The 57,671-nt window shown below is 52.1% G+C and carries 48 protein-coding genes and 1 pseudogene (2 of these 49 only partly in view); 42 read left to right on the top strand and 7 right to left on the bottom strand.

The window, feature by feature from the left end:
* The 7 genes from NST44_RS01920 to NST44_RS01890 all read left to right on the top strand — a co-directional run.
* Positions 1–1,211: the 3' portion of an NPCBM/NEW2 domain-containing protein gene (locus NST44_RS01920; protein WP_007132517.1), read on the top strand. The gene continues 595 nt to the left of window position 1, outside the view; 1,211 of the gene's 1,806 nt are visible here — the last part of the coding sequence; its start codon lies off the left edge, out of view; it ends in the stop codon at positions 1,209–1,211.
* Positions 1,212–1,462: 251 nt separating this feature from the next.
* Positions 1,463–2,128, top strand: a complete 666-nt coding sequence (locus NST44_RS01915) for a TetR/AcrR family transcriptional regulator (protein WP_007132516.1) — start codon at positions 1,463–1,465, stop codon at positions 2,126–2,128.
* A 115-nt stretch (positions 2,129–2,243) separates the two neighbouring features.
* A complete protein-coding gene (locus NST44_RS01910) occupies positions 2,244–2,912 on the top strand; it encodes a pentapeptide repeat-containing protein (protein ID WP_084047061.1) in 669 nt (222 codons plus the stop codon).
* Between the two features lie 99 nt (positions 2,913–3,011).
* Positions 3,012–4,241: a serine hydrolase domain-containing protein gene (locus NST44_RS01905; RefSeq protein WP_340901407.1), complete on the top strand. Its 1,230-nt coding sequence runs from the start codon at positions 3,012–3,014 to the stop codon at positions 4,239–4,241.
* Between the two features lie 310 nt (positions 4,242–4,551).
* A complete protein-coding gene (locus NST44_RS01900) occupies positions 4,552–5,088 on the top strand; it encodes a sigma-70 family RNA polymerase sigma factor (RefSeq protein ID WP_223260682.1) in 537 nt (178 codons plus the stop codon).
* Positions 5,075–6,283 carry a DUF4179 domain-containing protein gene (locus tag NST44_RS01895; RefSeq protein WP_007132511.1) on the top strand — a complete coding sequence of 403 codons (1,209 nt, stop codon included), beginning with the start codon at positions 5,075–5,077 and terminating at the stop codon, positions 6,281–6,283. The genes NST44_RS01900 and NST44_RS01895 overlap by 14 nt, the downstream gene beginning before the upstream one ends.
* Positions 6,284–6,325: 42 nt before the next feature.
* On the top strand, positions 6,326–7,270 hold the full coding sequence (locus tag NST44_RS01890) for a DUF5643 domain-containing protein (RefSeq protein WP_340897553.1): 945 nt from the start codon (positions 6,326–6,328) through the stop codon (positions 7,268–7,270).
* 397 nt (positions 7,271–7,667) lie between these two features.
* Here NST44_RS01890 and NST44_RS01885 read toward each other — a convergent pair whose 3' ends face one another.
* From NST44_RS01885 to NST44_RS01865, 5 genes are all read right to left on the bottom strand, one after another.
* Positions 7,668–8,660 (bottom strand): hypothetical protein, encoded by a 993-nt coding sequence (locus NST44_RS01885; RefSeq protein ID WP_210094189.1) that lies wholly within the window; start codon positions 8,658–8,660, stop codon positions 7,668–7,670.
* A 29-nt stretch (positions 8,661–8,689) separates the two neighbouring features.
* Positions 8,690–9,796, bottom strand: coding sequence for a DUF4179 domain-containing protein (locus NST44_RS01880; protein WP_007132508.1), 1,107 nt, complete (start codon positions 9,794–9,796; stop codon positions 8,690–8,692).
* The gene (locus NST44_RS01875) at positions 9,786–10,364 is read right to left on the bottom strand and encodes a sigma-70 family RNA polymerase sigma factor (protein ID WP_007132507.1); all 579 of its coding nucleotides are present in this window, start codon (positions 10,362–10,364) and stop codon (positions 9,786–9,788) included. Before NST44_RS01875 ends, NST44_RS01880 begins: the two co-directional genes overlap by 11 nt.
* A 72-nt stretch (positions 10,365–10,436) precedes the next feature.
* The gene (locus NST44_RS01870; protein WP_007132506.1) at positions 10,437–11,684 is read right to left on the bottom strand and encodes an anti-sigma factor; all 1,248 of its coding nucleotides are present in this window, start codon (positions 11,682–11,684) and stop codon (positions 10,437–10,439) included.
* Positions 11,681–12,175: a sigma-70 family RNA polymerase sigma factor gene (locus tag NST44_RS01865; protein ID WP_340901406.1), complete on the bottom strand. Its 495-nt coding sequence runs from the start codon at positions 12,173–12,175 to the stop codon at positions 11,681–11,683. Before NST44_RS01865 ends, NST44_RS01870 begins: the two co-directional genes overlap by 4 nt.
* A gap of 468 nt (positions 12,176–12,643) precedes the next feature.
* On the opposite strand from NST44_RS01865, the gene NST44_RS01860 reads away from it, so the two are divergent.
* A complete protein-coding gene (locus NST44_RS01860) occupies positions 12,644–13,570 on the top strand; it encodes a serine/threonine protein kinase (protein ID WP_340897545.1) in 927 nt (308 codons plus the stop codon).
* Positions 13,571–13,603: 33 nt separating this feature from the next.
* On the opposite strand, the gene NST44_RS01855 is transcribed toward NST44_RS01860, so the two are convergent.
* Positions 13,604–14,845 carry a vWA domain-containing protein gene (locus NST44_RS01855; RefSeq protein WP_340897543.1) on the bottom strand — a complete coding sequence of 414 codons (1,242 nt, stop codon included), beginning with the start codon at positions 14,843–14,845 and terminating at the stop codon, positions 13,604–13,606.
* A 460-nt stretch (positions 14,846–15,305) separates the two neighbouring features.
* Here NST44_RS01855 and NST44_RS01850 point away from each other — a divergent pair, with 460 nt between their 5' ends.
* The 24 genes and pseudogenes from NST44_RS01850 (at position 15,306) to NST44_RS01735 (ending at position 41,037) form a co-directional block, all read left to right on the top strand.
* Entirely contained in the window at positions 15,306–17,474 is a 2,169-nt protein-coding gene (locus tag NST44_RS01850; RefSeq protein ID WP_340897542.1) for a transcriptional regulator, read from the top strand.
* A 194-nt stretch (positions 17,475–17,668) separates the two neighbouring features.
* On the top strand, positions 17,669–18,094 hold the full coding sequence (locus tag NST44_RS01845) for a membrane-associated protease 1 (RefSeq protein ID WP_340897540.1): 426 nt from the start codon (positions 17,669–17,671) through the stop codon (positions 18,092–18,094).
* A gap of 163 nt (positions 18,095–18,257) precedes the next feature.
* Positions 18,258–18,710: a J domain-containing protein gene (locus NST44_RS01840; protein WP_340897538.1), complete on the top strand. Its 453-nt coding sequence runs from the start codon at positions 18,258–18,260 to the stop codon at positions 18,708–18,710.
* Positions 18,711–18,744: 34 nt separating this feature from the next.
* Positions 18,745–19,338: an FHA domain-containing protein gene (locus tag NST44_RS01835; RefSeq protein ID WP_340897537.1), complete on the top strand. Its 594-nt coding sequence runs from the start codon at positions 18,745–18,747 to the stop codon at positions 19,336–19,338.
* 33 nt (positions 19,339–19,371) lie between these two features.
* Entirely contained in the window at positions 19,372–19,890 is a 519-nt protein-coding gene (locus NST44_RS01830) for an FHA domain-containing protein (RefSeq protein ID WP_340897535.1), read from the top strand.
* A 12-nt stretch (positions 19,891–19,902) separates the two neighbouring features.
* A complete protein-coding gene (locus tag NST44_RS01825; protein WP_340897533.1) occupies positions 19,903–20,742 on the top strand; it encodes a PP2C family protein-serine/threonine phosphatase in 840 nt (279 codons plus the stop codon).
* 53 nt (positions 20,743–20,795) lie between these two features.
* The gene (locus NST44_RS01820) at positions 20,796–22,568 is read left to right on the top strand and encodes a PP2C family protein-serine/threonine phosphatase (protein WP_340897531.1); all 1,773 of its coding nucleotides are present in this window, start codon (positions 20,796–20,798) and stop codon (positions 22,566–22,568) included.
* 5 nt (positions 22,569–22,573) lie between these two features.
* Positions 22,574–23,863 carry a normocyte-binding protein gene (locus NST44_RS01815; RefSeq protein WP_340901405.1) on the top strand — a complete coding sequence of 430 codons (1,290 nt, stop codon included), beginning with the start codon at positions 22,574–22,576 and terminating at the stop codon, positions 23,861–23,863.
* Positions 23,854–24,546 (top strand): iron-dependent peroxidase, encoded by a 693-nt coding sequence (locus NST44_RS01810; RefSeq protein WP_340897529.1) that lies wholly within the window; start codon positions 23,854–23,856, stop codon positions 24,544–24,546. Before NST44_RS01815 ends, NST44_RS01810 begins: the two co-directional genes overlap by 10 nt.
* Positions 24,547–24,571: 25 nt before the next feature.
* Positions 24,572–27,223 carry a molecular chaperone gene (locus tag NST44_RS01805; RefSeq protein WP_340897527.1) on the top strand — a complete coding sequence of 884 codons (2,652 nt, stop codon included), beginning with the start codon at positions 24,572–24,574 and terminating at the stop codon, positions 27,221–27,223.
* A gap of 29 nt (positions 27,224–27,252) precedes the next feature.
* Positions 27,253–28,032, top strand: coding sequence for a DNA and RNA helicase (locus NST44_RS01800; protein ID WP_340897525.1), 780 nt, complete (start codon positions 27,253–27,255; stop codon positions 28,030–28,032).
* Positions 28,033–28,085: 53 nt separating this feature from the next.
* Positions 28,086–28,805, top strand: coding sequence for a hypothetical protein (locus NST44_RS01795; protein ID WP_340897523.1), 720 nt, complete (start codon positions 28,086–28,088; stop codon positions 28,803–28,805).
* Complete coding sequence (locus NST44_RS01790; RefSeq protein WP_340897521.1) at positions 28,802–30,232, top strand: hypothetical protein; 1,431 nt, start codon at positions 28,802–28,804, stop codon at positions 30,230–30,232. Before NST44_RS01795 ends, NST44_RS01790 begins: the two co-directional genes overlap by 4 nt.
* Positions 30,233–30,395: 163 nt before the next feature.
* Positions 30,396–31,532, top strand: a complete 1,137-nt coding sequence (locus NST44_RS01785) for a pentapeptide repeat-containing protein (protein WP_340897519.1) — start codon at positions 30,396–30,398, stop codon at positions 31,530–31,532.
* 25 nt (positions 31,533–31,557) lie between these two features.
* Positions 31,558–32,079 carry an imm11 family protein gene (locus NST44_RS01780; RefSeq protein ID WP_340897518.1) on the top strand — a complete coding sequence of 174 codons (522 nt, stop codon included), beginning with the start codon at positions 31,558–31,560 and terminating at the stop codon, positions 32,077–32,079.
* Positions 32,080–32,098: 19 nt separating this feature from the next.
* Positions 32,099–32,572, top strand: a complete 474-nt coding sequence (locus NST44_RS01775; protein WP_340897516.1) for a DUF4280 domain-containing protein — start codon at positions 32,099–32,101, stop codon at positions 32,570–32,572.
* Between the two features lie 30 nt (positions 32,573–32,602).
* Positions 32,603–35,506, top strand: coding sequence for a contractile injection system protein, VgrG/Pvc8 family (locus NST44_RS01770; protein WP_340897515.1), 2,904 nt, complete (start codon positions 32,603–32,605; stop codon positions 35,504–35,506).
* Positions 35,507–35,523: 17 nt separating this feature from the next.
* Positions 35,524–36,495 carry a hypothetical protein gene (locus NST44_RS01765; protein ID WP_340897514.1) on the top strand — a complete coding sequence of 324 codons (972 nt, stop codon included), beginning with the start codon at positions 35,524–35,526 and terminating at the stop codon, positions 36,493–36,495.
* 16 nt (positions 36,496–36,511) lie between these two features.
* Entirely contained in the window at positions 36,512–36,967 is a 456-nt protein-coding gene (locus NST44_RS01760) for a DUF6630 family protein (protein ID WP_340897512.1), read from the top strand.
* A gap of 312 nt (positions 36,968–37,279) precedes the next feature.
* Positions 37,280–38,059, top strand: a complete 780-nt coding sequence (locus NST44_RS01755) for a hypothetical protein (protein WP_340897510.1) — start codon at positions 37,280–37,282, stop codon at positions 38,057–38,059.
* 15 nt (positions 38,060–38,074) lie between these two features.
* Positions 38,075–38,683, top strand: coding sequence for a pentapeptide repeat-containing protein (locus tag NST44_RS01750; protein WP_445670723.1), 609 nt, complete (start codon positions 38,075–38,077; stop codon positions 38,681–38,683).
* 534 nt (positions 38,684–39,217) lie between these two features.
* A pseudogene (locus NST44_RS01745) lies at positions 39,218–39,319 on the top strand (DNA/RNA non-specific endonuclease); the annotation flags it as partial.
* Positions 39,308–40,366: an HNH endonuclease domain-containing protein gene (locus NST44_RS01740; protein WP_340901402.1), complete on the top strand. Its 1,059-nt coding sequence runs from the start codon at positions 39,308–39,310 to the stop codon at positions 40,364–40,366. The pseudogene NST44_RS01745 and the gene NST44_RS01740, both read left to right, overlap by 12 nt.
* Positions 40,363–41,037, top strand: coding sequence for a hypothetical protein (locus NST44_RS01735; protein ID WP_340897509.1), 675 nt, complete (start codon positions 40,363–40,365; stop codon positions 41,035–41,037). Before NST44_RS01740 ends, NST44_RS01735 begins: the two co-directional genes overlap by 4 nt.
* A gap of 201 nt (positions 41,038–41,238) precedes the next feature.
* Here the strand turns inward: NST44_RS01735 and nfi are convergent, their stop codons facing one another.
* Positions 41,239–41,916: a deoxyribonuclease V gene (nfi, locus tag NST44_RS01730; RefSeq protein WP_340897507.1), complete on the bottom strand. Its 678-nt coding sequence runs from the start codon at positions 41,914–41,916 to the stop codon at positions 41,239–41,241.
* Positions 41,917–42,207: 291 nt separating this feature from the next.
* Between nfi and NST44_RS01725 the strand changes: the two genes are divergently transcribed.
* The 10 genes from NST44_RS01725 to NST44_RS01680 all read left to right on the top strand — a co-directional run.
* A complete protein-coding gene (locus tag NST44_RS01725; protein WP_340897505.1) occupies positions 42,208–42,771 on the top strand; it encodes an SMI1/KNR4 family protein in 564 nt (187 codons plus the stop codon).
* Between the two features lie 37 nt (positions 42,772–42,808).
* On the top strand, positions 42,809–43,783 hold the full coding sequence (locus NST44_RS01720) for a phosphotransferase enzyme family protein (protein WP_340897503.1): 975 nt from the start codon (positions 42,809–42,811) through the stop codon (positions 43,781–43,783).
* Between the two features lie 299 nt (positions 43,784–44,082).
* On the top strand, positions 44,083–44,406 hold the full coding sequence (locus NST44_RS01715) for an ATP-binding protein (RefSeq protein WP_340897501.1): 324 nt from the start codon (positions 44,083–44,085) through the stop codon (positions 44,404–44,406).
* A 240-nt stretch (positions 44,407–44,646) separates the two neighbouring features.
* Entirely contained in the window at positions 44,647–45,144 is a 498-nt protein-coding gene (locus NST44_RS01710; protein ID WP_007132491.1) for a pyridoxamine 5'-phosphate oxidase family protein, read from the top strand.
* A 162-nt stretch (positions 45,145–45,306) separates the two neighbouring features.
* Entirely contained in the window at positions 45,307–46,233 is a 927-nt protein-coding gene (locus tag NST44_RS01705; RefSeq protein WP_007132490.1) for a bifunctional helix-turn-helix transcriptional regulator/GNAT family N-acetyltransferase, read from the top strand.
* 87 nt (positions 46,234–46,320) lie between these two features.
* Positions 46,321–47,520 carry an acyl-CoA dehydrogenase family protein gene (locus NST44_RS01700; RefSeq protein WP_028407381.1) on the top strand — a complete coding sequence of 400 codons (1,200 nt, stop codon included), beginning with the start codon at positions 46,321–46,323 and terminating at the stop codon, positions 47,518–47,520.
* A 369-nt stretch (positions 47,521–47,889) separates the two neighbouring features.
* The gene (locus NST44_RS01695) at positions 47,890–48,558 is read left to right on the top strand and encodes a hypothetical protein (protein ID WP_028407382.1); all 669 of its coding nucleotides are present in this window, start codon (positions 47,890–47,892) and stop codon (positions 48,556–48,558) included.
* A 211-nt stretch (positions 48,559–48,769) separates the two neighbouring features.
* On the top strand, positions 48,770–49,552 hold the full coding sequence (locus tag NST44_RS01690) for a hypothetical protein (RefSeq protein WP_340897498.1): 783 nt from the start codon (positions 48,770–48,772) through the stop codon (positions 49,550–49,552).
* Positions 49,553–49,787: 235 nt separating this feature from the next.
* Positions 49,788–53,714 (top strand): polysaccharide lyase family 8 super-sandwich domain-containing protein, encoded by a 3,927-nt coding sequence (locus tag NST44_RS01685; protein ID WP_340897497.1) that lies wholly within the window; start codon positions 49,788–49,790, stop codon positions 53,712–53,714.
* Positions 53,715–53,746: 32 nt separating this feature from the next.
* On the top strand, positions 53,747–57,671 hold the 5' portion of the coding sequence (locus NST44_RS01680; RefSeq protein WP_340897496.1) for a polysaccharide lyase family 8 super-sandwich domain-containing protein. The gene runs 1,013 nt beyond the window's last position; the window shows 3,925 of its 4,938 coding nt (coding positions 1–3,925); the start codon lies at positions 53,747–53,749; the stop codon falls past the right edge of the window.

Below are 57,671 nucleotides of genomic sequence, written 5' to 3'. Positions count from 1 at the left end.
TTTCCTCCCGGATCGAGATGGAAAAAGCGAAGTATATCGAATTTCCGGTCACGTACAACAATCGGGAAGTAGTGCTCCTGCAAAATGATGCAGGCAAAATTACGTTCCTTGGCGAAGGGGTAAGACAGAACGAGCTTGTGCTGGTTTACAAATATGAAGGGGAAATCCGGCTTGCGTCCACGAAGGTTGCCCCGGAAATCCAGGCCGTATTCAGTGACGGCAGTTCGGTCGAGCTGGACGAGGATGACACCACGTTCCGCCATTTTCCGGACCACACCATTGCATACCAGCCGGTGTCGGATGATCCGGCCCACACGCTCGTCCGGCTCGACTATCGATTCGGTATGAACGAAGACGAAACGTACAAAAAAGCCGAAATCGGACCTGCAGGCGAGACGGCAACGCTCAAGGAGGTCGCGGCGTTGCCGGACACGGAGCTCCAGCCTTCCTTGAGCGCCGTGAACGGCAAGATGACGGTCGAGATCAGCAAGATCGCCATCCAGGAACGTACGGTAACCGTCGAAGGCAAGCTGACGTCGGGCGCAGATGTCAGTCTTGAAACCCCTGCGTCGCTCTACGTGCCGTCCCATGAACTTTTCGACTCTAATTGGATGAACGAGGAACTGTTCGCCGGGGTGGGTAAAGAGTTTGCCGTACAGTTCGATTTACGTCACAGAATTCCAGCTGAAGCCAAGTACCTGAAATTTTACATTGCGGGAGTTCAAGTAAACATCGACCTCGCGACCGGGAAGGAATATGCTCCGTTGGGCCAAGAACTATTAACGCAGCAGATCATCGTTCCCGGCGAAGAAACGGACGTCACCGAAGGCTTCGATGAATGGAACGATACGTTTCTGGAAGACGGGAGCGGCAATCTGTTCGCCGACGGAATCGCCTTTATCCAGAAATATCATTGGACCGAGTCACCCTCCTTTTCAGTCGGCTTGAACCAGCAATATAAGCGATTGACCGCGAAAGCCGCAGTCGACAAGCTGACCGCCGGAGGCGAGTACGGAAGCAGCAAGGTCAAGGTCATGGGCGACGGAAAAGTGTTGAAAATACTGTCGTTCAGTTCGGCAAAGTCCGCTCCGCTGGACCTTGATGTGAATGTGAGCGGCGTCCGCACGCTGGAGTTTATCATCGCTCCTACTCCCGGCAAATATGGCGAGACCCAGCGAATTATTATCGGCGACGGCGTTCTTACGCCGTAAAGCATTGAACCGGCCTGCTGCAGGCCGGTTTTCAATCCTTTTTGCGGGTCCCCACGACCCCCTACTGAAGACGGCGGATAATCAAATATTGATTTCAGGAAGGTTGACTAATGGTGCAGCAGCCGGCGAAAGTTGTTCATGATACATAACGACAAAGAATTTTATAAAAATAACGAATTAGAGGTTGACACCAAAAGATTCATCGGATATATTCAATACATACCAACCGAATGTATGAAAGGTGAAAACGAATGGCAAGAAATAAATATCCGGAAGAAACCATCAATCAAATCCTAACCGTGGCTCTTAACCTGTTCATGCAAAAGGGATACGAGCAGACCTCCATTCAGGATATTATCAACGAGCTGGGCGGACTGACAAAAGGAGCAATTTATCATCACTTCAAGTCGAAGGAAGAGATCTGGCAGGCCGTCATCGATCATGCGTTCAAAGGCGTTGACGAGATGCTGTCCGGCATCCGGGATGATAAAGGGCTGAACGGACTGGAGAAGCTCCGCAAGATTTCTCAAGCCTCTCTCGACAATGCTGCCAGCAACGAACTGGCATCGGTGGGGCCGAACCTCTTGCGTAATCCGAAGCTGCTGGCGGCCCAGATCGAGAACATCCTCGAAAAAGCCGTACCCGTCTATATCCAGCCCATTATCGAACAGGGAATGCGGGACGGCTCGATCCGAACCGACTATCCAAGGGAGCTTAGCGAAGTCCTGGTGATTCTCACCAATATTTGGCTAAACCCGGAGGTCATTGAGGCTTCCCCCGAGATGATGCTGCATAAGGTAAGATTTTTCGATGAAATATTGAAAGGCCTGGGGCTTGATCTGTTCGATGAGCAAATGTATCAACGATACGAGGAATTGTTTCGAGTGTCAGCGAGAGAAGTCAGCAAAGAAAACTAAACTGCCGAGAGGCAGCTTATTTTTAAGCCTATACATACCATCGGTTGGTATGAATAGGTGACCTGGCTCAAAAGTGATCATTAGAAAACTAATTATAAGGGAGATGTGAATATTTATGAATCAAACCAAAACCTCTAACTCGCAGGATCGGCAAGTAGTGACAAGCTTTAACGCAAGCAATCTGGCGAAAAGCGACTTTGCAGGCGTTACGGCCCACAATGGACAGTTTAAAAGCAGCTCGCTCTCGGGTTCCGACTTTTCGGGCGCTGATTTGACCGGCAGTTCGTTTAAGAGCAGCGACGTACACGGTGCCCATTTTGACGGCACGAATCTGACGGACTGCAACCTGTCTACCCTTGACCTGGCCAATGCAAGCTTCAATAAAACGGTCCTTGTGCGCACCGACTTCAGTAAGTCGAGGTTGGCCGGAGCAACATTCCTGGATGCCAAGCTGACCGACGTCAATCTGACGATGACCGATCTTAGAAACACCGTCTTTGAAAATTGTATGTTCGACGGGGCAGACTTCACAAATAGCGATCTGACAGGGCTGGTGCTTGACGGCCAAACCTTCATCGGCGTCAGGTTTGACAAGGCGGGGTTGAACGGCGTTTCGTTCAAGGGGGCGGTAATCAAGAATTCGTCTTTCCAAGGATCTTCGTTGTCCAAGAAGTATTACCGTGCCATCAAAACCATCTGCTTTGACGGCGCAACGATGGATAAGCTGACCTATGCGGCGCTTAAAGGCTTGGAGGCTAATCTGTCCAAGGTTACGGTTGTTTAAGACAAATGGAAAACGCCAAGCCGGGCGAAAGTGTAGTTTAAAAACAATGGGATTTACAAAAAAAATTTAAGTGAGGGATATCAAATGAATAAGATTGCAATGGGACATAGCAACAAAGGATTTACCGACAAAGGGCTGCGCAGAATGCGCGACGTGCTGGCAAGTCATGTGGATTCCGGGAAGATACCAGGGCTCGTCGCCCTCGTCAGCCGAAACGGGGAGACGCACGTCGAAGCGATCGGCACGATGCGCCATGACGGCGGCGCGCCGATGCGCCGGGACACGATCTTCCGGATGGCGTCCACTTCCAAGATGATCGGAGCCGCGGCGGTGATGGTCCTGCTCGACGAGTGCAAGCTGCATCTGGATGACCCGGTAGATAAGTGGCTGCCCGAGCTCGCCAACCGGCAGGTGCTGAAGCGACCTGACGGCCCGCTGGACGAAACCGTGCCGGCACGGCGACCGATCACCGTGCGGGATCTGTTGACCTCTACGTTCGGACTCGGAGTGGATATGACGTTAATGGGCTCCCCGATCCAAAACGCGATCTTCGAGAATGGATTATTTGACACGCCAGGGCAGGAGATGCCGGAGCCGGATGAGTGGATGCGCCGCCTGGGTACGCTCCCGCTATGCTACCAGCCCGGAGAACGGTGGCAGTACCACATGAGCAACGAAGTGCTCGGCGTACTCGTTGCGAGGGTTACCGGTCAGACATTCGAGACGTTCCTGCGCGAACGCATCTTTGATCCGCTGGGGATGAAGGATACCGGCTTCTACGTGCCCGAAGGCAAAATTGACCGGCTGCCTCCGGCCTACGTTCCCGATCCGCAGACCGGCGAGTTCATCGTATGGGATGAGGCGTGCGGCGGACGCTACAGTAAGCCGCCAGCGTTCCAAGCAGGCGGCGGCGGACTGCTCTCCACCGTCGACGACTATGACGCATTTTTACGAATGCTGCTGAACCAAGGGATGCACGGGAACGAACGGATCCTGTCCCGGCCCGCTGTCGAGCTGATGACCACGAACCGACTCACGCCCGAGCAGCAAGCATTCCGGGACGACTTGGCCAAAAACAACGTCCACCTGTCGCATGGCCAAGGGCAGCACGGCGGCTGGGGCTTCGGAATGGCGGTGCGCACCTACCGCGGCGACTATGCGTCCATCGGTCAGTTCGGCTGGGACGGCGGAAGCGGCACCTCGGCGTACGCGGACCCGGCCAAACAGCTGACCGGAATCCTGCTCACCCAGGTCGGGATGTCCACCCCGGATTCGGCGCATCTTATCCACGACTTCTGGACCATGGTATATCAGGCAATCGAAGACTGATATCGAGCCCGCGGGCTGGTCAGTCCGCCGATAACTCACGACACCAACCAATAACGGCTTTTGGAGAAAGTACTTCTCTAAACCTTGATCATCTTTACGAATGAATTCATATGTTTAGGACATTTTTGATAGCTGGTATGTTAAAATTGAAGCAGCAGAATATGGTTGGATCGCAAGAAGATCGCCCTCCCTGATCTTAGAGTCAGGAGCCTGGCGATCTTTTTTTGCTCGAAATATAACCTTTCGCAAGACAAGCCCATCTAATCTTATAGAGGGCCCTCAAAAGGAGATGAATAAAATCGTGCAGAACATGGAATCGGAGGTCAAGCGGGCACAGCGGGGAGATCGGGAAGCGTTTATTCGACTCTTCCGCCAGCTGGAACCCGAGCTGTACTGCTTGGCAAAGACCATTGTAAGACGCGATGAAGATTGTGCGGACGTCTTTCAGGAAACGACCCTGAAGGCATATAAAGCTTTGTCGACATTGCAGCAGCCGAAGTATTTTAAAACCTGGGTGATCCGGATTTTGATCAATGAGTGCAACCAGCTGCTTCGCAGCCGGGAACGAACGGTTGCCATGGCCGAGGTTCCGGAAACGGCCAGCTCCGCGGATTATTACGGGGACAGCCACAAGCTGGACCTTCGTGAAGCCGTCGATCACCTGGATGAATCATTGCGAATCGTCATTCATTTGTTTTATTTTCAGGATTTACCCATTAAGCAGATCTCAAGCATACTGGAAATTTCGGAGGGGGCTGTCCGGGCACGCCTGCACCGGGCGCGCGGGATTCTAGCGGAACGGGTAAAGCAATCACGGGAAGGGAGGCTGGCGTATGAAGCCTTTTGACTTAGACCAGGAACTCCGGAAGACAGGAAAAGAAAAGCTGGCGGCCGGGGTGCCGGATATGATTCGGCAGCGTCAGGATGAAGTTTATGCATCGCTGGCCGACCTGCCGATGCAGACCAGAACCGGCCGGAAGCAGCGCTCGGGCAGGGCCCGTACCTTCGCCATTGGCGCAGCGGCCGCAGCCTTTATCGGGGTGATGAGCAGCGCTTATGTATCGCCGATTATGGCGGAATCGCTCAAAAAGGTCCCGCTGATCGGGAGCATCTTTCAGATGGTTAACGACCTGGGGCTGCAGACGGCGGAAGAACGCGGGCTGGTTACTCCGCTGAGCGTCAGCGCCGAGCAGGAAGGCATAACGCTCAGCATACCGGAGGTCGTCTATGACGGAACCCGTCTGTCCATGGCCGTTAAACGGGAGGGTGAAGGCTTGGAGGGCGGTATCCTGGAGCATACGGCCATTCAGGAAGGCAATACGTCGAAAGATATCTATCCGAGAGGCGCGATTACCCGGATCGAAATGCAAATCGACGGCACCTCGATTGATGACTATGACCTTGGAGCAAGACCAGGGCTATCGGGCAAGCCGACTTCGGACCCGAACGGCGCATTATTTGAATTGCTGAACATGTCCTTGGACGAGAACGGGATCCGTATGCCTGATGAGTTTCAATTGACGGTGAACATCACGCTGGAAGGGATTGCGAAGCCGTTCGTGATGGAAATTCCTGTCCGCAAAAGCACGGATCAGATCATCCTGCCTCTCAAAGAAACCAGGGAGTGGAACGGCATTCAATTAACGCTCGAGCAGCTTAAATTCACGCCGATCACGACCGGCATTCTGATGAACATTGAGCAGACGAATCCGGACAAAGCGCTCAGCGATGAGACCCTGCTATTCGAGGTGTGGGATGAGAAGGGCAGAGTTCTGGAAACGGTGGGCGGATTGGGGATATATTCGGAGGACAACCACCGGCAAGAACGGGAGGAGCTGCTGTTTGACCGCTTTGCAGAGGCTCCCCGAACGATCACGCTCAAAGTGTTTAAGCCCGAGCTCGCGGATCCTTCCCAAAAGAGCGGATCATTTAAGACCGACGAAAATGGGGACTTATTAAAGACGTACTTGGACGAGCTTGAGATCACGATTCCGGTCGATCAGGCCGGCTTGAAGCAGCTGTATGATGATCGTCAGCAATAAAGATGATACGGACGATAACAAACTTAATCAGGAGGAATCAATATGAAAAAGGCATATAAAGTGATGAGCTCCGTGGCTTTGGCCGGCATGATTATAAGCGGTGCTGCATGGGGGACGGCGCAGGCAGCCACTCAGCCTTCCGCGAAAGCACAGTCTGCGGTATCCCAGCGTGTAACCCAAGAGGGGGTAACCTTGAGCGTTGCCAAAGCGCTGTATGACGGAAACCATGTCCGTATTGAGCTTAAGCGCAGCGGGAAAGGATCTGATGGGAAGCTTGTCGGAGGGAAAATTGACGAGAAGACAGGCGACTACTTGCTTGGCAAGGGATCGATCAGCAATATCAAGATGGCCATCAACGGCAAATCGATTAACGAGTATGGCGGCGGCGATCACGCGAAAAGACCAACCCTCGTATGGGGACCAAAAGGAAATGATACGGCCGTCATCTACTTGACGGATGCCTCCCAGCTCGGAGGCAATCTCGAAGCATTCCCGGATAAGTTCCAGCTTACCGCCGAGGTTGATCTGGAAGGCTACAAAAAGCCGTTTAAGCTGAAGATTCCTGTCCAAAAAACAGCCGAGAAGCCGGTTGTTGTCAAGCCTAATGTAACCAAAACATCAGGCAACGTAACCATCAAGCTGAACAAGGCAACACTCACATCGACTTCGTCCAGGCTGCAATTGATCATGGAGGGGTACAAGCAGCATCCGGAAGCAAATCAGGACATACTCTTTGATTTTGTGGACGATCAAGGCCGTATCATCGAACGTATCTCCGGATCCGGCACAGACGAAAACAATGCGAAAGGGGATATGTACTACGATTTCGTGTTAGAAGCTGTCGGAAAATCTGCCAAGTCCATGACGGTGAAGCCGTTCAAACCGGTAGTGATAGATGACGGCTCCGGTCGATTCAAGCTAGATGGAAACGGCGAGATTGTCAAACAATATATCAAAGAGCTCGAAATGGCCGTTTCCGTAAAGTAGCAAACGCCTTGCAGGATCGCCGGGGACAGACCCGTTTATGAGAAAAAGCTTAAAACCTTACAAGCACATGTACAAACAGCCAGTCGCCGAATATCCGGCGACTGGCTGTTTCGTTTCGTTAATCGTCTTCAACTATAATAAAATGAAGCGTCGGGTGCGCGTTGGATCAAGTCACTTCCGAAGGTGGCCACAGAAAAATTTAAACAACCTTGATACGGTGGAACTCCGTACCAAGGTTGCTTAAAGCCTATCCGTTTTAATGCTGTCTACTTGATGGGGGGAAGATCAGCGTACCGACACCCATTTTTTCAACGCTTTAATTGATCTCCCACTGGGCTCAATTCCTCGATGATCAGGGCATACTTTATGGAGAGAGCCGTCTTAGAAGGAGCAGCGGTTACTTTAACTTGAGAGCATAGATTTGCCCTTTCGAATTATACACGCCTTCTACGCTTTGTTTATTTTTCATAGTAAAATGGACGGTTCCTGGAAGATCTTTATCCTTGGCAGCTTTGTACCCGGTCAAATCCAGATTCATGCTGCTCTGGGCAAGTGGAATGGCAGCCTGCAAGAGCTTGTCCTCGCTCATATTCATTAGATTCTTATACCCTTTGGTATATTCGGCTGCGGAATCCTGAAGGCTGGATACTTCAAACATCGTAACTCCCCGCGACGCTTCGTCAATGCTTATAAAGATCGGCATTTTTGCGGAAGTTCCTTGGAATGTCAGCTCGAAATGAGATTTGCCCTTTTCGGTAACATAGGACGCCTTCGTCAGTTTGCCGAGGCTCAGGCCCTGGAATCCTTTGGTAACCTCGCTCGCTGCATCCTGTATGTCCTGAGATACCGACTCAACTGGTATGGTGGACATCACCCGCTTAACTTTGCCGTCAAGAAGTGTAATGTAATGATTATCTACGTGTGTAAACACTTCAACCTTGCCTGAATCGGCTTGCTTGCCGGAATAGCTGACCGTAAGCGTGGCTGATTCGGGCAGCGACTCCACATCCAGATCCTTGAGCACCGATTGGATAGTCTCTTTGCTGGAGCTTTGCAGATCCGCCCATTTTTGTTCAAGTTGGATGGAGTCTATTTTATTATTGGTAATGTTGACGTAACTGTAATGGGCTCCCTTAATCGTAAGCGTCCAGCCGGTATCATTTCCTGTTTTCCAACTTTCCACTTTGCTGAAAGAATAGCTTTTACCGGTTGCATCTTTCAGCTTTTTCTGTGCCTCGGATATTAATTTGGGATCGATTTTTTTGAGGGAAGAAGCCGCGGCAGCAGAAGTATTGGCTTTGGCTGCGGCATGCGTAGTCAACAGCGGTGCGGAAGTCATTAAAAGGCCTGCAGCCGTCAGGATCGTCATTGCTTTTATCGATTTTTTCATGTATGTTTCCTCCAGTGATTCGAAAATTTTTAGTCATTTCCCTCGATCGGTACAGTCAATTCCAGATCCTTGATGTATTCTTTCTCCCAAGCGTCAGGGGAGTCTCCATACACATAACGGAACGGCTTAATCGTGAATGACTGATGATCGGAAGGAAGGGGCTCGTACAGCATGTCCAAGCGACGGTAACCTTGTTTCATATCGTTAGCGTAGAGGTCAATGATTTTTATTTCTGTGCCGTCTTGACCTACGACTTCAAAGTAAATGGTCCGTTCATCCGAAGAAGTCTCTTTTAATACCAGCTCCATGCGAGTGGAGACTGGGGAGCGCTCCATTTCTTCCAGCCTCCAGCTAACTTGCCTTGATGATTTCTCCGCTTCCGGATATAGGATATGATTATCTGTATTTTTGCGCATCGGAATTTGCAGGATAAACGGCTCCGGGATCATCTCGAGCCTAACCTCAAGCGTCAAATTAAACGTTTCCGGCAGCACAGGCCTGCGGGCAGCTTGGTCCGAAGACGCTCCGGTAATCGTGACAATGGCGGATTCCGCATCGTTGCCGGGGCCGATATCCCAAGTAATGCTTTCTTCTGTTCCATTGATGAAGGCCCTCATCACTTGAAAGGAACCCTTGCTTTTTAGTGATGAAGCTTCGGATTGGCCGCGAGCGAAAGGATCAAACAGGGAGGCGGGATGTCCTGCCTCATCCAGTTGAAGCGCTATAGCTCCGCGCATGCCGTCGAACATAGCCTGTGATGCCGTCAAAGTGTAGCCCTCGTGTGTGTCATAGTAATCCGTTTCCGTGGCCAACCCTTTCTGCTCAGCTGCCTTTAATCCTAAGTCGCCTGCTAGCTTAAACACATTATGCATCATTGGAATGCGGCTTAGGGTTTCGGCCATCACGGGGGAAATGAAGGCAGAGGACACGATGACAACGACAATGAAAACAGCTGCCGTTCCGATCACAAAGGCATTACGAATGATGCTGCGACTACGTGATTTTCGGGTTAACCGATCTCTGTCGGAAATGCGTTCCTCCGTCGATTGTAATATGCTGTCATATAGATCCTGCGGGATATTCAGATGATCAGCCGCCTGATGCATGTGATCCTTCAACCGTTCTTCAATGGACAAAGCAATCACCTCCCTTTTCTAAATCCAGCTCTACAGAATGTTTGCGAAGCTCTTTCAAGGCTTGATGGTGCCTCGATTTCACGGTCCCGATCGGGACCGCGAGCAGCTCGGAAATCTCGGTTAGGCTGTATTCATGATAGTACCGGAGAACAACGACAATTCGAAGCTTGTAGGATAAATGATTTAGAAGCTCGAGCAATTCTCGGCTTGTCTCGTTCCATACAATGACCCGGTCCGTCCGTGGGTGCTCGGGCTGGATTTCAAGCATTTTTTGGCGCTCGAACAGGCGGAATTTACGCCATTTTCGGCGCCTCCAGTCCTGAACCTGCCGGATCGCGATTCCGTGCAGCCAATTCCGAAAGGGACGATTGGGGTCATAGTTGGGTAGCGAGAGCCACAGCTTAAAATAAATTTCATTCATGATATCCTCTATATCCTGCCGGCCGGATACAAGAAGAGCCACCGTTCGGTACACATTATCGACGGTTCGATCATAAACATACCGGAATGCTTCCTTGTCCCCCTCCTTTAGTCGCTGCAGCCACGGTGTTAAGTCTGAACCTTGCAAGCTTGCTCCTCCTTTAATGTGACCTCACCTATATATTCGCTCCGAGTCGCCAAGAGGTTCGGTGAAAAATAATTACTCGTTCCAATTCCACAGCCGTACTTCCCCGACACGCAGGTCATGCACCCAGGAAACCTCGCGCAGCGTCAGCAGCTCCTTGACGGGACCGGTAATGACGGCACCATAGAGATGAACGCCATTCTCCTCTACGTAAGCCAATGAAGCGTCGACGTCAATGAACGGAGCTACCCGCTCGCTAATGAGTTTATACTCCTGCATAAGCCGCAGTGATTTGATGAAGTGAGCATTCCGCAGCTTCCCGTCCCCGTAGGTGTCCAATGACGGATAATGTCCGCCGCTGGACACGATTTTGCCGAACCAGCCGCGCTTTTCTTCCTTATAGGAGGTGATCGTCAAATCGTCATGATGCCAGACGGGATAGGATGGAAAGCCGACAGGGTCGGTGATTACGCCATCATGATTGCCGAACCGGTCCTCCGGTCCGGTATCCACGGCAAACCAGACGGGCTCCATGTTCCGTTTCTCGAATTGCTTCAGCAGCTCATCCGTAGTGAAGAAACGGTTAAACGATACATAGGCTTCGGCCACGGTGCCTTCGGGAAGCTTCTCGAGCCGGGACCAGTCACCGCTTTTTGCGGAAGAGGCGCTTGCTGTCTGTTTGTTTGACTGTTCCCTGGGATCTTCATTTGGATTCGCGGAAGAAGTCTCTGGAGTAGGGTCCGGCCGATAGAATATCTGCGATTGACGCGAGCTGCCATTCTTCCAATCCGCATTGACGGAAGGCAGCCCAAACAGGAAGTTGACGGTGTACTCACCGACAGTCACTCGTTCGCTTCCTACTTGCTTTTCCATATCTCCGTATATCTCTTGCATGAAATAGGTTTTGCCCTGACTGTTCAGTGAAACGTTAATGTTAGGCATGGTGATCGAGATGGCCGAAGCAATGGCATCCCGATATTTATCGTTTCGGCTCGGATCGCCGACACCGTAGAACAGCGCGGTACCGATCGAGCTAAGAAAGGTAATCACCAGGAATGCGGTTATCACTGTCAACGTATTTGAGATTCGGGCTTTCCATTTGGCCCTGCGAACAATGCGTTTTTCCTTCTTGGGTGAGAGGTCGTTCTGAACATCGGCCGGGCGCTTAGATCCAGCATTGTCCGGTTCGTTATCCATCCATTCGTTTAAATAAGCCTGATATTCCTCCAGCTTCTCCATTTCCCGTTCGATTTCGTTTTTCTCCTCGTCCGTCAGCTTGCCGTCCGCATAATCTCTCAATCGCTGCTTGAAATCTTCGCTCATAACCTTCCGTCCTTTCGTTTCATTTCCCGCAGCCGCTGCCTGGCTCGAAATAAGGTGATTTTGATATGGGATAACGTGATGCCCATAATATCCGCAGCTTCCTGGTAGGTGAATTGGTGAAAATCCACCAGGAGCACCGCCTGCCGCTGCTTCTCCGGAATATCGGCCAACATTCGTCCAATTTCTCTTTGGACTTCTTGCTGGAGCAGGGTGATCTCCGGCGTATCCCGGTCGACCATCCGAGCGAAAAAGGCGGCATCCTTGACGATGCTGCGGCTTGCCTTGCGCTGATAATCCACATAAGCGTTATGGGCAACGCGAAATAGCCATGGCTTGATTCGTTCATTCTTCCAATCCTCAAGGTACAGGTACGCCCGGTAAAAGGTTTCCTGTACCAGGTCTTCTGCCGTATGGTGATCATAAGAGAGGGAGTACAAGTAACGGTAAACGTCTTTGACGTAATATTGATAAATCGATTCCAGACTGTTCAGGTTCCTGCCCTCCTCTCTATGTAATTCACGTATAAGCGGAGCATAAAGTTACAGTTTTTCGCCGCAAAAAAATGAAACAGGGCTTTGTTGCACATTCGAAAAGCTAACTATACCTGAAGAGCCGGTCTTTGAATTGCCCCTTAACCGCAGCTGCCCGTAAACCCGCTTAAGCAAATGCAAAAATAAAAGCCCGCCGGGAGCGGGCTTTTATTAGACATGCGGTGCAGGGATTGCAGAGGTAGAGCAGGAAGTCAAAGACGCCATGAATCACTATCTGCTCTTATTGATATATTCGGTAATCAATTTGTAACCATTATATACCAACCCCGCAATATCGCAATTGAAAAACCGAATAGCAGTATGCGCATCATTTAATGGAATTCATTTGGCCGATTGCAAGGGTTTCGTGTCATCCATCTCGAATATGAAATTCTAAATAGAACTAGAGCAAAAGAGGCGGAGGAAGGCATGAAACCGGAAAAGGACGGGCCATATTTGCAGCGTAATACCGTATTGCACGGCAAATATCTTGTGAAAAGAATCATCGCCCAAAGCGAGCTGTCACTTGTCTATCTTGGGCGTAATCCTGAAGGCGGGCTTGCCGTGATTAAGGAGTTTTATCCGAAGGCGTTGTCGCTGCGTGATCTTGACGGCAAGCAGGTGCTGTGCAGAATGCGCCCCAACCGGACGAAATTCGACAAATTGAAGGACGCTTTTGTCCGGGAAGCGGAAACGCTGCGGCGGCTTCGGCATCCCGGTATCGTTCGGCATGAGTGTCACTTCAGCGAGAATGGAACGGTATATCTCGTGATGGAGTATCTGCGGGGGAGAACGCTTGAGAAATTGCTGCAGGAGGGGAAGCTGTCTGCGGAAGCGCTGCTGAACAGAATTTTGCCGTTACTCGTCGCGGCTGTTCAGTATATCCATGGCGAAGGCTGCATTCACCTGGACATCAAGCCGGCCAATGTGGTGGTGCTGAGCAGCGGAGAGATCCGTTTAATTGATTTCGGCTCTGCGCGATGGGGCGGCGAGGATGGGGACCGGAGCATCATGACATCTACCTTCTATTCGCCGCTAGAATTGTATTCGGAGTCATCCCGGAAGGGGCCGCATAGCGATGTCTACAGCCTATGTGCGACGATGTATACGGCTCTATCCGGTCAGCCGCCTTCCGATATCGGCGAACGCCTTATTGAAGATCGGCTGATTCCGATCCGTAAGCTGGTTCCGAAGCTGAGCCCGTTCCTGTCCCGCGTCATAATGTCAGGGCTGTCGATTCGTGAGCGCAGACCGTCGCTATCGCTGCTGAAGGCAGCCCTTTTAGTCGAGCGTTATCGCTGGAATCGCATGAACAGCCGCTCAGCCGTTCCCTATGAAGAATCGTACCGTAAATAGTGCATGGGAAATACAGCAAGCAAGCCGGCCAATTTAGGCCGGCTTGCTTGCTGTATCTTCAGGGATACTCAGAGATGCGGCCGAAGGCGTCTTCGGCCCGCGGCCTGCCCGATACGCTCTATAAGTTAAAACGAGCTCGGTACGTCCGTCCTCAAACGTAATATAGATTTGCTCACGGTCATTTAACACGATCCTCCGATCCCGAGGCATGACTCTGCCGTTTTTCATAATTACGCAGCGGCTGCTGCTCTTAACGAGCAGGCGGTTCCCGCGTCCGGCTATAAACCGGATACGCGAAGCTTCAGGCAGCGGCTCGTGAACATCCAGCTGACGGAACAAGTGCTGGAGCGTCAACGGCTCCTGCCGGCCGGCATGGTTCAGCAGCCAGTGCTTCATCGGCGGGCTGCTTCCGCTTGCCGTACGAAGGAATAAGCCCTCCAATCTTCCGGACAACGCCTTTGCAGGACGTGTCAGCGCGTAGGCGACAGCTCCGGCCAGTACGACCGCCGCGGCTCCGATCCAAATCGGAAGCGCGCGAAGAAATACGGAAGGAGCCTTGGAGGAAGCGGCCAATATATGGCGGACCGCGGTTGCCGCTTCTCCCGGTCTGGCCGCTTCGGCGTAGGCCCCGCCGGTATCCGCCGCAAGCAGCTGCAGTCTTTCGCGCTCCGCGGCTCCCGCCGGATGAATCGCAATGGCATCAATCGGAATTGCGCTGCTCTTCGCTTGATCGATGACCTCGGCCAGCCGGGCCTGACCGGCTCCGCCGGCATCGCCGCCGCGATAATCCATTCCCCCGTCAGACAACAGCAGCAGCCGAATTTCACCGTCATGCCCCTTGGCCCGATGCGCCAATACGCGATCAACGCCTGTACTTAATCCGAGGGGCAGATCAGAAAAGCCTGTAAAGCTTATCCCCTCCAGAGACTGAAGCATGGACGCTTGATTGGCGCTTCCATTCGCTGCCGGCGGCCGCTCGTCCGAGAGTTCTTCGTTATAGGCGATATATCCCGTAAGGGAAGAGGATCCGGCGAGCTCCCGATGGATGTCGAGAATTTCACGGAGCGTGAAGTCTGCCTTGCTCATCCGCATGGAATAGCTGGTGTCGATCACCATGATCGTCATCGGGCTCTTGGAGCCGACTTCCTCAGCTCCCTCAGAGTCCGAAGGTTCTGCAAGGCTCACCGGCATTGAAGCAAGGAGCAGTATCATGACTAAGGAAACGGATCGGCTTATGCCGGATCGCATCCGAATCCATCGATTTCTGAACATCATCGTCCACCGATCCTTTTTCATAAGATGGATATCCGTTATAAATCAAATTTGGATGATTATTCCTGGCAGTATACACCTATTCAACAAAATACTGATTAACCCAACAATTTTCAAGAAGATTTTATCGACAAAATTTTTAGCATTAGGTACGAAGATTTATAAAAAAAGGTAGATTATTCCTAAAAAAGCCCTGTAAAACTATGAAAATTTTTCATGCTAAATGTTTTATTGTGCAGAATAATTGGAAGTTCATTGTTAGTAGAGACATTAATCGGAAGGAAATAGTAGGGAAAACAGGAATTAGGGCGCAGATACTGAGATTAAAGAACTATTCTTCCTTGATTTGACAAAAATTCAATATGCTTAATATGATAATCGTGATCATCAAGGGGGAACGAAGCACTAGAGGATAGAGAGGAGGACGTTATCGGGATCATGCGATATTCCGATAGCCCTGACCATGGACATTATTAATCAAACGAATCGAACGATGCTATTCGAGGAGATTAATCCGGAAGTGCTGGATCTGCTTACGCTGGTGGGCGATGTTCGGGGAATCGACAGCCTCAGCGATGAGAAGATCAAAGAGATTAACCGGCATTTGCTGGTCAAAAGCTTTGACGAATTTCTAATCAAATTTTCGCCTACGGTCTACTCCTTCTACAACGCGGCCAATCAACGGGTCGTGTACACACTGAAGAAGCCGGAGGGCATTCCTGCCGAAGCGATCTCGGAAATACAGGTAAACCAGGATAATGATTTTCTGAAAATGCTCTTTACCCTGATTGATACCAAGAAAAGTCAGGGCATTCCGAACGTGGACTTTAAATTCGAGAATCTGCTCGATATGATCTCTCCCAAGAAAGTGATGGACGACATTCGTCAGGTGCGCAAGGAGATCCATTACCTGCACGGGCAATACGAGAGTCTGGACGAAGACGATCCGAAGAAGCTGGAGCTAGGGGACAAGCTCAATATGATGTTTGAGGAGGCCAGCAAGAACTACAACAATGTGATGGCGATGCTGCCGCTGGCCATTGAAGACATCAAGATGCGCCTGCTCCTTGGTGGATCCCAGGAGGACAAGCAGACAGAGGCCGTTCAGATCGGGATGCTGTCCATCGGCGACAACGGCGAGCTGAAAATTATTGAAGCGCCGAAGAGCAGCAGCACCGAGCTGGTGCTATTGGAGGAATCGGCAACCGGCGAGTTGGCTCAAGTATTTGAAGAGGACTACGATGCCGTTACCGAGACGCCTTCCGCCTATGTCAAGGATCTGGTGGTCCGCACCTTCTGTCCGCTGCCGTCCGTGCAGAATGAGATCGATATCGAGACCGAGGTTCGGAATTACAATACATATCTGGAGTTTTACAAGAACGCCAAAGACGATTTCGTAAAGACCGTGAAGCCGCTGGTTGAGAAAATCATCGGCGTCAAAATGTTTTTCGACCAATATACAACGAAGAACCGCGGCATGCAGCCATCGCTCCTTGTGACGAATACGAAGCTGGATATGCTGACGAAGAGCACGAATATTTCAAGGCTTGAAGCTTACCTGAACACGGTCAACTCCAAGAACGACTTCACGGACACGGTATGGTTCGGCATCGTGCCGTCAATCGAGCTGGAGTCCTCGGGAAGAGCAAGAATCAGCCGTGAACGCTTCCGCGGCAGCGAGAAGGCGCAGAAGCAGGAAGGGAATACGATGGAGTCCCTCACCATGCTGCTGCAGACGGTAAAGAACTATAAGGTTCAAGTGTTTTTCAGCTTTGAGACCGGCGAGGAGACGACATTTAACAACCTGGCAACGTCAGGCGTGGACAAATATATCGACAAATGCTCCGTGCTGGCCCGCAAGGAATACAGCGAATTCGCGATTCCATGCCTTCCGAACTTCACGATTATTCCGAAGGACAAGTCCGGCGTCATCATCGACAGCAGAATGCTGCAAACCGAACACGGCGTACAGCTATCCAAGGAGAAGGAGGACATTCTGAAGCTGTGGATCGAGGGGGTATATGTCGGTGCCTCCTACGTGGCCGCAGGCATCATTTCCGCATGCCAGTGCCCTGAGTATTTGCGGGAGAACTTCAAGAATGTCAGCAGGGAGTATCCGGGCGTCCGCTTTGACATCGAGGCCGGCGACAACAGCCTGAGGGCCGTAACGACCATGGCCAAGGAGATCTCCGGCTTTACGAACAACATCAAGGATGCGATCAATCGCCGCAACTTCGGCTTTGTCTTCTCCTCCGAAAATTCACAGCTGCAGGATAAGGATATCCGGCGGATTACGGTATACAAAGCAAGAAGCATGGCCCCTGCCGAGGACGGCTACGATGCCTTGTACAAGACGCTGGTGAGCACCTATATCGAGCGGATGCTGCGCTTCCAGACCGGAGACTTCAAGCATGAGAACATCATCCGGTTCTTCAGCAACAACCCGAGCAGCCAGAAGAGCCGCTGGATGTCGACGCGCGGATTCGTCAACTCCATTCTTCAGGAAGGCGATGACATGAATTTCACGATCGACGAGAAGACCAATCTTTGCCAGATCGATCTTGCCTATAACGGCAATGTGAAAAATCTGGAGGTCACGATCACGAAGAGCGCATCCGCGGTCAAAGCGTAAGAACGTTACACCAAATATCGATATCCTTCGGACCGAGTTTGCCGGAGCACGGCGGCGATCAAGGCGGCGGTGAGGGGGACCGGTCCGGCATCAAGGATATGTTGGAGGCGACCGGTTCGCCGGTTGCTTCTTAACATACACCCGTCCGCAAACATTTCCGGGCGGGAAGCAATTATCCATTAGGAGGAATGAACATGGGATTCAGATTGAAAGTGGAAGGCGCAGAAACGATCGAGCTCGGACTCGATAACATCAAGACGGTTACTTACGACACGGACACGCCGGACGACTCCAATGCCAGATCGACGGATGTGGGCGCAACGCTGCTGATCACGGGCAAAATCATCACGGCGGTGGACGGCGAAGCTGCGGACGATACACTCAAGCTGGCTACCTGGTCGCTGGTACCTGCCGAGAAGGCGGACTGCTACCGAAAGGTTACGCTGGAAGTTATTGCGGCTGACCAGGTCGTCCGCAAGGTGTACTTCCCGAACGCTTTCGTTGTGGATTACAAGGAAACCTTCGGCGACAGCGAAGGGGTCGGTACGTTCAGCGTGCTGATCAAGCAAAAGAAAGACAAAACCGAGCTTGCAAAAATCGAAGGCGGATACGCAGTTTAGTTTACTTACATACAGCCTAGAGCCTTCGCAAAACCGGTGGAACATTAAGAGGCCGTCACTGGCCTCTTAATTCCATATCCGCTGCATCAAACCATGCGGCTTTTTCCCGCTGCGAAGAGGCGAGGCGTTTTTTGAAGTCAAACATTAACGGGTGATGAGCAGCATGAACTTTTATAAGGTGCTTGGGGTGGAGCCTTCCGCCACCGCAGCAGACATTAAGCAAGCCTACCGGAAGCTGGCCAAACGCTATCATCCGGACGTGAACCAAGGAAGCGAGGAGGCCGCCCGAAAATTTCGGGAGGTACAGCAAGCCTACGAGGTGCTGGCCGACCCGGCAGCCCGCGAGAAGTATGACACCCGGGGGAGGGCGGGCGAATCCCGGAGGAGCAATGAGGCCGGAGGACGCGGCTCAGGCGGTTCCCGGGGAGCGGGGGACAGGCATGGCGAGCCCTTCGATCCGTCCCGGATGGAGGAGCAATTCTCGCAATTCTTCGGGTTTTCTCCGCGGGACAAATCCGTTCCGAAGGACGGCAGTCCCCGTGCGGGAAAGGAAGGCCCGATTGATACGAACCAGACCTTCGAGCGCTTTTTTGGCATTCGGAAGGGAAAACCCTGATTATCGATTTCCTTAAGTAACGGAGGGAATAACGTTGAGAGATTCATCCGGCTTGGCAGCCGACCATCAGGCGCAGGGCAGTCCGAAGAGATCCGGCTGGCTGATCGCCATGGATCTGGCGATTGCAGCGCTTTCGGCTTTCGCCTTGATTTATGTATTTGTTTACAGTGACAGCACGGTTCTTCAATGGACGGCGGGCATCGTCACTGCTGCCATCCTCACCGGCTACATCGTATATTATGCGCGCAAAAGATCCATCCCCAGTGAGCAGGCTTTCGAAGCGGCTTCGCCAATCTCCAAGCTGATCCTGCTGAACGAGGAGGGGGAACGTACGAAGGAATGGTATATCCAGGGCGAAACCTCGCTCTTGATCGGCAAGAGCTCCGCGGACGGAGAAGCGGACGTGGATCTGTCCGATGCCGAGTATGCATCGCTGATCAGCAGAAACCACGCCGTCTTGAACCGCGTGGCCGGGCTTTGGTATATCGAGGACGTCGAATCGCGGAACGGTACGGGAATCCAACGCGGCGGAAAAGGCTCGAAGACAAAGCTCGAGCCGGATAAGCCGTGCAAGATCGACCCGGACGATATCATTTACATCGCGAATACGAGACTGATGGTCAAGTAGGGAAAAACTTACGATTCGGAGGGAACGAATGTTATGAGTTTGACGAGATGCTCCAATGGACATATGTTCAGCACGCGCAAGCACGGAACCACCTGTCCATATTGCCATATATCCGTAGACCATCCTGTAAAGAGCGAGGTTCGCCTGGCGGCAGCAGGGGACGATGACAAAACGATGCCTTACCTGGGCGAGACGGAGGGGGTCAGCCCGGTTACGGGATGGCTCGTATGCATTGAGGGACCGCAGATCGGTCAGGATTACCGGATCATGGCCGAGAAGAACTTCATCGGCCGGGCCGAGGATATGCATGTACGGATCATCGGGGACAATACGATCTCCAGGAGAAATCATGCCGTGATCGTATACGACCCGAAGAAGCGGAATTTTTATCTGCTGCCGGGCGATGCCTCAGGCCTGGCTTATCACAACAATGAAGCTGTGTATTCCCCGGTGGAGCTCACGCCATATGATGTCGTCCAGCTCGGACGAAGCAAATTCATCTTCATCCCGCTGTGCGGCCGCCACTTCGAGTGGGAAAATACGGCGGGCTAAGGGCGGTCATTCATGCGCGGCGAAGAGTACGTACCCTATGTTGTCACACTGTTGTTTGCGGCGGCGCTGATCCTGTTGGTGATATGCCGGCAGCGCATGCTCCGGCGGGAAGACAGGCCCGCCGTGATGATCGGAAACGGACAGACCATCGGCAGAAGGCCCGAACAGGACGACTACTTCTCCAGCGTATCTACCGACTGCGGGACGCTGGCCGTTCTGGCGGACGGCATCAGCGGTCTGGCACACGGCCGCATGGCCAGTACGGTGGCGGTATCTGCGTTCATTCGGGAATTCATCCAGCTTGAGAACGGAAGCGATCTGCCTTCCTACTTTACGCGGGCCGCGCGAATCAGCAACCGGGAGATTCTGCACCGTCTCCGCGGTGGACGTGGCGGGACGACGCTGGTAGCAGCCGTTGTGCAGCATTCCAAGCTCTATTGGGGCGCAGTCGGCGACAGCACGATCAGCGTGTTCCGGAACGGGCAGTTTATCCCGATGAACAGCAAGCATATCCTCGAATACGAGCTGGAGGCACGATATCTCGCCGGCGAGATAACCAGGGAGGCGATTGCAAGCCACCCGATGCGCAAGCGGCTCGTCAATTATTTGGGATTTGATGGCTTCAAGAATTTGGATATCAGCCCGGAGCCGTTTACCCTCCGGAAGGGGGATAAGGTGCTGCTGTTAAGCGACGGCGTCTATAATGCGCTGACGGAGCTGGAGCTGGAAGAGATCTTGACGAAGCGAATCAGCCCGAATGAAGCAGCGGAAGAGATTATTCAAGCTGTCGAGGATAAGGGCTACAGCGATCAGGATAACGCAACGGTGGTCATTTTGGAACAGATGCGCTAGTTTTTAGCGATGCTGCTTATGATCATGGATCGATACGAAAAGCGGAGGTACGGATGAGAAGGGAAAACAGTGAGTTCCTGACGGAGTTTCTCTCCGAAGGGGGGACTTCCTTAACGAATAAAGATTACTTCGCCTATATGGAGCTGGACGACATGGCCTGTTGGGTAATGGCTGACGGGCTCGATACGGACGACGAGGTCGAGAGCGCAGAGACCGCGGTCAAGGTGCTGATGGAGAATTTTCAGGAAAAACCTACACTGTCCCGGTTCCGGCTGAAACGCTATCTGAAGGAAGCCAGCGATATTCTAAAATTCGAGAGCCGGCGCGTCAGACTTAAAGCCAGCCTGGTGATGGTTGTCACCAATTACTCCAAAATGGTCTACGCTGTCTCGGGCAACAGCCGGCTGTACCATTATCGCCACGGACGATTGAAGCATAAGAGCAAGGACCAGAGCGTGGCGCAGGTGCTGGCCGATCGGGGCCGCCTTAGCGAAGAAGCGGTCGACCGTCATGAGGAGCGGCATAATTTGCTGAATTACTTGGGGATACCCCGGGGATTCAAGCCGTATGTGTCCCGAAAAAGAAAGCTCAGCGACGGCGACGTACTGCTGCTGTGCACGTCCGGCGCATGGGAGGGCGTAAGCAGGGGCGAGATGCAGGCGGCTGTCGAAGGTGCCGAGAAGCCCGCCGCGCTGCTCGATACGCTCGAGGATGTCCTGCTCAGCAAGCAGCGTCCGGTCATCCCGAACTATTCGATGGCAGCGGTATATGCCAACAAAACCTATCAGGAAGACCCGAATCGGCGAAAGAAATACATCAAGCTCGCATTGGCCGTTCTCATTCCCCTGATTCTTGTCGGTGGCGGGACTTACGTGTACAAGGTGCGGGAAGCGGCCAAGAAGGCCGAAGCGGCTGCGGGAATTGTGCAGCACGAACAGAACGGCGATCAATACATAGAGGATGAGAATTACGCGGAGGCTGTCAAGGAATACAGCGAAGGCCGCAATGACGCGATTAAAGTGAAGAACAAGGTACATACCGCGCTTCTCGGCCGGAAGCTGCGCGTCTCCCAGCTTATACTCGAGGGCGACAAGGTGCTGAAGGAAGGCGATTACGAGAAGGCGCTGACCCACTACGGCAAGGCCAAGAAAGAAGCGCAAGGCATATCGGTATTCGACCCGCAAATCCTTGCCAAGAAGGAAGAGGACGCAGGCAACGTGCAGAAGGTGATGGAGCTGGTGAAGGAAGGAGAGCTGAAGATGCAGGGCGGCGACTATGCCGGCGCCAAGCTGGTGCTGGACCGGGCGCGTCTGTCCGCTATCGAGCATTCCCTGGACACGGTCGAGAAGGATATCAAGGCGACGCTGGACGAGGCGGATCTCAAGCTTGCGAGCATTGCCAGGGAGCAGAAGAAGCTGCAGGGCGAGAAGCTGGAGGCCAAGGCCGACCGCAGCCTGGCCAAGGAAAATTATGAAGCGGCGATCGATACCTATATCATGGCGCAGGCCATATACCAAGAGATCGATATGCTGGAAAAGGTGCTTGGCCTTGAGCGGAAGATCACCAAGGCCGAGGAGAAGCTGAATCCGATTCCGCAAGCCCCTGCCGGTCTGCCCGTACAGCAGCCCGGCATCATGGCCGACGGTCAGTATGGGGTAGTACCGGGAGGATATGCCGCGCCAAACGCCGGCGGGCAGATGATGATCACCCCGCCCGATCCGGTTCAGCCGGAAGAAACGCAGGCTCAGGATGAAGGGGAGGCCGATGCTCTATCTGCGGACGGAGCGTCAGGGCAAGCGGAGGACGGGGAGGATGAAGGACGTTGAGCAGCATGAGAGAGGTCGTGTCCGACCGGCTGAGCCGGATGGAGGATTTGGAGCAGCGGCGGCTGCTGAAACAAATCGTCAGCGGCGTGTTCATGAACCTGGTCGATTATCAGGAGCAGATGAACCGAAGGCTGGAGCAGCGCATATTCGATGAAGTCGAGCAGGAAGAGGATAAATATGACGTCTATGTAACGGTCTGTCCAAGGGACGAGCTGGACCCGGTTCACCCCTATCTGTTTCCGATGATACCGGAGGATGTCCATAAGAAATCGATTGATATGCATACCATCGCTGACGGCATTAGTCATGGCCGGGAGGTGACATTGACGACCCTGTTCCTGGAATGCCGCCATGAGCTGCTGCGCCCGCTGTGGACCAAGCATCGAACGTTTCAGGGGGAGATTCAAACGACGCTCGCTTCGTACGAAGTTCAGGTTCAGCTTCGGCCAAACCGCATATACGTAGACGAAGTCGAGAAGCTGTACCACCTGTTCCGAAGCAATCACCTCCCTTGGAGGACCGTGAATCACCCTTACGCGGCGAAATTTTTCGATGTTGTTCTCGTCGGAAGCAGCGGCGGTTATCCGCTGTCGCCGGAGGAAGATCTGGTTGAGATCGTCGTCCATCTGGAGGAATTCGAAGCCTATAAGCGCAGCGATATGGTTCCGCTCTGGAATATTGAGCCGTTATATCTGAAGACCATCGGATTTCCTTCCCCCGCATGGGATAAGGTGAACTACGAGCATGTGTTTTCTATTCGCAAATCGGGCACCCAGCACGGTTATCTGGTGGATGCCGCGCCGGAGTACATTCGATACATCAAGCATGGCGCTTATGAATTGACCGTAGTGTCTCCGAAGGAGAAGGCTGGTGTGTGGCGGTTGTTGAAGGTCGTTCGTCCGTCTTCTCTCGATGATCGGCCGGCTGCATCCTATGAATTGGTATCTAACCGGCGGGATGGCGGCTTTACGGATGCCTATATTCGGCAGCATTCCCCGGTAGTCCGGACGAAAGGAGAGATCCTGCGGATCATAAGCCTTCTCGAGGACTACCGCCTGCAGCTGGTGGATATCCGGGTTGCCGATGCTTCGGAGGGGCACGCCGTTACCTATGACATGAATCCGTTTATCGACGATCGGGTCCGGACCAAGGCCGGACGTGCCAGGCTGCGGCTCATGTTCCGGTATGCGGGGGCCGAGCCTGCGAGCTTCTTGATCGACGATTGGATGAGCTTCTTGGTATCGGAGGTGCAGCTGTATTTTCCCGAATATGTATGCGAAGGAGAATGGGCGTGAACTACATATGGGATTTCATGATCGAAGCGGAGCGTTCAGGCTGGGAGAAGCGGGATGTGGTATTCGAGGCGGCGCGGATATTCTCGCCGTATATGGAGCTCAGTCCGTATGAGCTGAACGCTTCCATCGAACAGCGGGTGGAAATGAATCCGTTATATAGGTTCGACGATATTCTCGGCGGACTGGCGGATATGAATCTGGATGCGGATACCGAGCTGAGAGAAGCGCTCTTTGATATCGTCGTGCATTTCCTGGCGGATATCGACCGAATGCAGGGAATGAACCGGCGCGAGTTCTATATCCAATTTGTTCTGCGGGACATCAGGGAAGGCCGCTTCGGCAAGCGGATCCAGGAGCATATTCAGCTGTTCGGGAGGGAGGAGCAGGAATGGATTGCCCGGAATGTGCTGCAGCTTCATGAAACCGGCGAAGCGCTGCATTGGTATAAGGACACGCTGCGGATGGCCTTTCCTTCCTGTATCGTCTATTCCAACTGCGAGACGCAGGATGAGATCATTGCCGTCCTTGGAGTTTCCGAGACCCCGGAAGGCAGATGCAGGGCTGATCTGATCCGGGATTTATTCCTTCCGCTGCGGTTTCATCTGGAGCTTTATTGGGAACGGCATTTTGGCATTATCGGAATTGGGGACACGATGGCGATCGGAAGCACGGCATTATATTAACTGCTGGAGAAGAGGGGGAAGGACGATGACGATGTATTCCTACAGGCTGTATACGGGAAAAGATGGCCGCAAAGCGGAGTATGACGCCAAGTATACCGCAAGCGAGCTGGCCGAAATGACCACATTCCAGCTGCGGGACATTTGCTACAGGGAGAAGCTGGTGGAGGGCTTCGTGAATACGCTCGACCGCGACAAGCTGATCTCGCTCATCCTCAAATTTCGGGGAGCCGAGGGCAGAAGGCTCATTCGCAGTTATAAGAACGGCGGGTTTGAACGGGTTGAAGAAGCGCTGCACAAATATTTGAACCAGCCGTTATCCGGCGAAGGCGGCATTCAAGCGCCGGTCAGGATGATTCTCTATCCGGGAATGAGGGTCGACCGCAAGGACGGCTACCGCGTGACTGCCGGGGGAGCCTTGACGGAATCGAACGTACTGCTCGTCAATGAACAGAACGAGCTGTGCGGCATTTTGAATCTGATCAAGGACGGCGACGAGCCGGGAAGCTTCTTCCTCGCCGCCGATCAGGAAGCGGAAATCCGGCGGACCCCGAACCGGAACTACAGCCTGCTGTTTTTTCGTCAGCAGGATTCGGACTATCTACATAAGACTTACTACGAGGAGGAGCAGCTGCCTCCGACGCATCTGTATTATTACCGCATCCCGGTAGCGGAGCTGGAGATTCGGGAGCTGGAGACGACGTCCGCCGTATTGGCGATCGACTTCGGAACGACGAATACGACGGCCGGTGCATATTTGGACAGCAGCTACGTCGGAAACCGGAGCGAGGCGGACGTGCTGCAGGAGCGGATCCGGCTGGATGCGATCAATTACGTGTCGTTCGCGGACCGGACGAAGAAGACGGAGGAATGGATCGAGCTGCTGCCGACGGTGATCGCCGTGAAGGATTGCTCCGATCCGTCAAGCATCGTCTACGAGTACGGCTTCGATGCGTTAAAGACGATGCGCAGCAGCGGATACAGCTCCCATGCCACCGTCATGCACGGCTTGAAGCGGTGGGTGAACGATTACCGGCGCATGGAGGAAGTGACGGATGCCAGCGGGAATATGGCCGTAGTCGCACGGAGCGAGCTGATTCGCTCCTACCTGCTGCATGTCATCGCAACGGCGGAGCACCAATTTAAATGCCGGTTCAAGACGCTGCATATCTCCAGTCCGGTCAAGCTGAAAGCGCAGTTTATGCAGATGTTCCGGGACATCTTGCCGGAATACACGATCGAGGGCAGCCGGCAGCTGGATGAGGGCATGGCGGTTCTGTTCAATACGATTGCCGATCAGATCGAGAAGAACACCTTCATGGACGGAGCGGCCTACAAAGCGCTTGTCATCGATTGCGGGGGCGGGACCACGGATCTGTCCTCCTGCGAATTCCGGATCGAGGACGGGCATATCTCGTACAAAATCGATATTCATACCGCCTATGAGAACGGGGATACGAATTTCGGCGGCAACAATATTACGTTCCGCATTCTTCAGTTCATGAAGATCGTGTTCGCCTCGTACTACCGGGGCGGCAGAGGCCTGGCCGATATCGACCGGCTGATCGATATTCCGGGCAACGATATCTTCCGTTACGTGGACGAATACGGCGTCCAATCGGTGTACGCGTCCTTCGAAGCGGCTTACCGCGAGGCGGAGGAGATCATTCCGACCCGTTTCAAGCTGTACGAGAACCGGACACGCGAGGAGTACATGCGGGTAAGGAACAACTTCTATTTTCTCTGGGAAATGGCGGAGAGCATGAAGAAGGAGTTTTTTCATAAAACAGGGGTTCTCCGCAACCGATTTCAGAGCGACGAGGAGATCGGCCGTGAGAACGATTTGAATATAACGGCTGTCGACCGGTGGTATCTGTCCGTCATGGAGAACGGCCAATTCAAGGAAGTGTACCAATATCCGGACGTCGTCTTTAACATCAAAGAGATCAATCATCTGATCAAAGCGGACATTTATGAGATCGTGCGCAAGTTTCTCGATGAGTTCTACCGCAGCGGCACCTTGCAGGATTATTCGATCATCAAGCTGACGGGGCAATCGTGCCGGATCGATGTGTTCCGCGAAGCTTTGAAGGAATTCGTGCCCGGACGGAGCATCGAATTCAAGCAGAAGGCGGCCGATACGGGACAGGTGCCGGATTTGAAGCTGGCGTGCCTACGCGGTGCCCTGCGGTATATCAGCGCCCATAAGGCCGGCAGCATTGAAGCGAATATTGTCCATCACGCGCCGGTCGTGCCGTATTCCGTAACAGCCTTCACGCACAACCGCCAGGAGCGGGAGCTGGTCGTCTGCCACCAGCGGCTGGATCAGATTCACGGGTTTATCTCGCGCCCGGCCGATGTGGGCGAAGTGGAGCTGTTCCTGAAGGACAGTGCGGGAAAGCTTCGGCACAAGTATGTATATACGAACGAGGCTGCAAGCCATCGTGCGGTGCTGTATGAGGAGATCGAGCAGGAATACGGCAGCCACATCCCGCAGGAGGAGACCGATTCCATCGTCAACGGCGAAGTGAAGTTTTTTGTGTTCGCCCAGAACCAGCATTGGGGCTTTCATGTCGTGCCGGTCGCCAGGCGCAAGGAGCAGCTGTTTGTCGGGGAAGCGAGATTTTTCGCATTCGAGAATGATTTGTCAGAGCTCGATTTCTTCGACGGATTGAAATAACCAAGCGGGTACGCAGGGAGGAGATAGCCTTGTTACACAACCGTTATCCGATCTTCACCAAGGGCAGGATCCTCAGGCTGGATATGTTGGAGGAGTTGCGGGATTACCCGCGCGGAATGATGGATATTCTGCATGCCGATCTGTCCTCCGGCATCGTTGCCGGGGCGGATATCCGGGTGGTGGAGTCTATGCTGCGCGTGACGCCGGGGATCGTCAAGTTTGGCGGAAGGCTGTACATGCTGAAGGAGGAATTCAGCCTGCCGTATCACGCATCAGGCACGCTCAGCATTCTTCGCCTCCGGTTCGGCCCTGAGCTTCGCGATCAGGATTTCGCGGATCATCCGGTCGAGGTGGTGCTGGACGGTTCGATGCTCCAGACGGAGTGCGAGCTTGAGCTTGCGAGGTTCAAGCTCAAGCCGGGTGCTCGGCTGCGAGATGATTATGAGAGCTTTGCCGACTATGCGACGGAGTACAATACGCTGAACCGGATTCATACGCCATATGCGTCGCCGGGCCCAAGCACGTTTTATCCAGGGGCCCTCCGCTATTATGCGGACGCGGTGCTTCAGGCTGGGGGCGGGCAGCCTCAAGACTTTGCGTTTGCCATGCAGGTGCTCGGCAGCGAACGGCCGATAGGAAAAGTGGCGATCCAGCACTATATCGGGCTTCGTCTCGGGACGGGCTACCGCGAGTATGATTTGGCGCAAATCCATAAATATTTGAACCGGATTTTGAACGACATTCAAAGCGGCCGACGCGGAGCACGCGATTACCGGCCGGGCGGACCGCAGCGGATGCTGGTGGATTAGAACGGGAAGCGATTGATTGTGAATTCAGTATGGCTGAAGGGATGGTGCCTTGAATGAAGCATTTGGATGAGAAGATGTTTGCCGCGATGAGGACGACGCAGACGGAAGGGGCTGCAGCGGAAGAAGCTGAGCTGGTAAAAGGGGCAGCCGTAGGTACGGCTGCGGGTGCGACAGCGAATGATGCTCCGGAAGGACCGAACGCATTGGGACCGGTAGATGTGGAACGGGCATTCTTACGGATCGGGGACGAGATTGTCCCGTTTCAGACGGTCCATGTATTGGATGGCAAGCTGTCGCTTCGGCTACCGAAAACGTTCCGCATCATGCCGGAGGAGCTCGCACGGTTGAAATATCCTTCCGAGCATAGGCCTGGCCTGATTTACACGGATGAAACCCATACGGTAAATCTGGCTTTCAATCTTACTAGCACGCCGCTGAATCAGGAGGAGCTGGAGGATTTCCAGGAGGCGCTTACCCGTATGCTGCGCAGCACGCAGCCGATCGAGCGCTGGATGGGGGAAGGGATGGAGACGGTAGACGGACGTAAGGCCGGAACCTGCGCTTTCGTTATTCCCACGCTCACAAGCAGCGTCTTTAATCTGATGTTTTATTCTGATCTCGAGGACAAAGCGCTGTTATGCACCTTCAACTGTCTTGAATCGGACATGAACGATTGGAAGCCGGTAGCGGAAGCGATGCTTCGTTCGATGAAATGGGAGCATGAGAACGATTCGCAGCTCCCGACGAGTAACCAAGGAGGGGTCAGAGTATGAGTACAGGATCGGTCATTGCCTACGGCAATCTTCAGGTATCTCCGTACCGGCTCGTGAACTTGCAGGAGCTCACGCTGACCAAGGAAATTAATGAGCATGCGAGCCTCCGCTTTACAGGGATCATCCCCGAAGAGATGCAGCACAGCTATGTGGAAATGACGGATGCCGACACGACGGTTGAGGTGCTGCAGCTTCACGAGAACGGCGGGAGCTCGCCGCTGTTCAGCGGCATCGTGCTCGGCATCGAAGTCAAGGTGATTCGCGGCGTTCATTATCTGGAGGTAGAGGCCGTATCCCACAGCTATAAGCTGGATATCAAGCGGAAAAGCCGTTCTTTTCAAAATACGGCCATGATTTACGGGGATTTGCTGAATAAGGTAGCCAGCGACTATCCCGACATCGATATCTTGGATGACGCGACCGGCGGCAAGACCCTCGGCACGTTTACGATGCAGTATTTTGAAACGGACTGGGCATTTCTGAAGCGGATGGCCTCGCGCTTTCATACCGGGCTCGTTCCGGCGACGACCTTCGATAAGCCGAAGCTGTTCTTCGGCCTGCCGGAAGGCGGCGTGAAGGGCAATTTGCAGAACTTCCATTACACGGTCAAGAAAAAAATGGCCGCTTACCGCGACGCCTCGCAGAACCACAATCCGGCGCTTGAAGAGAATGATTTCATCTACTACGAGGTGGAGACGAAGGATCATGTCTTGAACATCGGCGATGTCGTTCAGTTCAAGGGCAGGATGCTCATTGTGAATCGGGCATACACCGAGATGAAGGACGGGCTGCTTAAGCATGAGTACACGCTGTGCACCCGCAAGGGGCTGAGCCGCCCGAAGCTGTACAACGAGACGGTGACCGGAGTGTCGATTCAGGGGAAGATCATTGAGGTTGTGCAGGATACCGTGAAGGTGCATTTGGAGATTGACAAGGAACAGAGCGCGGCGGATGCCTATCGTTTTCCGTATTCGTCCGTCTATACGGCCGAAGGCAACAGCGGCTGGTACGTCATGCCGGAGAAAGGGGATACCGTTCGGGTCTACATCCCTTCCAACAAGGAGGAGGAGGCGATTGCGCTAAGCTCGGTTCGTCAGGATAAAACGGAGGGCTCGAGCAATAAGCTGGGCAACCCGGACCATAAATTTTTCCGTACCGCCTCCGGCAAAGAGCTGATGATGACCCCTTCGGAGGTCGTCATTACGGCCAAGGACAATGACATCTATATCCGGCTCAGCGATGCGGACGGCATTCAGATCGCCAGCAGCCAGAAGGTTCAGATTGTCGCGAAGGAAGACATTATGATGGAATCCCAGAAGAAAGTGATGATCTCCGCAATGGAAGAGCTTAGCCTGACATGCAAGGAGAGCAGCATGAAGCTGGACGGTAACACGGAGATTATCGGACAAGAGCTGAAGACGAATTAACGCAAGCGTGTTTCGTTAACGCCGCCTTATCATCATCGTTGGGGCCTCCCTGAGCATCGCCTTGGCGTTCTTGCTGGGATGGCGATTGCATAGACGGGAGTCGGCAGGGGCGGCTTCATGGAGCTGTGACTGCCTGGATTGCAACCGAAGGGGGATGTGTGACATGAACAAGCAAGAGGCGCTGCTGGATTTTGAGGAAGTGGCGGTAACTCCGCTGAGGGAACGGATGCAAGCCGAGCTTGAGGAGGAGTATCAGCAGCGAGGAGAGGCACATGCTGCGGCATGGGCAAGCTCATTCGAGCGGATTTGCCTTGCCGCTGAGGAGGCCCGCCGGGCTGGCGGCGATGAGCCTGTAGCCTATATCACGTATTCCTTGCTCCGTACCGAGCTGGCTGCGAAGCGGCCGCTGTACCGGGTCGAGGCGGCAGGGAGCGGCTGGTTTATGCAGTCTGCCCTGTATGAAGACTGCTACGACGCCGGTTGGGCGTTCCGCTACCTGGACCGTTACGAGCAGGCTTTGCTGGAAGCAAGCGGTCCCTATTCGGGACGGATCGGCCGTTCGGAAATAGCGCTGTACCGGCAGCGTGAAGCCGTTTATGCGCATGCTTACGTGATGGCGGTTGCCCGGCTTGCGATGAAGGATGCCGCGTTAACCCCTGCGTTTCGGGCATTGACGTCAGCGGAACAGCTGGAGGTTCGCGTCGGGGAATATCGGGATTTCAGCGAGGTGGTCTATAAGCGGGATGACCGGGCGAAAGACGTTTCGCTCATCCGGTCGGAGCTGGAGCATAACGGGAGCCAGGCAATCTACGCCTATGAGGTCCTCGCCGGTCTAGATTTGTCCGGGGGAGTCTATGGCGGGGCGGATCTTCGGTATGCGGATTTGACGTCCGCCGATTTGACCGGCGCGGCCCTGGAGGAAGGGATCCTGACGGGAGCCGTCTTTGCCGGCTGCCGGATGCGGCGGGCGAACCTCTCCGGCGCCCTGATTGCGGAAGCGGATTTTCGCGGCGCCGACTTGGAAGGGGCGGACTTTCGCGCAGCCGTCGGCATGCGCGGGCAATACGGCAGCGAGAGCTGGAAGCGTCCGGGCTACAGGGCTGCGGATTTTCGCGGAGCCTGCCTGAAGGGAGCGGACTTCCGGGGAGCATTGTTGTCCGGGGCATTATTTACGGGGGCGGATGTGCAGGATGCGGATTTCACAGGCGCTGTATTGCATCAAGCCGTTTTCGATCCAGGGGTTGCGGACCGGCTGGACTTGATGGACGTTCAATTTAGACCGCCGGTATGGCAGCTATAGCATTGACCGGAGAGGATGGGGAATTATGGACTATTTCATTTTGGAACGCGATGTGCTGTACACGGATCGCATTCGGCCGGTATGGGACGGCGAACCGCCGGAGCTTGGGCAGCTGGGGACGGCCGCTCCTGCGAACCTTCAGCCGCAGCCGGAAATTCTGCAGCTGAGGGTGATGGACGGGGAGTATCCGGACTACCTCGAGACCCCCGTTCCGCTGATTTCCAAACGGTTCAAGCCCGTATTCGACGCGGCGGCGCCTGGCGTTCTGAGCTTGCCGGCGGTGCTGCGCAATCCCGCCCACATGCGGCAGGATCTGTATTGGATGATCCAGGCCCCGGCTATAGATGCCGTGGATCGACGGAGCGAGTTCCATAAGGACGGCTCGCTGTCTAGGCTCATTATTGACGGCGAACGAACGGGGGATTACCACGTGTTCCGCCTGACAGGTATCAGGGAGCCCTTGATTATAGTCAGTCTGGCCATGGCGGAAAGCCTGTTGAGACGGTTATGTTCGGGGGTTCGGCTTCGGCCGGTCGAGATTCGATAGCGAAGGAGTGAAAGACGGGATGTCTACCAGAATGATGATGGCGCCGGAGGCTGTGTCGAGTGCTGCCCCGGAAAAGAGCTATGTGGTAGCGGGGGCAGTGCTGAGCTGTTCCTACGGAACGCAGCGGGTTGCGCTGACGATGCCGGTCAGTCACGGCGTTTTTATTAAGGACAAAGCGCAAATGAACATTCAGGATTACCACCCGATGCTAAATATCAAACCGTTCGGCAACTGCAGAAGCATGGAGAACCCTGCGGTCCAGGCGGCGAATACGCCGCTGCCCGATCCGAACAATCCGGATGAGGAGGTTAAGCCGCAAATCGTGGACGGCATTGTTCGGAAAGCGCCTTGTACCCCCATCATTACGATGCCTTGGATCGGTGGGAAGACCGATGTGCTGATTGAGAATGAGCCGGCGCTCTTGAATACATGCACTAACACCTGCATGTATTGCGGAATTATCCGGATCGAGGACGACGGGCAGGAGGCATAGGGCCTTGAAAGAGTAAAAGGAGGAGAGTCTGTGGGAACAGCTGTCAAAAGATCCGGGTATGGTGAAGTACAGCTTGTCTCTCCATTTGACATTCAAACACTTCATGAGCTGACCATTGAGCGGAGAGTCAATGAACATGCCGTCTTAAGGCTTACCGGTACAATTCCGGAGGAGCAGCAGGAGGCATGCATCGAAATTATGGATGCTGATAACAACGTAAAAGTGAACCTTATGCGTGGCGGGAGTTCGGTGCTTCCGCTATTTTGCGGAGTGGTCACGGATCTTGCCGTACGTCATGTCCGCGGGATCTATTATGTCGAGCTTGAGGCGCTTTCGCTAAGCTCCCTGCTGGACGTACAACTTAAGAGCCGGTCGTTTCAGGATATCAGCATGACCTATGATGCGCTGCTGGATCAGGTGCTCGGGGATTATCCGGGCTCGGATGTGATCAATATGGAGGAAGATGCTGACAGGCTGGAACAATTTACCTTACAATATAGGGAGACCGACTGGCAATTTCTGAAGCGGCTGGCATCGCGCTTTGCCTCCGTTCTGGTACCGGAAGCGGCTGCCGACTCCGGGCCGAAGCTGTGGTTCGGATTGCCCGAGGGACGCAGCGGCGTTGTTTTGGAAGATGGAGTGTATGGGGCTTCGCGAAGGTGGGATCGACGGGGGCCGGACGGCGGCGTGCTGGGCGATCTGGACGATGCGCCGGAGACGCGCTATGCGGCATACAGCGATGAGGTCTTGAATCTTGGGGACCGGGTACAATTTCAAGGTCAAGAGCTCGTGGTGACAGGTTCCACGGCGACGATGGACGGAGGCCAGTTCCGATTCGAATATCTGTTGATGCCGGAGGACGGCATCCGCCAGAAGCCGCTGTACAACACCGCCTTGGTCGGGGCTTCCCTGGAGGGCCGCATTCTGGAAGTGAAGCAGGATACGGTCCGTCTTCATCTGGATATCGATGCGGCGCAGGAGAAAGAGGCAGCGGCCTGGTTCCCGTACACCTCGGTTTATACCGCGGAAGGAAACAGCGGGTTCTACTGCATGCCCCAGGCGGGGGACGCGGTACAGCTATACATACCCGATTTCCGGGAAGAGAAGGCAATTGCTCAGGGATCGGTGCGCAAGGGAGGAGCAACTTCACCGAAGACGCAGGATCCGAGCATGAAGACGTGGGGAACGAACCACGGCAAGGAAATGCAGATGGGGCCAAGCCATATGTCCCTGATCGCGAAGGAAGGCAGTTTGTTCATTAACCTGGATGCCGGTGAAGGTATTCAGATCGTCAGCGATACCACCCTCATCATCGCTGCCGAGCAGGATATCGAGCTGAGCGCGGAGAAGAAATTGGAGATCACCGCGGAAGAAGCGATTTATCTGCTGTGCAAGGAGAGCTCTGTCATCCTGGACGGTAAAGCGGATATCCAAGGAACGGAGATTAAGCTGGAGGGCCTCATCAAAGGTCCGGTCTACGTCCCGGATCTGCCGCCGGTCCCGGAGCCGGAAGATCCGCCGCTGCCCCAGCCTCCTCCGAAGAAGGAGAAGAAGGGCTTCTGGGGCAAGCTGCTGGACGGCGTGCAGCTCGTGCTGGATGTGGCGGGAATGGTGCCGGGGATCGGGGAGATTGCCGACCTCGCCAATGCCGCGATCTATACCGCGCGCGGGGACTACACTAACGCCGCCCTGTCCGCAGCCGCCGCGATCCCGTTCGCAGGCTGGGCAGCTACGGGCGCGAAGTTCGTCAACAAGGGCGGCAAGGCGCTGGATGCGATGAGCACCGCGGCCAAATATGCGGATAATGCGGCCGATGCCGTGAAGGCCGTGGACAAAGCGGCGGATGTCGCGACAACCGCGGGCAAGCTGGGCAGCTCGGCCGGGAAGGTAACGACCGCGGCGCGGAAGCTGGAGGATGTCCAGAAGCAGATGGACGCGGTCCAGACGATGAAGGCTGCGATGAAGAACATGGCGGTTGGAGTCGGACAGGATATGGCGATGCAGGCAGGGCTCGGCGTCCTGGGCGAATACATTGGCGAGGACTACGCCATGGCCGTCGGCATGGCTATTGGCTACGGCCGCTTTAAGCGCAAGTCCGGCGCCGGCAGCCAAATGGGCATCACCTCCGGTGGCGGAGGCGGAGGCGGCGGGAACAAGCCGAAGAAGGACAAGGGTGCAGAGCAACCGAAGCCGGAAACGAAGCCGAAGGATAAAGCGGATACGAAGGCAAAACCGGAAGCGAAGCCGGAGCAAAAACCAGATCCAAAGCAGAAGGCTGAGGGTAAGGGGAAAGGTGACCCAAGCAGTAATAATCCAGACGATTTCTCAAAACAAATTAAAAAGTTAGATGAAGAAATAGAAAGATTGATAAAAGAAGGAAATGACAGAGAAGTCAAAAGATTAAAGCGAGAAAGAAATAAATTGGCCAACAAGTTGGACACGAAAGATGTTATTAGTGATAGCTTTGACTTGGAGGCTGCAAAGGAGTATGAAAGAAAAATCGATAATTCTAAATATTTCTCTCATGATAAAGGTGATTTTGGGGAAGAAGTAACAAAAATCGTCGCTAGAGACAGTAATTTAGGTCAAGATGTTTCCGATCTATTCCAAGTGGGGAGAAACGGCATAGATGCAGCGTTCCTATCGAAAGGGCCACCGCCAAAGTTAACGATTATTGAATCGAAGGCATCTGATTCCGCTAGTTTTAGTTACTCGGATAAACAGAAACAGGGCGGGGATAAGTACTTCCAAGATATGATTAACAGCGATGATCCTAGATATGCAGATTTTTCAAAGAAATTAAGGAAATTAAAGAAGGAGAATCCAGGTCTCGAGTTTGATTTCATTAGGGTGGAAACAGATATTAAGATCACGGAGACCGGATTTGGTGTTGATGAATTAAAGATTAAAGATTGGAATAAAGAAATCGATTAATTGATAGGGAGGATGTAATGCTAAACCCTAAAAAATTTGAGATGGCGTTTAAAAGATATCACAAGAATTTTATTGTTGGTATTAAATTTGAAGATGTTAAAGAAGAGTATGATGAATGCAATAGCGAAGTTATTAATATTGTTGAAGAAAGTGACGTAGAGAAGGATCATGTTTTATTGATTAATTTGTCCTCAATTTTTTCTTACTCCTTGTCACAATGGAAACACGATGTATTGATCAGCGGAGGAAAGAGTCCGGAAGGTTTAAAGAACATGCAAAAGGTCGTGTTTTATCAATGTATGGGGCAGGATCTTTATAGAACACGCTACCCTCATATGACATTAGAATATACATTTAGAGAAGTCGTCATCGCCTTGGTACATTTCGCTATGTATGGATGGGAGAAAGAAGAAAATATACTATATGATTTTATGGTTCATCACTTCGGTGGACATTTAATGGATGCCAATGAAGAGAACAGACATATTTGGTTTTTGCTTGAGCTGTACCTGCAGTATAGAAATAAAACCATCATGGGAACGAATAAACAATTGCATCTAGCCGTGAAAAATAGCTTTAAGGAAGCTGGACAGCGATGCGGATCAATCCCTGATGATCTAGACGTTTATGATGAAGTGCTTGAACGATGGTCCACAGGTGATTTGCAGGAAATAGAATCTCTGATTTCGAAAATGTCCCTGTATCATTCTGCGTTAGCTTCTGAAATAGGTCAGTTGGGTGAATTTGGTGACTTCAGATACGGATTTTATCCATTTGAAATCATATTTTTGATCCATGTAAGAAATAAACTTGGATTGCCTAATCCCACTCACCTAGACGACTTGCTGATGAATACCCCGGAAGCGAAAATGGTGTTTGGAGACCCTGAGCCATACCCTGAATGGGACCCGACGCTTCAGATGATCGATCAATTTTATCGTAAAAACTATCCCGAATACATTCCTAACCAGCATGGGGAGTTGTTTTAATAAAGGGGGGACAAGTATGCAGGATCAAGAAATAGCACAGCTCATATTCCCTGATGACAAGAATCTTGAACAGTTTTTGAAAGATGAAGGAAGTTATGACATTCATGAAGACCTCTTAAAATATGGACTGAAGACGCAACAGTTTTTATACGTTGATTATAAAGGTGAGCAATATCAAGAGATCGTCAATTTTATTCTCGACTATGAATTCGCCCACCAAATTGAATTAGCAGCAAAAGAAGAACTTGAGCAATTAGAAGCGTATGACTATGAATATTTACCTGATAAAATCAGAGAGGTTAACAAGATACTGTCACCAAAGGGATATGGACTATTTTCATATCCAAATTCGGGTGACTTTTACGCACTATTCATTGCAAAAATAGAGAATATAACAAATTTGCTGCAGGAAGAATTGCTGCTCGATGATAGAATCCCTTTCCAAGAAAGGTGTGTCAAGTATTACAGATAGCGCTATAGCGATTTATTAACTTAAAGTTTAAGCGGGGCCAATAGAATGAAAAAGTAATAAATATGAGGAAGGCTTATTCCATCTTGAACGATGAAGAGGAGTGAGCCTTTTTGTATGTCGAATATATAAAAGGATATCTGACAGAAGTTTTGAGTGTGTTTGAATACAGGGAAATCCTATAACGAAAGACACTTTCTAGAAAGAGAAATGCACGAAGATAAAGTGAATGCTCAGTATGTTGTCTTTGTTGAATATAACTTATACCCCATAGGGGGTATTTTGGAATTTTAATCTGGAGCTAGGAGGACTAAAATGTCGCCTAATTTATTTTCAATTATAATGTATCCTACAGTGTCTTTTGACAAGGAAGAGGTATTATGTAGTCTTTTGGATATTTTCGAGGAGGATGGAAAATTTAATCCTACTCATTGGGGCGATAGTGAACTGGTTAAAATCGAATATAATCGCAGCGAAATTCTTGAAAAGGTAATTTTTGAACGTAGTGTTTCAGAAATATATCTTCATAGGGATAAATCAGTTAAGTATACAGGTAGTATTGACGTCAAGTTAACCCCTCGTTCATTTATGAAATTTAATTTTCATAAATCGATGCCAAAAAAATTATGGCCAGCTTTTTTTGAAATGTCTGATAAAATAGCAGAAATAGTAAAACCGAGATTTGGAGTTACCCATATTTTTTGGAAACCAATTTATCCATGGCAAACGGACAATGATCGACTTCACATATGGATGAACCTATGTTCACATCCAGTGCCAGTTAAATTCCTCCCTAATGGACCTTTGGGTGTAGGCACTCGAACATACTTAGGTGATCACATTCTTGAGATGTTTGATAGAGAGTTTTTGAAAAATGCTCCGGGAAGTGTATCAGAACTTAATTGGGGCGGTATGCGGATTGATGTTATGGAGCACCCTTGGGAAGCAGAGCTAACCATATTGATCGACAATTGGATAAAAGTTATGGGGTTTTTGGAAACATCTCATGTTTTGGCAATACCAAGTTTTGATGAGTATCGGATGGGAGTATCATTTAGCCCTAGCTCTGCTTGGCAGGAATATCTCAAAAAATGATGGGTTGTGATTATTTTGGTTGGGGATAGCAATATCAGAAAAGAAGTATTGGAAATTCTACACAGATCTCAATACAATGATGAAGTCATCGATGGACTTGATATGAGTAATCTGGATCTTACTTTCTCTGATCTGTCAAAAGTTATGGCCGATGGTCTTATAGCAAAACGAGTTATATTAAGAGCGTCTTCGTTAATAGGAGCATCGTTTCTTGATTGCAATTTTGAATTTGCTGACTTCAACAACTGTAACTTGGAGAGTATTGACATAGCAGATTGCGTACTTAGTAAGGCGAGTTTTTATAAAGCAAATATGAGATATGCAAAAATAAATATTAGTATGTGTATAGAAACTTGTTTTGACGAAGTCGATTTATCTAATGGAGAATTAATTGGATCAACCTTAAGGAATGCTTCATTTCGCAATGCAAATTTGTCCGGAATAAACGCTGAACAAGCAAGTTTCTCTAGTGCGGATTTAAGTGGTGCTGTACTTACCAATGGTAACTTTGAACAATCAGATTTTAGAAATGCAATCCTTGAAGGTGTAGTATGGAAAGGTGCAAATCTGGCAGGGGCAAGGTTTGATAATGGAGTTTGGGAAGACATTCAGACAAAAATCTAGTTATAGTTGATCTTTATTGGCGGTTGTCTTCTCAAGATAACCGTCTATTTTTATATGGATTTTTTAAGCTAAAGATAATGTATAGATGATTCTGAGGAGTCTTATGGTTAGCTAGCTAAATCTCTTAGAGAGTTTATTGATTCTCTTCAGGATGCAAACGACTAAAATCCCCATTATTAGTTATTAGTGATGACAATTAATCAAAAGAACAATGTGCCACGTGTAAATTCTCAGTGTAAGACCATAGTAGAAATCATATATTTAAAGATCTTTATTCTTTTTAGAGGTCTACTCTATCTATTAAGGAGGAGTGAGGCCCCTTTTTCGATATTAATATCATTAAACTTAACTTAAATGGTAAAATTAGGGGTGTGGATAGTGGGAAACTGGTGTCGTGAACTGGAGGATATTAATTTTACCGGAAAGCGGGATTTAACATGAAGGAGATAAAAGTTAGTCAAGAGTTGCTAAACGAGTTTGAGAATATTCAGTGGTTTATAAATTGTGGTAACAGAGAAGAAATAGATTTATTATGGTGATCGATTTGGAGGATCACCTAAAATAGACAATTTAGTTTCTCAATTATCGGATGTGAACCAAAAGCAATATAAGAAAGTTGAAAATATGTGGGCCGCTTGCACGTCACTCAGTTTAGGTTTTTTTTTTTGCCCCAACGCCGCCCTGTCCGCAGCCGCCGCGATCCCGTTCGCAGGCTGGGCAGCTACGGGCGCGAAGTTCGTCAACAAGGGCGGCAAGGCGCTGGATGCGATGAGCACCGCGGCCAAATATACGGATAATGCGGCCGATGCCGTGAAGGCCGTGGACAAAGCGGCGGATGTCGCGACAACCGCGGGCAAGCTGGGCAGCTCGGCCGGGAAGGTAACGACCGCGGCGCGGAAGCTGGAGGATGTCCAGAAGCAGATGGACGCGGTCCAGACGATGAAGGCCGCGATGAAGAACATGGCGGTTGGAGTCGGACAGGATATGGCGATGCAGGCAGGCCTCGGCGTCCTGGGCGAATACATTGGCGAGGATTACGCCATGGCCGTCGGCATGGCTATTGGCTACGGCCGCTTTAAGCGCAAGTCCGGCGCCGGCAGCCAGATGGGCGTCACCTCCGGTGGCGGAGGCGGAGGCGGTGGGAACAAGCCGAAGAAGGATAAGGGTGCAGAGCAACCGAAGCCGGAAACGAAGCCGAAGGATAAAGCGGATACGAAGGCAAAACCGGAAGCGAAGCCGGAGCAAAAGGCTGAGGGGACAGGTAAACCTCAAAAATCAAAAAAACATCAAGCAGAGAAGAAAAGTACTCCACAATCAGGCAATGGACCTTATTCACATCTTGAAGATTCTAAGCATATAGGTCCAGGGAAGGATTTTACAGCCGCCCAAAAAAGAAAGATAATTGAAGAAAATAAAAAGAGAAATGGTGGGGTTGTTAAGTCTGACGATACTGGTCAAATTCTGACTAAACCCCAAAAGAGTAAAAAGGGTGTTACACCCGATCCAAATGAGTGGCAAATTGATCATATAATCCCTAGGGATAAAGGTGGTACTAACAGTTTCAGTAATGCTCAAGTATTATCTCGAAAAGAAAATCGGGATAAATCAAATAAGTTACCCTCAGATATTGATAAGCCAAGCAAGAAAGCACCACCAACTAAACCGAAAAGGAGAAAAAAATGAAGCCAGTACTATTAAATAGTCAATTAAATAAAAAGAGTTTATGGAGCGGTTGTATACTTGCTTCGATAGCACATGCAATAATGGTTGCTCATTATCCTGAATTAGCATATGAGCATTCATGGGACGGTGATAACTATAGTGTTGTAGATGGTTCGGGAGGAAGAGGCACTATTACTTTCAAAGGTAATTATTTTGTTGGCGCTTTTCGAAATGAGAATTATACTCGAACTGATATCCCTATAGCTTTGGATTTTTTTACTGAGGCACCAAAGGAGGTTCTTGAATTGGCTAAAAATGAAACTTTAGAATATCTCCTTGAAGAAAATGATGATGGCACGACATCACCATCAATAACTACTGCATTTTGGGGTGATAACGATACTTTTACTTCAGTTGACAATATTATAAAAATAGTACGATATGGTGGATATTTATTAGAGAGGCATTTAACAGAACCAGATTCTGCAATTGAATCTTGGCGAGATTATTATGAGATGACCTCAGAACAAGTAAGCTTGCTAAAATCTATATATGATAGAAAAGTAATCAACCCTCATGGTAAAATCATTTTGTCAAAAAGTGAAATCGAAATAATTGGAACAGCAGATCAAGAAGGTTTGAGTGAGAGCATAACTTCCTTTGAGGAGATAGGGGTATACTGGGAAAGGTAAACTGCTACAATGGCTACCTACTCCTGTACATTGATCCAATAACACGTATACCAATATAATACTATATAATGATTTCGTCATTTCGTTTGTACGCACAATCAACACTTGAATTTATAAACGCTATTGCATTACAGTGAGCAGGTCGATCAAGGGAGAAAGTAATACTATACATAACAAGGATGGGAACAATCCCATCCTTTGCTATTGGGTAAGCTTTAATCCCTTTCTGACGATCTGGTCCGCTTGACGGGTGGTTTCCGGCAGGCGGTAAGTGGGGGAGAGCTTTAAAATCCATTCGCACGCTGTCGCCAGAGAAATGCGGTGGCCGATAGACACAAACACAGGTTTAACGCCGTCCTGGGTGCGCAATACATTCCCTATTATTTCATGTTGATCCATGAGCGGTGAATATGAGCCTCTCTGGATATCGGGTTCAATGTAACTTCCCGAGAGCTTTGTTTTACCGCAGCCGATCGTTGGAATATCATAAAGAACTCCCAGATGGCAGGCCAGCCCAAAACGTCTCGGATGCGCGAGCCCTTGACCGTCGCAAACGATTAACTGAGGCAAGATGCTGATCTGCTCAAAAGCTTTCATGATCGGCGGAAGCTCCCGAAAGGAAAATAACCCCGGAATATACGGGAACGAAACGCTCTCTTCAACCATAACGGTGTCAACGAGGGTTAAGGAGTCGGCCTCTAAAATCGCAACCGCAGCGATAAGCTTATCATTCTGCTCACTATAGGCAACGTCCACGCCTGCGACATAACGAACCGGCTCCAGCGCATCTTCCTTCATTACTTGCAAAGCCAATTGATGCTGTAGCTCAATGGCTTCCTGCTCGTCTAAATCCCACCTGTGCGTAGTTTTTAATTTCATTACACGTGATCCTCCAATGGTTGATCGTAATATTTTATCAAATATCCATAGGCACATAAATATGCACCTGTTTGGTATTGTCTGTGCAAGACGGTAGAGCGGGAATCTTGTGATCCAAACAGGGATCCTTGTCATGCTATAATGTGGAAGATCCGCTGATAGAATCAAGGATAGGGATCATGGAAGAAGGAACATTCGGTTTCGAACCGGAGACGAAGCACATTCTCTTCCCACTCCGTATAAATTAGCAGGCTGAGCGGATTGTATTTTCTGCATAAGGAGATTTGGAACATGGACATACGCGACTATATCCAACGAGGCTTTGAGGCCTATTACGCAAAATACAGCCAGGTTACGGAGGACGGCTTCTGCAGGTGGATGCGCCCTCACGTTCCTGCAGAGATGAAGGCTACCGATACCGACGAGGAGTGGTCCATCTGGAAGCTGGTCCCTTCCGTTGTAAGTGAAGCTGATATTAGGGAACTGGAAGACGGGTACGGATTGACATTTCCCGAGTGGTATAAAGCATTTATCTCTACATATCATCATTACTTTGACGTCATTCCTGAGCAACCGGTGGACGAGCCGCTGGATAACGTCAGGGATATGTACAATCCCTTGTTGTGCCGGCTGGGCTATCTACCTTTCACATGGGATTCCGAATACGGCAAGATATGGTGCATCGACGTAAATGAAGACGCTGGCGAAGGCTTCGGTGCCATCTATGAGATCGAGCATGAAATCTTATTTAATCTGGATGAGGAGCAAACGGACCGGGCTGAGCTTAAAGCATCGCTGGATTATCTATACCCGGATTTCAAGGCGTATTTTGACCATACATTCCTCGGAGGGTGATATAGTCAATGATTATGAAGGGTAAGGAGAAGCCCACATGCAACATGAACAGCTGCAGGACATTCTGATTCAATACGGCATCCGGGAACCGGAGATTACGTTTATCCGGCATAATGAGAATCGAACTTACAAAGTAAAAGGCCATGACGGAAGCCCATATCTGCTGCGCATTCATCAACCGGTCAAAGACGGGATGGCCGGTCCGCAGCATACCTATGACGGTCTGCTGGGTGAACTGCAGATGCTGGAGGCGTTGTCAGACCGGGATCATCTTCACGTCCAGAGGCCGCTGCGTAATCGGAAAGGTGAACTGATTACGATCATCGAGCTCGAGGGGAAGAGATGGAACAGCTCTGTGCTGTCTTGGCTGGAGGGAAGAGACCTGCGGAAAGAAGACGTAAGCGACCCGATATGGGTCGAGAAGCTGGGGACTCGCATTGCAGAGCTGCACCAATTCTATAGCCAGTACGAGCAGGAAGGCCTGGACAAGCGTCCGAGTCAGGGGATTGGCTACAATCAATATATGATCGAGGTTATCAAGAAAGGGTTAGCGAGAGGATTGTTCGCTTCCTCAGATGTTTCCCTTATTGAACAAACGGTATCGCTGGTAAATGCCCGGCTTGAAGCTGGCGGACAGCAAGATGCCTGGGGACTCATCCACGGCGATTTAAGCTTGGGGAACATCCTCATGACCCCGGAAGGGGAGCTGGGTTTTATCGATTTTGGTTTTTTCGGGCCAGGGTATTATTACACGGATGTTGCTATGGGTGCCATGATGGTTCCATCGGAGCTTCGGGATCGATTCTTGAAAGGCTATTATGGCAATGATTCTACGGGAACAGACGAGCTCGTTCTGTTAGAAGGCTTCATGCTGCTGGCCATTATCGGATACTATGTCTTCCAGATGGAGAATGAATCCGTCCATGCATGGATGCGCGAGCGGATGCCGAAGCTGTGTGCCGAATACTGCATACCTTATTTGTCGGGTGAACGTATATTTTATTCCGTTTAATTGCCCCCGCAGGAACCCAACTATTTTACACTGATCGTTCCGTCCTGGCTGACTAGCTCTAAGGTATTCGATGCGTCTCCAATCGTGCCCTCCAGATTGCGGGGATCTGCCATGATTTGAAGACGCCGCTGACCTAAATCAAAGGCTACTCGGCCCTTTTATTGAATGAGCAGTACGAGTGGTCGAAGGAAGAAGCGATTTCTTTTATCCGGGAAATGATGACAAGGGTAAGCATATGGAGGAATTGATTCATGACCTAAGCTTAGTCGCGAGCTGAATCGCGCAGCCTGCAAAATATAATGATGAACTCCATCTTCCACTATCCGGAGCATACGGATATCTATATACAGATCACGGACATGGGAGAACATGCTGTTATCCGCATCAAGGACAATGGCGTCGGCATGCCGGCTCATATGGTGGAGAATCTATTCCGGCAATATTACCGGGGCACCACGACGGACTCCTCTTCTGAGGGCACGGGACTCGGAATGGCCATTGTCTACAAGCCGGTCCAGGCCCATGACGGTACCATTACGGTGGAGAGCGAGCCATCGAAAGGGACGACGTTTACGGTTCTGCTGCCGAAAAAGCGCTTGTCCTCTCCGGGCAGTGAGCATTAAACGAATAATCATACGTTTCGCCCGTCAAATCGTCCAGAGATTTGACGGGCTTTTTTATGGCATGGCTGATGGTTCCCTTGCGGTAAAACCGTATAGTTTCGCCAAAATAACGGCAACCTACCCATATCTGCGCTTCTTGGGAAAACGAGGATAGGGCGAGGGCGGATGCCAGGTTGCGGGTTGTTTAGCGATTCGATAGCACGTTTAAGAAACGTTTAACTACATGAATGAGGTGATACCATGTCGAAGGATGCAGTAATCAACCAAGAAGCGGTCGAGACTGTTAAGGATATTATCAAAGACGTTGAAACCGCCATGCTGTCGACCATATCGGAGGGCGGCATTAATTCCCGGCCGATGCAGACGCAGGATATCGAATTTGACGGAGACCTGTGGTTCTTGACCAAGAAGGATACGAGCAAATACAAGGAAATCCTGGAGAATCCGAACGTGAACGTCGCTTATGTCGGCAAGTCGTATGTGTCCATTCGCGGCACCGCGGAAATCGTGGATGATCTGAACAGGAAGAAAGAGCTTTGGAATAAGATGTACGAAAAATTTCTGGACACGACCTATGATGATCCAAACATCATCTTGATCAAAATCCGGACCGAGACGGCCGAATACTGGGAAACGGGAGACCGAATGAAGACCGTAAAAGCGTTCTTCCGGAAAATGACCGGCCAGCGCCAGGAAGAGGATTCCGAATTGAATAAAACCGTCGACCTGCACAAGTAGGCAAGGTGGTTGGAGCGGGTCACCATGGGAAAAGCACGGAACTTACGGATTCCGTGCTTTTTGTCGTTTATTTAGTTGACTGTGTCAAATTGATAATTGACTTAGTCAAGTATAAATGTTAATTTTTTGCTAACCGAATAAAAAGAAAGGGGCTCACTCATCATGTCAGATGCAACCATCATTCAGACGATCCGGCGCTTTAACCGTTTTTATACGAATGTGCTCGGACTTCTCGATCAACATTTGTTGAACAGCGATTTTTCTCTCTCCGAGGCAAGGGTGCTGTATGAAATTCAGAATACGGAGCATTGCACGGCCAAAATGCTGATCGACAAGCTGAGCATCGACGCCGGTTATTTAAGCCGCATTTTAAAGCGATTCGATAAGCTCGGGCTGACCTACCGCGTTCAATCCGATAAAGACGGCAGGTCCTACTACCATTACTTGTCCGATCAAGGCCGTGAGATGCTGCACAAGCTTGATGCGCTATCCGACGAGCAGGTCCGCCGGTTGATTGAGGGACTGCCGGAGCACAGAAAGGGCCTGATTGCCAAGAGCATGACGGCCATTGAAAGCTCCCTCTCCGGCGAAGAGGATCGCGGCCCGGGCGTGGTCATCCGCACCGAGCTGCGACCGGGGGACGTTGGCGTTCTGATCCATCTGCACGGCTGGCTGTACGCGGAGGAATGCGGTTATAATCATGGATTCGAGGGCTATGTTTGCAAGACCTTTCATGAATTCTTCCAACGTTATGACCGGGAGAAGGACCGGTTCTGGCTGGCGGAGGCGGACGGCCGCATCGTCGGCGCCATCGCCATTGTCGGGCATACGCCGGACAAAGCGCAGCTCAGATGGTTCATCCTGCACCCCGATTTCAGGGGAAGGGGACTTGGCAAGACGTTATTGAACGAGGCCGTCAAGTTTTGCCGGGAAAAGGGCTACCGGAACGTGTTCCTGGAGACGACCGAGGATCAGAAGAATGCGATTCGGATGTACGAGAACGTCGGCTTCCGCAAGACCGGCGAGCGTCCGAACGAAGCATGGGGCGTAAGCCACGTCGAGCAGGTCTTCGAGCTTCACTTGCCATAGCGTCCCTTCATTGACACCCCAAATCCGGGTTGCTACAATTTCTATATTGCTACCGGAATACACGGTATTGAAAAGGAGGGGGCGAGCTTGAACCGATCTTATGCCGCAGATCCATTCATACGAAATGAACGCGAGGCGAACATTGCGGAGCGGGCCGACCGGCTGGCCGCCATATTCGCGGAGAGAGCTCCCAAGCATGATCGGGAAGGATCGTTTCCGTACGAGAACTTTGAAGATCTCAAGGCGTCAGGCTATTTAAAACTAACCGTTCCCAAGCGATTTGGCGGAGAGGAAGCCTCCGTCTATGAAATGGTGCTGGCCCAGGAACGGCTGGCGCGCGGAGACGGCTCCACCGCACTGGCTGTCGGCTGGCATATCAGCCTCATACTTAAGCAGCGTCTGACCCGGGCATGGCCCGAGGCATTGTTTGAAAGTCTGTGCGAATCGATTGTCAAGGAAGGCATCGTGATCAATGAGCTGGCCAGCGAGCCGGCTACCGGAAGCCCGAGCCGGGGAGGCCGGCCCGAGACGACGGCGGTAAAGGTCGATGGAGGCTGGAGCATCACGGGCCGCAAAACCTTCAGCACGTTAAGCCCGATTCTAAAGGTATTTGTCGTTACGGCGGGAATCGAAGGCAGCGAGCGTAAGGGGGCGTTTCTCGTTCGGAGCGGTCCCGGCGTGGAGCTAGAGGAGACCTGGGATACGATGGGCATGCGTGCGACGGGAAGTCATGACGTCGTCCTGAAGGACGTATTCGTACCGGATTCGGAAGTGATTCGGGACGAGAATTACGAGATGCCGTCCTCTCCCGTACCGACTGAAGGAACGCTGCTTCATATTCCGGCTTGTTATCTGGGGATCGCTTATGCGGCCCGGAATTTTGCGATAGATTTTGCGGCGCGGTACCGGCCCAATTCGCTGACGGTGCCGATTGCGGAGCTGCCGCATATCCAAAGGCAGATCGCTCTGATCGAGGCCGATTTGATTACGGCCAGGACCTATCTGTACCAGGTGGCCGACCGCTGGGACCGGGAGCCGGACAACCGGGCCTCACTTAAGGCGGAGCTGGGGCTGGCTAAATATACGGCGACCAATGCGGCTGTCCGCATTGTGGATCAGGCGATGCGGATCGTCGGCGGAAGCAGCTTGTCCCGGAAGCTCCCGCTCGAACGGATGTACCGGGACGTGCGGGCAGGGCTTCATAATCCGCCGATGGACGATATGGTTCTGACGAATCTGGCCAAGCAGGCGATTCGAGAGCGGGAGGAACGGCCGGATCAAGGTTGACCCGGCCGACAATGACCATCTGAAGCCTATGGCGAAGCACATTTAGCACCGTACTAAGCTCCGGAGCGCGGCGCTTGGCGTGATATAACGGTATTCAGCCACGGAGGCCGAACGTGATGCGAGAATTAGAATAACATGCAGCGCTAGAGGGGGAGAGCTCCTTCTGGCGCTTTTTTTGTTATTACATGCATGACGGCAATGATTGGGCATTATGATGATAAAGCCGTTATTTCTCAGAGCCCGCTTCCCGCTTAGCCGATAACAACCCCGAGGATGCGGTTAACGGGGCGGTTTACAGGGTATAAATGGTAACGGATTTCGATAGGCTTAAGCGAAAAGATGATGGACTGGAAGGGAGCTGACACAAGTATGGATGCTGTACTCTACTTGATATTGGCCGCTCTGTATATGGCGCTGTTCGTTTATGGCCTGGTGCTGTTCAAGCGGGATCCATCGCCCGGGCTGCGGTATCTGCTGCTCGTGGTGACGGCGGGGCTGGTTTGGGACAACGGAGTTATCGGACTTGGCAGGTGGATCGGAGAAGGGAGGCTGCTTGAGCAGCTGAATCTATCGCGCTACTGGGTGCATGCTTTGGCAACGCCTTTATTGGCGCTGGTGTCCTTCGATCTGATCCGGCGGTCGGGAAGCGCCTGGGCCCGGAAGCCGGGGGCCGCTTGGGGGGCTTGGCTCGTGACCGTCCTTCTCATCGTGCTGGAGGTTGTCACGGTAACGATGGATCTGTCGCTTGCCCCTTCACATCAATACGGTGCCCTTCGATACGTATCCACCGAATCGTCCGGCCCGCCGCTGATGGTCATGATCGTCCTTGTGCCGCTGCTGCTTGCAGGCGTGACCGTATGGCGCAGAGAACGGTCGCCCCTGCTATTCATCGGCACCATATTGATGGCGGCGGGAAGCGCCATTCCAATCCCGGTTGAAAGCTCTGTCGTGACGAACGTGTTCGAATTGCTGTTGCTTCTTACCTTGTGGCTGACGGTTCGCAAAGTCTTGAATGCTCGCACTTGGTCCTTTCGTTAGGCTGGCAGAGCCTGATCCCGAAGCTCGGGATCAGGCTCTTTGCAATAGAGATCGGCTCCGTGATATGCAGATGGCGTGCCCCATTGCTGCATTCAGCAAACCTTCAGCTTGGCCTAAGCCAGGCATAAGGCTGCTCTAAGCCCTGTTTCAGCTTCGCCTTCTATACTTCGGATTGTAAGCAAATCTAAATCACCCACAAGGAGAGATTGCAATGAATCCGATAAGCAAAAAAGTGATGGTAAGCAGTATGGCGGCAGCTCTAGTTTTGGGAGGAGCGGGATACCTGCAAAGCAAGGTCTTCGCCGCAGCAAGCACGGATGCAGCGGCTTCCGCAACAGAGGCTGGACAGGCAGGCACAAACGCCGGGACGGACACGGATGCCGTGAAGAGCAGCGATGGGAAGCGTTTAGGAATCCGGGGCGGCGGTCCGTTTGGCGGCCATCTGATGACGGAGGCGTCGGAGGTGCTTGGTATGACGGAAAGCGATATCCGTTCAGCGCTCGAAGCTGGCAGCACATTAGCAGAGATTGCTGAGAATAACGGCATGTCCAAATCCGATTTTGTGCAGAAGCTGGTCGTTCTGGAATCCGCGAAGCTGGATGAGCGTTTAAGTGAGGACAGCATCTCGGACACCAAAGCGTCAGAGCTGAAGGAGGGGCTGAACGAACGATTGACGCAAGCGGTTGAGGGGAGTGCGCAAGAGCTTCTGATGAAAGGTCATGGCAAAGGTGGCCGCGGCTTTGGGAAGTTCGGCAAGCCTGAGGAAATCGCTGCATTGCTCGGAATGACGGAGGACGAATTGAAGGCTGGCCTTGAGGGCGGACAATCGCTGGCCGAGCTGGCGGCCGCTAAAGGCATGACGGAGGAAGAGCTGCTGCAGAAGCTGAAGGAGCAATTGACGGAGCCTTTAAAGCAATGGATCCATGAGAAGAGCACGGGTTCGAATCCATCTGATGCATCGAAGACGGATACGGAAGCTGAGTCGGCCGAGTAGTTCGGATGGATGGACGATATAAGATACGGAATGTACAAGCCGGGGTGACCGGATGTACGGGAGACTGCAGGGACCGATAGGTTCCGGCAGTCTTTTTTTTTTATCTCCGATTGCACACAAAAGTCGAAATATTTCACACGAAGGTAAAAATTTCCCCTGCTGTGACCTCCACTCTCCGATTTATGATGGTAAGAAATATGAAAACGATTTCAGAAAGCTAAGGAGGAGGATTTTTTTGAAAGCGCTGTACAAAAGAATATCCGTAGTTTTGCTTTTCTGCATGACGTTGAATTTGCTGCCGGCGTTTCCGGCATGGCTTGCAAGTGCGCAGGAAGCGGGCGAGGCGGAGGACAACCTCGTTCCTAACGGAGGATTTGAGCACGTCGCCTTTACGGGGAACGCCTCCTGGGTAAACGGTATTCAACCGCAAGGCTGGGGCGCGTGGCTGGCCAAGGGACAAGGAAGGGTGTCGGTTACCGATGCCGTTTATTATTCCGGAGCCTATGCGGTACAGATCGAGCATTTGGGCGCAGATGATCGCACAGGCCTTAGCTTGGATGTGCCGATTGACGGCGGAAAACCATATGAATTCAGCGCCCGGATGAAAACGGTAGATGTCGTGTCGAACGGCGGTGTTTTTGTGAGAACGAACTTTTATAAAAGCATCGCAGGTCTGGACGGCAGCACGAAGAGCGAGAAAATCGGGGACGGGCCTTCGACCGCCAAATTGGCCGGGACGAACGATTGGTCGTTGAAAGAGGCGGTGCTTACGGCTCCGGCCGAAGCGAGGTATGTCAGAATCGAGCCGTTTTTCGAAACGGGAACGGGGACTGCTTGGTTTGACGATGTGACATTGAAACCGCGCCGGGGCATAGCCGGACTGGCCTTGGAGCCGAACATGATATCCATGGAAAAAGGCGAGAGCGTAGAGCTAATCCCGATCTTCACACCCGAGGACGCAGCGGATCAACCCGTGGTGTGGAGCTCTTCCGATTCGGGCATTGCATCGGTAGAAGGCGGGACGGTGACGGCGATGGATTACGGAACTGCCACGATTACCGTGTCGACGCCGGACGGCCTCGTTAGCGCCCAATCCTATGTGACGGTGGAATCATCCGAAACGCTGTCCGGCTATGATGAGTTGAGACAGAGATGGTACGACAAACTCATTGGCGGTCCTTTCATGGATGCGTCCGATCCGGATGTTGCCGCCTACATTCGCTCGTTATCGGACAAAGTATCCAATGCCGAAGGCACAGGGATTTGGGACCGGATGAACCGCACGCCGGATGCGAATGCGCTCTGGGATGATGTGATCAGCAAGACGAACACCGATTCGGCACGGATTACGAAGGCGTACGGCATGATCAAGGATATGGCGCTTGCCTATTCCACCGAAGGAACCGCTGTGTATCAAAATGAGGCGCTGCGCAGCGATATCCTCGGGGCTTTGGAATGGATGCATGCGTACCAATATAACCAAAGCAAGAACAGCATCCCGAACTGGTGGGATTGGGAGATTGGAACGCCGCAAGCGCTCATGGATATTCTCGTACTGATGGATGATGAGCTGCCTGAAGAGCAAGTGGATAAATACTTGAGTGTCATTGATCGATTCGTACCCGACCCGACGAAAAGGGTGCAGAATGCGGGAGTAACGGAAACCGGCGCCAACCTGCTGGATAAAGCGCTGGTCGTTGTGCTGCGCGGCGTTGTCGGCAAGCACGGGGCCAAGATCGAACAAGGCCGGAGCGCGATGTCCGGAGAGTTCCAGTACGCGAAGAGCGGAGATGGAATTTACGAAGACGGGTCTTTAATCCAGCATTCCAATATTGCTTATACCGGAGCATATGGCAGCGTACTGATCGGACGTATGGCCGATTTACTGTATTTGTTCAACGAATCGCCGTGGGAGCTGGACGATCCGAATGCGAACAATGTGTACCGATGGGTGGAGGATTCGTTCGAGGCCTTAATCTATAAAGGCGCGATGATGGATATGGTGAAAGGGCGCAGCATCTCCCGCCAGACGGACTCCGATCATCTGACAGGACGTGCGATCATTCGGACGTTGGCACGCCTTGCCGAAGGAGCCCCTGCGGAGGAAGCTGCCAAGATCAAGAGCATGATCAAGGAATGGGTATTGTCCGATACGACGTTCCCGAACTATTACGACCACATGCCGATCTATGAGATGAATCTGATCAAAGGGATCATGGGCGATGCTGCAATTCAGCCGCGCGGAGAGCTGGTGAAGCACCAGAACTTTGCCGCGATGGATCGCGTCGTCCACCTGCGTCCGGGCTTCGGCTTTGGACTCAGCATGTTCTCCGACCGGATCTCGGCGTTTGAATTCGGGAACAACGAGAACCGAAAGGGGTGGTATACCGGGATCGGAATGACGGCCTTGTACAATAACGACTTGTCTCAATACAGCAATCAATATTGGCCGACGGTGGATATGTACCGCTTGCCGGGAACGACGACGGACGGCTATGCGCCGGCTCCGAAGGACTGGGCTTCTTACTATAACTCAAAAATCTGGGTCGGGGGTTCGTCGATGGACGGGCAGTACGGCGCGGCAGGGATGGATTTTGGTCTGGATAAGAGCACTGGGAGCACACTGCACGGCAAAAAATCATGGTTTATGTTCGACGATGAAATCGTGGCGTTAGGCTCAGATATTGCAAGCGCGGACAGCCGTAAAGTGGAAACGATCGTGGACAACCGCCAATTGAAGGACAGCGGTACGAATCAGCTTACGGTGGACGGTCAGGTGAAATCCGACGCGCTCGGTTGGGACGAGATGATGAACGGGATCGGTTGGGCCCACCTGGAGGGCAATGTCGCCGGTTCGGACATCGGATATTATTTCCCGGATAAAGCCGATATCACAGGAAAACGTGAAGCGAGAACGGGCTCTTGGAGCGAGATCAATAACGGCGGCTCGTCCGATCCGATTACGCGAAATTATCTCAGCTTGGCGTTCGATCATGGGACGGCGCCGCAGAACGGTACTTACGCTTACGTCCTGTTGCCGAACAAGGATACGGCAGCGACCAAGCAATACAGCCAGCATCCGGATATTGAAATCGTGAGCCGCACGAACAAAGTTCACGCCGCCCGGGAGAATAAGCTTGGCATTACCGCCTTCAACTTCTGGGAAGCGGATCGCTCGGAATTTGTGCGAGCGCATCAACCTTCTTCGATCTTGGTCAAAGAACAGGGTGATCGATTGACGGTTGCCGTATCCGACCCTACGCAGAAGCAAGAGAAAGTGACGCTTGACCTCGGCAAAGCCGTATTGAAGGAAATCGCGAAGGACCCTTCCGTTACGGTGGTCCAAACCTCGCCTTATCTCAAACTGGAAATCGACACGAAAGGTGCGATAGGCAAAACCCATACGATTCAATTCCAATACGATCCGAGCCAAACGCCGGAATTGGACGATCCTGCCGAACCGGACCAAGGAGAGAGAGTCACCATATACGTAGCGGAGGACGCTTATGTAAATGCCGGCAGCAAAGCGGGCCAGAATTTCGGAGGTGTCGGCTATCTCAATGTGAAGAACGGATTAAATGACTATTTACGCAAAACGTTCCTGAAATACGATTTGAGCGGACTGTCCGGAGAAATCCAGTCGGTGAAGCTGCATGTATACGGCAGAAAGAACGACAGCCGAGGAGTAACGGAAACCGTTGGCGCGTATGAGGTCGAGAGCAATGCTTGGACAGAACATGCGCTCACCTGGAATAACATGCCTCAAGTTGGAAGCTTGATAGGAGACGCAATATTCGACGGCGGGAATCAATGGCACCAATATGATATTACCGCCTATGCCAGAGCGCGGATGGCCGCCGATCAGCAAGTAAGCATTGCGCTGCAAGGCCAATCCGATTTGACCGTGGAAGTGAGAAGTAAAGAAAACGAGGGCGGGATCTACAAGTCGTATTTGGAAGTGACATTGAAGCCCGCAGTTCTGGTCCGCGATTTGAACGGGGACGGCAAGCTCGGGGTTGGCGATTTGGCGATGGCCGCCGCGCATTTCGGCATGACTTCCGAAAGCCCGGATTGGAACATGTTCATGGCTGCCGACATCAACGGCAACGGCATCATGGATGCCGAGGATTTGAAATGGTTTGCCGAAGCGATGGATCGCTGAGTTGAAACAATTGGAAGGGGTGTTATTTCATTGTGAACAAATACAGCGTCAAGTTTTGTGTCCTTTCTTTGCTTATCTTTTCGCTTATATTCGCGTCTTTCCCGGCTGCCCCGGCAGCCGCGGCGGCGCAGGCGGATGATTTCAATGTGCTGCGGATGAAGTGGTTCGATTATTTGACGGGCGGCCTGCAAATCGACCTCAATGATGCGGACATCCGACGTGCGGTCGAGGCGAATGCCCGGAAAGTCACGAACGAGAATGGAAGCGGCGTATGGGACACGCTCAATAAAGCGGCGGACCGCACCTATCTCTGGGCGGATTATAACAGTACGACCGCTCCGAACCATATCACCTTATCGTACAACCGACTGAAGGATATGGCGATTGCCTTCTCGACTCCCGGTACGTCGTTGTACCAGAACGAGGAATTAAAGAATGATATTATCGCAGGCCTGGATTGGATGTACGAGAATCGTTTTAACGAGACAAAAAGCTATTACGGCAACTGGTGGGAGTGGGAGATCGGCTCGCCGCTCTCGTTAGCCGATATCGTTACGCTGATGTACGATCATCTTAGTCCGGAACAGATCGCGGGTTATTCCCGCACGATCGACCGATTCGTACCCGATCCGGCCAAGCGATTGATCGGCGCTCCCGGTTTGAAGGAGACGGGTGCCAACCTGTTGGATAAATCGCTGGCTGTTCTGCTGTGGGGCGTACTAGGACAAGATGAGGCGAAAATCGTGCAAGCGCGCGATGCGATCGGTTCCGTCTTCCCGTATGTGACCAGCGGGGATGGCTTCTATGAGGACGGTTCTTTTATCCAGCATAATAACATCGCATATACCGGCAGCTACGGCAGCGTACTGTTAGGGGATATTTCGAAATTGTTGACCGTCTTGAGCGGCTCCCCCTGGCCGATTGAAGATCCGAATTTCGATCATGTGTGGAATTGGGTGACCGATTCGTTCGAACCGGTCATTTACAGCGGCCATATTATGGAGATGGTCAGCGGCAGAGCGGTTTCCCGTTACAATAACAACACCCGGGGCGCGGTATGGACGATTCTGCGCTTGGCGCAGTATGCTCCCCCGGAACAAGCCGCCTATTACAAGAGCATGGTCAAGGACTGGGTCATTTCCGACCACACGATGCCGAATATGTACGAGGGCATGCAAATTCGGGACATCGTTTTATTTAAAAAGCTGATGAGCGACACTTCGATCCAGCCGCGCGGAGATCTGATCGAGCACCGTCAATTTTCGGCGATGGATCGGATCGTTCATTCGCGGCCGGGCTACACCCTCGGTCTTAGCATGTCCTCCTCCCGCATTGCTAACGTTGAGGGGGGAATGAACGGTGAGCATACACGAGGCTGGTATACCGGCGACGGCATGATGTATCTGTATAACCGGGATTCGGGCCAATTCCGCGATGGGTTCTGGCCGACGGTCGATTCCCGCCGGATGCCGGGAACGACGTCCGACGGCTTGGAGCGGCCGATGATCAGAACGACGGGGAAAACATGGGTCGGCGGCTCGTCCATGGACAACCTGTACGGAATCGCCGGGATGGATCTGGCACCGCCAGGAAGCAAGCTGACCGGGAAGAAGTCGTGGTTTATGTTCGACAACGAAGTCGCCCTGCTGGGAGCAGGCATTACGACCCCTGACGAGCGGACGGATGGACGCCAAGTGGAGACGATTGTGGAGAATCGGATGATCAATACGGCCGGCACCAATCCGCTAACCGTGAACGGCCAATCGATGCCAAGCGAGCTGGGATGGTCCGATGAGCTAAAAGGAGTGAACTGGGCACATCTTGCAGGCACCGTGGACGGGGCCGATATCGGCTATTATTTCCCGGAGAGTTCGGATATTCGGGCTCTGCGCGAAGCGAGAACCGGTTCCTGGAAAGACATTAACGTGTCGGGTCCCGCCGATCCGATGACGCGCAATTATGTCAGCTTGGCGGTCGAGCATGGCACGAAACCGACAGACGCCGCATATTCCTATGTGATGCTGCCGACGTTGTCGCCGGAAGCGACGAAAGCGTACAGCGAGAAGCCGGAAATTCGCATCTTGAGCAATACGGCAGAAATACAGGCAGTGGAAGAAACGAAGCTTGGCCTGACAGGCATCAACTTCTGGCAGCCGGGCGAATTGGGGCCGGTGCGTGCCTATCAGCCTGCGTCGGTGATGGTGAAGGAGCAGGGCGATCAATGGACCGTGTCCGTATCCGATCCGACGCAGACGCAATCCAAGGTGAAGGTGGAAATCGCCGCAGTTGCGCTTGAGGAAATAGCTAAGGATCCGAGCGTAACTGTATTACGGACATCTCCGTCGGTTCAACTGGAGATTGCCACGGGAGGAACGAAAGGACGCAGCCATGTCATTAAGCTGAAGGTCGACCCTGACGCGGAAGTCGAGCTTCCGGAAGAGGGGGCGCTTGAGCCTGACGACGCGGCCAAAGTTCGCATTAACGTGGCGGAAGACACGTTCGTGAACGGCGGCAGCGAAGAGAATGCGAACTTCGGAACAAGAGGATTTCTCAATATTCGTAATGGAAGCGGGAATTACGACCGCCGCATGTTCATGAAATTCGATCTTTCGAATATTGAGGGCGAAATTGAACAAGCTGCGCTTCATGTCTACGGCCAGACCAAAGACGGCAACGGAACGCAATCCGATATCGGTGTGTTCGAGGTACATGACGATAGCTGGAAAGAAGACACGATCACCTATAAAAATAAACCGAGTGCAGGCCAGCGGATCGATCTGACGACGTTTGCATCGCCGGATCAATGGTGGACATTCAATGTTACGCCTTTTGTACAGACCAAACTGCAAGACAATAAAACGGTAAGCTTAACCTTACAGCAAGTCGGCCGCGATCTGCATGCGGAGATCCGCAGCCGCAAGAATGAAGGCGGCAAGTACCAAGCCTATCTGGACATTCTCCTTAAGGACACGGTGGCGCCGACAACGACGGTTCGTATCGAGGGAAGCGGCGATACCGAAGGGGAACACTATAAGGAAGCCATTCTTCGCTTCTCTGCCGAGGATAACCCTAACGGCTGGGGCGTGCTGCGGACCGAGTACCGAGTCGACGGAGACAAGTGGAGGACGGTGAAAGACGGCAAACTGACCGTTCAGGAGCAAGGCGTTCATGCGATTGAATACCGGTCGGTGGACAAAGCGGGCAATGTCGAAGGGACGCAAAGCATTGTTGTCTCGATTACCCAGCCGACGGTTGAAATCAGCGGACCGGATGAAGTGACAGGCGGCGAACCGTTGACGGTCACCTACGGGATCAAGTCGGCCGTGCAGGAGATGTATGCGCATGATCTGACGCTGCAATACGATGCGAATCTGTTGACGTTCATTTCCGCCGAATCGCTACAGGAAGGGGTAACCATTCTCGATACGCGGAACGATTCGGGCCAGCTGCGGGTTATTCTCGCCGGTCAAGGACAGCCGATTCAAGGCAATCAAGATTTGATCAAGCTGAGCTTTAATACCAAAAAGGTAGATCAAACGACAGAAGGCCGTATTGATATCGCCGTGGCGCAGATCGGGGACGCTAACGGGGATGAGATCGAGGCGGTTTCGGCTTCCTTCATTTATAAGCTGAAAACCGATGCCGAAGCCCCGGGTGAGCCAGGCGAACCTGGTGAACCCGGTGAACCTGGCCAGCCGGGAGAACCGGGAGAACCGGGGAACCCTGGAGCACCTGAAATACCTGGCACACCTGGCGGGCCGCAGCATCCGGCTCACGGATCGGGAAATGGCGGCAGTTCAGGCAGCACGCCCGGTTCCGGCGCAAGCGAAGCGGGCAAGGCAGCGATTAGCGATCTCGAGCAGATTGCGAAGCTGCTTGGCCGTGACAAGGCCGGCGCAGATTGGGATCAAATCAAAGCGCTCGACGTCAATGGCGACGGTAGAATCGATGTGATTG

Source organism: Paenibacillus sp. FSL W8-0919 (genome assembly GCF_038003785.1).
GTDB classification, from domain to species: Bacteria; Bacillota; Bacilli; order Paenibacillales; family Paenibacillaceae; genus Paenibacillus_AQ; species Paenibacillus_AQ lactis.
This window is presented reverse-complemented; position numbering and strand designations above follow the sequence as displayed.

What these genes read in the sequence shown, in the direction of transcription:
- NST44_RS01705 (WP_007132490.1), top strand. Translation starts at nt 45,307, where the DNA reads ATGTCAGATGCAACCATCATTCAGACGATCCGGCGCTTTAACCGTTTT.
- NST44_RS01805 (WP_340897527.1), top strand. Translation starts at nt 24,572, where the DNA reads ATGACGATGTATTCCTACAGGCTGTATACGGGAAAAGATGGCCGCAAA.
- NST44_RS01710 (WP_007132491.1), top strand. Translation starts at nt 44,647, where the DNA reads ATGTCGAAGGATGCAGTAATCAACCAAGAAGCGGTCGAGACTGTTAAG.
- NST44_RS01895 (WP_007132511.1), top strand. Translation starts at nt 5,075, where the DNA reads ATGAAGCCTTTTGACTTAGACCAGGAACTCCGGAAGACAGGAAAAGAA.
- NST44_RS01765 (WP_340897514.1), top strand. Translation starts at nt 35,524, where the DNA reads ATGCTAAACCCTAAAAAATTTGAGATGGCGTTTAAAAGATATCACAAG.
- NST44_RS01900 (WP_223260682.1), top strand. Translation starts at nt 4,552, where the DNA reads ATGGAATCGGAGGTCAAGCGGGCACAGCGGGGAGATCGGGAAGCGTTT.
- NST44_RS01755 (WP_340897510.1), top strand. Translation starts at nt 37,280, where the DNA reads ATGTCGCCTAATTTATTTTCAATTATAATGTATCCTACAGTGTCTTTT.
- NST44_RS01850 (WP_340897542.1), top strand. Translation starts at nt 15,306, where the DNA reads ATGGACATTATTAATCAAACGAATCGAACGATGCTATTCGAGGAGATT.
- NST44_RS01820 (WP_340897531.1), top strand. Translation starts at nt 20,796, where the DNA reads ATGAGAAGGGAAAACAGTGAGTTCCTGACGGAGTTTCTCTCCGAAGGG.
- NST44_RS01715 (WP_340897501.1), top strand. Translation starts at nt 44,083, where the DNA reads ATGATGAACTCCATCTTCCACTATCCGGAGCATACGGATATCTATATA.
- NST44_RS01870 (WP_007132506.1), bottom strand. Translation starts at nt 11,684, where the DNA reads ATGAGCGAAGATTTCAAGCAGCGATTGAGAGATTATGCGGACGGCAAG.
- NST44_RS01910 (WP_084047061.1), top strand. Translation starts at nt 2,244, where the DNA reads ATGAATCAAACCAAAACCTCTAACTCGCAGGATCGGCAAGTAGTGACA.
- NST44_RS01760 (WP_340897512.1), top strand. Translation starts at nt 36,512, where the DNA reads ATGCAGGATCAAGAAATAGCACAGCTCATATTCCCTGATGACAAGAAT.
- NST44_RS01810 (WP_340897529.1), top strand. Translation starts at nt 23,854, where the DNA reads ATGGGCGTGAACTACATATGGGATTTCATGATCGAAGCGGAGCGTTCA.
- NST44_RS01905 (WP_340901407.1), top strand. Translation starts at nt 3,012, where the DNA reads ATGGGACATAGCAACAAAGGATTTACCGACAAAGGGCTGCGCAGAATG.
- NST44_RS01845 (WP_340897540.1), top strand. Translation starts at nt 17,669, where the DNA reads ATGGGATTCAGATTGAAAGTGGAAGGCGCAGAAACGATCGAGCTCGGA.
- NST44_RS01915 (WP_007132516.1), top strand. Translation starts at nt 1,463, where the DNA reads ATGGCAAGAAATAAATATCCGGAAGAAACCATCAATCAAATCCTAACC.
- NST44_RS01695 (WP_028407382.1), top strand. Translation starts at nt 47,890, where the DNA reads ATGGATGCTGTACTCTACTTGATATTGGCCGCTCTGTATATGGCGCTG.
- NST44_RS01735 (WP_340897509.1), top strand. Translation starts at nt 40,363, where the DNA reads ATGAAGCCAGTACTATTAAATAGTCAATTAAATAAAAAGAGTTTATGG.
- NST44_RS01775 (WP_340897516.1), top strand. Translation starts at nt 32,099, where the DNA reads ATGTCTACCAGAATGATGATGGCGCCGGAGGCTGTGTCGAGTGCTGCC.
- NST44_RS01860 (WP_340897545.1), top strand. Translation starts at nt 12,644, where the DNA reads ATGAAACCGGAAAAGGACGGGCCATATTTGCAGCGTAATACCGTATTG.
- NST44_RS01690 (WP_340897498.1), top strand. Translation starts at nt 48,770, where the DNA reads ATGAATCCGATAAGCAAAAAAGTGATGGTAAGCAGTATGGCGGCAGCT.
- NST44_RS01795 (WP_340897523.1), top strand. Translation starts at nt 28,086, where the DNA reads ATGAAGCATTTGGATGAGAAGATGTTTGCCGCGATGAGGACGACGCAG.
- nfi (WP_340897507.1), bottom strand. Translation starts at nt 41,916, where the DNA reads ATGAAATTAAAAACTACGCACAGGTGGGATTTAGACGAGCAGGAAGCC.
- NST44_RS01720 (WP_340897503.1), top strand. Translation starts at nt 42,809, where the DNA reads ATGCAACATGAACAGCTGCAGGACATTCTGATTCAATACGGCATCCGG.
- NST44_RS01830 (WP_340897535.1), top strand. Translation starts at nt 19,372, where the DNA reads ATGAGTTTGACGAGATGCTCCAATGGACATATGTTCAGCACGCGCAAG.
- NST44_RS01885 (WP_210094189.1), bottom strand. Translation starts at nt 8,660, where the DNA reads ATGAAAAAATCGATAAAAGCAATGACGATCCTGACGGCTGCAGGCCTT.
- NST44_RS01840 (WP_340897538.1), top strand. Translation starts at nt 18,258, where the DNA reads ATGAACTTTTATAAGGTGCTTGGGGTGGAGCCTTCCGCCACCGCAGCA.
- NST44_RS01855 (WP_340897543.1), bottom strand. Translation starts at nt 14,845, where the DNA reads ATGATGTTCAGAAATCGATGGATTCGGATGCGATCCGGCATAAGCCGA.
- NST44_RS01725 (WP_340897505.1), top strand. Translation starts at nt 42,208, where the DNA reads ATGGACATACGCGACTATATCCAACGAGGCTTTGAGGCCTATTACGCA.
- NST44_RS01780 (WP_340897518.1), top strand. Translation starts at nt 31,558, where the DNA reads ATGGACTATTTCATTTTGGAACGCGATGTGCTGTACACGGATCGCATT.
- NST44_RS01825 (WP_340897533.1), top strand. Translation starts at nt 19,903, where the DNA reads ATGCGCGGCGAAGAGTACGTACCCTATGTTGTCACACTGTTGTTTGCG.
- NST44_RS01815 (WP_340901405.1), top strand. Translation starts at nt 22,574, where the DNA reads ATGAGAGAGGTCGTGTCCGACCGGCTGAGCCGGATGGAGGATTTGGAG.
- NST44_RS01790 (WP_340897521.1), top strand. Translation starts at nt 28,802, where the DNA reads ATGAGTACAGGATCGGTCATTGCCTACGGCAATCTTCAGGTATCTCCG.
- NST44_RS01890 (WP_340897553.1), top strand. Translation starts at nt 6,326, where the DNA reads ATGAAAAAGGCATATAAAGTGATGAGCTCCGTGGCTTTGGCCGGCATG.
- NST44_RS01740 (WP_340901402.1), top strand. Translation starts at nt 39,308, where the DNA reads ATGTGGGCCGCTTGCACGTCACTCAGTTTAGGTTTTTTTTTTTGCCCC.
- NST44_RS01785 (WP_340897519.1), top strand. Translation starts at nt 30,396, where the DNA reads ATGAACAAGCAAGAGGCGCTGCTGGATTTTGAGGAAGTGGCGGTAACT.